The 57671-nt window shown below is 38.1% G+C and carries 63 protein-coding genes and 2 riboswitches (1 of these 65 only partly in view); of the genes, 11 read left to right on the top strand and 52 right to left on the bottom strand.

The genetic code is table 11. From position 1 onward, the window contains the following. Positions 1–128 precede the first annotated feature (128 nt). Entirely contained in the window at positions 129–530 is a 402-nt protein-coding gene (locus HNQ85_RS03420) for a hypothetical protein (RefSeq protein ID WP_181536192.1), read from the bottom strand. A gap of 99 nt (positions 531–629) precedes the next feature. Between HNQ85_RS03420 and HNQ85_RS03415 the strand changes: the two genes are divergently transcribed. Continuing rightward, positions 630–773, top strand: coding sequence for a hypothetical protein (locus HNQ85_RS03415; protein ID WP_181536190.1), 144 nt, complete (start codon positions 630–632; stop codon positions 771–773). A gap of 30 nt (positions 774–803) precedes the next feature. Here the strand turns inward: HNQ85_RS03415 and HNQ85_RS03410 are convergent, their stop codons facing one another. From HNQ85_RS03410 to HNQ85_RS03390, 5 genes are all read right to left on the bottom strand, one after another. Beyond that, positions 804–968: a hypothetical protein gene (locus HNQ85_RS03410; RefSeq protein WP_181536188.1), complete on the bottom strand. Its 165-nt coding sequence runs from the start codon at positions 966–968 to the stop codon at positions 804–806. A gap of 120 nt (positions 969–1088) precedes the next feature. Beyond that, positions 1089–1406 carry a YodL domain-containing protein gene (locus tag HNQ85_RS03405; protein WP_181536186.1) on the bottom strand — a complete coding sequence of 106 codons (318 nt, stop codon included), beginning with the start codon at positions 1404–1406 and terminating at the stop codon, positions 1089–1091. A gap of 190 nt (positions 1407–1596) precedes the next feature. Beyond that, positions 1597–2367: a sporulation protein gene (locus HNQ85_RS03400; protein WP_181536505.1), complete on the bottom strand. Its 771-nt coding sequence runs from the start codon at positions 2365–2367 to the stop codon at positions 1597–1599. Further along, positions 2354–3187, bottom strand: coding sequence for a serine/threonine protein kinase (locus HNQ85_RS03395; RefSeq protein ID WP_181536184.1), 834 nt, complete (start codon positions 3185–3187; stop codon positions 2354–2356). Before HNQ85_RS03395 ends, HNQ85_RS03400 begins: the two co-directional genes overlap by 14 nt. Beyond that, on the bottom strand, positions 3187–3369 hold the full coding sequence (locus HNQ85_RS03390) for a hypothetical protein (RefSeq protein WP_181536182.1): 183 nt from the start codon (positions 3367–3369) through the stop codon (positions 3187–3189). The genes HNQ85_RS03395 and HNQ85_RS03390 overlap by 1 nt, the downstream gene beginning before the upstream one ends. Before the next feature lie 92 nt (positions 3370–3461). On the opposite strand from HNQ85_RS03390, the gene HNQ85_RS03385 reads away from it, so the two are divergent. Then, the gene (locus HNQ85_RS03385; RefSeq protein WP_181536180.1) at positions 3462–4610 is read left to right on the top strand and encodes a DUF2515 family protein; all 1149 of its coding nucleotides are present in this window, start codon (positions 3462–3464) and stop codon (positions 4608–4610) included. A gap of 160 nt (positions 4611–4770) precedes the next feature. On the opposite strand, the gene HNQ85_RS03380 is transcribed toward HNQ85_RS03385, so the two are convergent. Then, the gene (locus tag HNQ85_RS03380) at positions 4771–4947 is read right to left on the bottom strand and encodes a YozD family protein (protein WP_181536178.1); all 177 of its coding nucleotides are present in this window, start codon (positions 4945–4947) and stop codon (positions 4771–4773) included. 136 nt (positions 4948–5083) lie between these two features. On the opposite strand from HNQ85_RS03380, the gene HNQ85_RS03375 reads away from it, so the two are divergent. After that, positions 5084–5236 (top strand): DUF3930 family protein, encoded by a 153-nt coding sequence (locus tag HNQ85_RS03375; RefSeq protein ID WP_181536520.1) that lies wholly within the window; start codon positions 5084–5086, stop codon positions 5234–5236. A gap of 3 nt (positions 5237–5239) precedes the next feature. Here the strand turns inward: HNQ85_RS03375 and HNQ85_RS03370 are convergent, their stop codons facing one another. From HNQ85_RS03370 to HNQ85_RS03315, 12 genes are all read right to left on the bottom strand, one after another. Beyond that, positions 5240–5923: a hypothetical protein gene (locus HNQ85_RS03370; protein WP_181536176.1), complete on the bottom strand. Its 684-nt coding sequence runs from the start codon at positions 5921–5923 to the stop codon at positions 5240–5242. Between the two features lie 136 nt (positions 5924–6059). Continuing rightward, the gene (locus tag HNQ85_RS03365; RefSeq protein WP_181536174.1) at positions 6060–6290 is read right to left on the bottom strand and encodes a YozE family protein; all 231 of its coding nucleotides are present in this window, start codon (positions 6288–6290) and stop codon (positions 6060–6062) included. Between the two features lie 69 nt (positions 6291–6359). Then, positions 6360–6638: a YokU family protein gene (locus HNQ85_RS03360; RefSeq protein ID WP_181536172.1), complete on the bottom strand. Its 279-nt coding sequence runs from the start codon at positions 6636–6638 to the stop codon at positions 6360–6362. Beyond that, positions 6635–8047, bottom strand: coding sequence for a lysine 2,3-aminomutase (kamA, locus tag HNQ85_RS03355; protein ID WP_181536170.1), 1413 nt, complete (start codon positions 8045–8047; stop codon positions 6635–6637). Before kamA ends, HNQ85_RS03360 begins: the two co-directional genes overlap by 4 nt. Before the next feature lie 77 nt (positions 8048–8124). Next, positions 8125–8997 carry a putative beta-lysine N-acetyltransferase gene (ablB, locus tag HNQ85_RS03350; RefSeq protein ID WP_181536504.1) on the bottom strand — a complete coding sequence of 291 codons (873 nt, stop codon included), beginning with the start codon at positions 8995–8997 and terminating at the stop codon, positions 8125–8127. Between the two features lie 166 nt (positions 8998–9163). After that, the gene (locus tag HNQ85_RS03345) at positions 9164–10450 is read right to left on the bottom strand and encodes a peptidase (protein WP_181536168.1); all 1287 of its coding nucleotides are present in this window, start codon (positions 10448–10450) and stop codon (positions 9164–9166) included. A gap of 21 nt (positions 10451–10471) precedes the next feature. Next, the gene (locus tag HNQ85_RS03340) at positions 10472–11131 is read right to left on the bottom strand and encodes a 3-oxoacid CoA-transferase subunit B (protein ID WP_181536165.1); all 660 of its coding nucleotides are present in this window, start codon (positions 11129–11131) and stop codon (positions 10472–10474) included. Continuing rightward, positions 11110–11811 (bottom strand): CoA transferase subunit A, encoded by a 702-nt coding sequence (locus HNQ85_RS03335; RefSeq protein ID WP_181536163.1) that lies wholly within the window; start codon positions 11809–11811, stop codon positions 11110–11112. Before HNQ85_RS03335 ends, HNQ85_RS03340 begins: the two co-directional genes overlap by 22 nt. Further along, positions 11795–13147: an aspartate aminotransferase family protein gene (locus HNQ85_RS03330; protein WP_181536161.1), complete on the bottom strand. Its 1353-nt coding sequence runs from the start codon at positions 13145–13147 to the stop codon at positions 11795–11797. The genes HNQ85_RS03335 and HNQ85_RS03330 overlap by 17 nt, the downstream gene beginning before the upstream one ends. A gap of 106 nt (positions 13148–13253) precedes the next feature. After that, a complete protein-coding gene (locus HNQ85_RS03325; protein ID WP_181536503.1) occupies positions 13254–14156 on the bottom strand; it encodes an FAD-dependent oxidoreductase in 903 nt (300 codons plus the stop codon). Positions 14157–14321: 165 nt separating this feature from the next. Beyond that, a complete protein-coding gene (bioB, locus tag HNQ85_RS03320) occupies positions 14322–15320 on the bottom strand; it encodes a biotin synthase BioB (RefSeq protein WP_181536159.1) in 999 nt (332 codons plus the stop codon). A gap of 210 nt (positions 15321–15530) precedes the next feature. Further along, positions 15531–16994 carry an NAD(P)/FAD-dependent oxidoreductase gene (locus HNQ85_RS03315; RefSeq protein WP_181536157.1) on the bottom strand — a complete coding sequence of 488 codons (1464 nt, stop codon included), beginning with the start codon at positions 16992–16994 and terminating at the stop codon, positions 15531–15533. A gap of 595 nt (positions 16995–17589) precedes the next feature. Between HNQ85_RS03315 and HNQ85_RS03310 the strand changes: the two genes are divergently transcribed. Further along, positions 17590–18168, top strand: coding sequence for a DUF502 domain-containing protein (locus tag HNQ85_RS03310; protein WP_181536155.1), 579 nt, complete (start codon positions 17590–17592; stop codon positions 18166–18168). 65 nt (positions 18169–18233) lie between these two features. Here HNQ85_RS03310 and HNQ85_RS03305 read toward each other — a convergent pair whose 3' ends face one another. Together HNQ85_RS03305 and HNQ85_RS03300 are read right to left on the bottom strand one after the other, a co-directional pair. Further along, the gene (locus HNQ85_RS03305; protein ID WP_181536153.1) at positions 18234–19172 is read right to left on the bottom strand and encodes a magnesium transporter CorA family protein; all 939 of its coding nucleotides are present in this window, start codon (positions 19170–19172) and stop codon (positions 18234–18236) included. 570 nt (positions 19173–19742) lie between these two features. Then, on the bottom strand, positions 19743–19880 hold the full coding sequence (locus HNQ85_RS03300) for a hypothetical protein (RefSeq protein WP_181536151.1): 138 nt from the start codon (positions 19878–19880) through the stop codon (positions 19743–19745). A gap of 186 nt (positions 19881–20066) precedes the next feature. On the opposite strand from HNQ85_RS03300, the gene HNQ85_RS03295 reads away from it, so the two are divergent. Then, on the top strand, positions 20067–20231 hold the full coding sequence (locus tag HNQ85_RS03295; RefSeq protein WP_181536149.1) for a hypothetical protein: 165 nt from the start codon (positions 20067–20069) through the stop codon (positions 20229–20231). A gap of 120 nt (positions 20232–20351) precedes the next feature. Then, positions 20352–20639: a HesB/YadR/YfhF family protein gene (locus tag HNQ85_RS03290; protein WP_181536147.1), complete on the top strand. Its 288-nt coding sequence runs from the start codon at positions 20352–20354 to the stop codon at positions 20637–20639. A gap of 98 nt (positions 20640–20737) precedes the next feature. Here the strand turns inward: HNQ85_RS03290 and HNQ85_RS03285 are convergent, their stop codons facing one another. The 14 genes from HNQ85_RS03285 to HNQ85_RS03220 form a co-directional block, all read right to left on the bottom strand. Next, positions 20738–21130 (bottom strand): hotdog fold thioesterase, encoded by a 393-nt coding sequence (locus HNQ85_RS03285; RefSeq protein ID WP_181536145.1) that lies wholly within the window; start codon positions 21128–21130, stop codon positions 20738–20740. A gap of 18 nt (positions 21131–21148) precedes the next feature. Then, complete coding sequence (locus HNQ85_RS03280; protein ID WP_181536143.1) at positions 21149–21571, bottom strand: acyl-CoA thioesterase; 423 nt, start codon at positions 21569–21571, stop codon at positions 21149–21151. A gap of 106 nt (positions 21572–21677) precedes the next feature. Then, entirely contained in the window at positions 21678–21911 is a 234-nt protein-coding gene (gene tlp, locus HNQ85_RS03275; RefSeq protein WP_181536141.1) for a small acid-soluble spore protein Tlp, read from the bottom strand. A 106-nt stretch (positions 21912–22017) separates the two neighbouring features. Further along, a complete protein-coding gene (locus HNQ85_RS03270) occupies positions 22018–22161 on the bottom strand; it encodes an acid-soluble spore protein N (protein ID WP_181536139.1) in 144 nt (47 codons plus the stop codon). 51 nt (positions 22162–22212) lie between these two features. Beyond that, entirely contained in the window at positions 22213–22344 is a 132-nt protein-coding gene (locus HNQ85_RS03265) for an FbpB family small basic protein (protein WP_181536137.1), read from the bottom strand. A 111-nt stretch (positions 22345–22455) separates the two neighbouring features. Continuing rightward, the gene (locus HNQ85_RS03260; protein ID WP_181536135.1) at positions 22456–22968 is read right to left on the bottom strand and encodes a peroxiredoxin family protein; all 513 of its coding nucleotides are present in this window, start codon (positions 22966–22968) and stop codon (positions 22456–22458) included. A gap of 603 nt (positions 22969–23571) precedes the next feature. Continuing rightward, a complete protein-coding gene (locus HNQ85_RS03255) occupies positions 23572–23712 on the bottom strand; it encodes a hypothetical protein (RefSeq protein WP_181502881.1) in 141 nt (46 codons plus the stop codon). Positions 23713–23773: 61 nt separating this feature from the next. Continuing rightward, positions 23774–24613, bottom strand: a complete 840-nt coding sequence (locus HNQ85_RS03250) for a sulfurtransferase (RefSeq protein WP_181536133.1) — start codon at positions 24611–24613, stop codon at positions 23774–23776. Between the two features lie 6 nt (positions 24614–24619). Further along, the gene (locus HNQ85_RS03245; protein WP_181536131.1) at positions 24620–24889 is read right to left on the bottom strand and encodes a YpbS family protein; all 270 of its coding nucleotides are present in this window, start codon (positions 24887–24889) and stop codon (positions 24620–24622) included. 13 nt (positions 24890–24902) lie between these two features. Then, positions 24903–25079 carry a hypothetical protein gene (locus HNQ85_RS03240; RefSeq protein ID WP_181536130.1) on the bottom strand — a complete coding sequence of 59 codons (177 nt, stop codon included), beginning with the start codon at positions 25077–25079 and terminating at the stop codon, positions 24903–24905. Positions 25080–25093: 14 nt separating this feature from the next. Then, the gene (locus HNQ85_RS03235) at positions 25094–25846 is read right to left on the bottom strand and encodes a nucleotidyltransferase domain-containing protein (RefSeq protein WP_181536127.1); all 753 of its coding nucleotides are present in this window, start codon (positions 25844–25846) and stop codon (positions 25094–25096) included. After that, entirely contained in the window at positions 25839–29513 is a 3675-nt protein-coding gene (locus HNQ85_RS03230) for a dynamin family protein (RefSeq protein ID WP_181536126.1), read from the bottom strand. Before HNQ85_RS03230 ends, HNQ85_RS03235 begins: the two co-directional genes overlap by 8 nt. A gap of 94 nt (positions 29514–29607) precedes the next feature. Next, the gene (locus tag HNQ85_RS03225; protein ID WP_343046475.1) at positions 29608–30168 is read right to left on the bottom strand and encodes an isoprenylcysteine carboxyl methyltransferase family protein; all 561 of its coding nucleotides are present in this window, start codon (positions 30166–30168) and stop codon (positions 29608–29610) included. After that, positions 30165–31247, bottom strand: coding sequence for a type III polyketide synthase (locus HNQ85_RS03220; protein ID WP_181536122.1), 1083 nt, complete (start codon positions 31245–31247; stop codon positions 30165–30167). Before HNQ85_RS03220 ends, HNQ85_RS03225 begins: the two co-directional genes overlap by 4 nt. A 380-nt stretch (positions 31248–31627) precedes the next feature. On the opposite strand from HNQ85_RS03220, the gene HNQ85_RS03215 reads away from it, so the two are divergent. After that, the gene (locus tag HNQ85_RS03215) at positions 31628–32083 is read left to right on the top strand and encodes a chemotaxis protein CheX (protein WP_181536502.1); all 456 of its coding nucleotides are present in this window, start codon (positions 31628–31630) and stop codon (positions 32081–32083) included. Positions 32084–32160: 77 nt separating this feature from the next. On the opposite strand, the gene HNQ85_RS03210 is transcribed toward HNQ85_RS03215, so the two are convergent. Together HNQ85_RS03210 and HNQ85_RS03205 are read right to left on the bottom strand one after the other, a co-directional pair. Further along, a complete protein-coding gene (locus HNQ85_RS03210) occupies positions 32161–33459 on the bottom strand; it encodes a nucleobase:cation symporter-2 family protein (protein WP_181536501.1) in 1299 nt (432 codons plus the stop codon). A gap of 5 nt (positions 33460–33464) precedes the next feature. Next, a complete protein-coding gene (locus HNQ85_RS03205; RefSeq protein WP_181536120.1) occupies positions 33465–34052 on the bottom strand; it encodes a xanthine phosphoribosyltransferase in 588 nt (195 codons plus the stop codon). Between the two features lie 121 nt (positions 34053–34173). Next, positions 34174–34275, bottom strand: a riboswitch (purine riboswitch). Between the two features lie 475 nt (positions 34276–34750). Between HNQ85_RS03205 and HNQ85_RS17495 the strand changes: the two genes are divergently transcribed. From HNQ85_RS17495 to HNQ85_RS03195, 3 genes are read left to right on the top strand one after another with little or no spacing between them, the layout of a single operon-like run. Next, positions 34751–34906 carry a cytochrome c oxidase subunit 2A gene (locus tag HNQ85_RS17495; RefSeq protein WP_246326761.1) on the top strand — a complete coding sequence of 52 codons (156 nt, stop codon included), beginning with the start codon at positions 34751–34753 and terminating at the stop codon, positions 34904–34906. 22 nt (positions 34907–34928) lie between these two features. Next, positions 34929–35405: a cytochrome c oxidase subunit II gene (locus HNQ85_RS03200; RefSeq protein WP_181536118.1), complete on the top strand. Its 477-nt coding sequence runs from the start codon at positions 34929–34931 to the stop codon at positions 35403–35405. Next, positions 35402–37048: a b(o/a)3-type cytochrome-c oxidase subunit 1 gene (locus tag HNQ85_RS03195; protein WP_181536116.1), complete on the top strand. Its 1647-nt coding sequence runs from the start codon at positions 35402–35404 to the stop codon at positions 37046–37048. Before HNQ85_RS03200 ends, HNQ85_RS03195 begins: the two co-directional genes overlap by 4 nt. 119 nt (positions 37049–37167) lie before the next feature. On the opposite strand, the gene HNQ85_RS03190 is transcribed toward HNQ85_RS03195, so the two are convergent. The 11 genes from HNQ85_RS03190 to HNQ85_RS03140 all read right to left on the bottom strand — a co-directional run bounded on the left by HNQ85_RS03190 (position 37168) and on the right by HNQ85_RS03140 (position 52206). Further along, positions 37168–38685, bottom strand: a complete 1518-nt coding sequence (locus HNQ85_RS03190; protein ID WP_181536114.1) for a carboxypeptidase M32 — start codon at positions 38683–38685, stop codon at positions 37168–37170. 163 nt (positions 38686–38848) lie between these two features. After that, the gene (locus HNQ85_RS03185) at positions 38849–40783 is read right to left on the bottom strand and encodes an ATP-dependent DNA helicase (protein WP_181536112.1); all 1935 of its coding nucleotides are present in this window, start codon (positions 40781–40783) and stop codon (positions 38849–38851) included. A 393-nt stretch (positions 40784–41176) separates the two neighbouring features. Next, complete coding sequence (locus HNQ85_RS03180) at positions 41177–41347, bottom strand: hypothetical protein (RefSeq protein ID WP_181536110.1); 171 nt, start codon at positions 41345–41347, stop codon at positions 41177–41179. Positions 41348–41637: 290 nt separating this feature from the next. After that, on the bottom strand, positions 41638–42381 hold the full coding sequence (locus HNQ85_RS03175) for a response regulator (protein WP_181536107.1): 744 nt from the start codon (positions 42379–42381) through the stop codon (positions 41638–41640). Between the two features lie 42 nt (positions 42382–42423). Next, positions 42424–42741 carry an STAS domain-containing protein gene (locus tag HNQ85_RS03170; protein ID WP_181536105.1) on the bottom strand — a complete coding sequence of 106 codons (318 nt, stop codon included), beginning with the start codon at positions 42739–42741 and terminating at the stop codon, positions 42424–42426. Positions 42742–42761: 20 nt separating this feature from the next. Beyond that, positions 42762–44813 carry a flagellar assembly protein A gene (locus tag HNQ85_RS03165; protein ID WP_181536103.1) on the bottom strand — a complete coding sequence of 684 codons (2052 nt, stop codon included), beginning with the start codon at positions 44811–44813 and terminating at the stop codon, positions 42762–42764. A 379-nt stretch (positions 44814–45192) separates the two neighbouring features. After that, positions 45193–45519, bottom strand: coding sequence for an STAS domain-containing protein (locus HNQ85_RS03160; protein WP_181536101.1), 327 nt, complete (start codon positions 45517–45519; stop codon positions 45193–45195). Between the two features lie 285 nt (positions 45520–45804). Then, on the bottom strand, positions 45805–46665 hold the full coding sequence (locus HNQ85_RS03155; RefSeq protein WP_181536500.1) for a PP2C family protein-serine/threonine phosphatase: 861 nt from the start codon (positions 46663–46665) through the stop codon (positions 45805–45807). Positions 46666–47145: 480 nt separating this feature from the next. Continuing rightward, positions 47146–49140 carry an HD domain-containing phosphohydrolase gene (locus HNQ85_RS03150; protein WP_181536099.1) on the bottom strand — a complete coding sequence of 665 codons (1995 nt, stop codon included), beginning with the start codon at positions 49138–49140 and terminating at the stop codon, positions 47146–47148. 89 nt (positions 49141–49229) lie between these two features. After that, positions 49230–49751, bottom strand: coding sequence for a DUF5317 domain-containing protein (locus tag HNQ85_RS03145; RefSeq protein WP_181536097.1), 522 nt, complete (start codon positions 49749–49751; stop codon positions 49230–49232). A 281-nt stretch (positions 49752–50032) separates the two neighbouring features. Next, positions 50033–50121: riboswitch (cyclic di-GMP riboswitch) on the bottom strand. 384 nt (positions 50122–50505) lie between these two features. Further along, complete coding sequence (locus HNQ85_RS03140) at positions 50506–52206, bottom strand: PAS domain-containing sensor histidine kinase (RefSeq protein WP_181536095.1); 1701 nt, start codon at positions 52204–52206, stop codon at positions 50506–50508. A gap of 421 nt (positions 52207–52627) precedes the next feature. Between HNQ85_RS03140 and HNQ85_RS03135 the strand changes: the two genes are divergently transcribed. Further along, positions 52628–54238 (top strand): HAMP domain-containing protein, encoded by a 1611-nt coding sequence (locus tag HNQ85_RS03135; RefSeq protein ID WP_181536093.1) that lies wholly within the window; start codon positions 52628–52630, stop codon positions 54236–54238. A gap of 70 nt (positions 54239–54308) precedes the next feature. On the opposite strand, the gene HNQ85_RS03130 is transcribed toward HNQ85_RS03135, so the two are convergent. From HNQ85_RS03130 to HNQ85_RS03115, 4 genes are all read right to left on the bottom strand, one after another. Beyond that, positions 54309–55727: a sensor histidine kinase gene (locus tag HNQ85_RS03130; protein ID WP_181536091.1), complete on the bottom strand. Its 1419-nt coding sequence runs from the start codon at positions 55725–55727 to the stop codon at positions 54309–54311. Between the two features lie 3 nt (positions 55728–55730). Continuing rightward, the gene (locus HNQ85_RS03125; protein ID WP_181536089.1) at positions 55731–56411 is read right to left on the bottom strand and encodes a response regulator transcription factor; all 681 of its coding nucleotides are present in this window, start codon (positions 56409–56411) and stop codon (positions 55731–55733) included. After that, complete coding sequence (locus tag HNQ85_RS03120) at positions 56404–57384, bottom strand: YncE family protein (protein WP_181536087.1); 981 nt, start codon at positions 57382–57384, stop codon at positions 56404–56406. The genes HNQ85_RS03125 and HNQ85_RS03120 overlap by 8 nt, the downstream gene beginning before the upstream one ends. Before the next feature lie 217 nt (positions 57385–57601). After that, positions 57602–57671: the 3' portion of a thermonuclease family protein gene (locus tag HNQ85_RS03115; protein WP_181536085.1), read on the bottom strand. Its footprint extends 635 nt past the window's final position; only the last 70 of its 705 coding nucleotides appear in the window; the start codon falls outside the window, past its right edge — the gene reads right to left on this strand; its stop codon occupies positions 57602–57604.

Below are 57671 nucleotides of genomic sequence, written 5' to 3'. Positions count from 1 at the left end.
AAATGAATGTTTAATGATTTTTCCAATAGAAAAACGATTTTGTTCCTTGACAAAATCGTTTTTGAAAGGTTTATTACAGCTGTTACACTATTTTAATCAAAAAATCAAGAAAGAAAGAATGTCTCCCTTTACGAAGTTTTGGAATCATAATGATTATTTTTAGAGGATAAATATTTCTCTTTAATATAAAGAACTTTTCTATCTTCGCTTGTTGTATATTTCTTCTGTCTTTTTTTCCAATCCTCAAATAAGAAAGAGGCAATCATATAAAACGGGACTGAAAATTCGAGAGAAACTAAAAAAATGTAAGAAAATTCTTTTACAACTTCAATGCCGTTTGCTTTTGAAAATAAACCGCTAAAAATGTAATACGAACCGGCAATGACGATGCTAATGATCCATATGTTTACAATATGCAGAGCAAACATTTTGCGGCGACGATTTACCGCTCGCTCTAACTCTGATTTCACATACAGTGATGCAAGAATAGAAATGATGCCTAAACAAACAGATAGAAAAACCGCCCACATTTCACAATTCTCCATTTCTATTTGTCAACAAATTCCGTAAATGAATCAGCTTTGAACGTACAAACTAAACATTGAACAGCATAAAGGAGGGAATTGATCATGGGTAAAAAGCACCGCAATCGCATTAATGGCCAAAAGAAGAACAACCATATCCCAAAAGAAGCATTACTTGCTGAAGAAACGGCACATGCCAAGGAATATTCCGCTAAAGGGAGAAAAAACGGACCAAATCCTAACGTATAAGAGGCTGAAGAAAAACAGCCTCTTTTTTTATTATGAAGGGTCTACTTCATCAAATGATAACTTATACACTGTCGTAAACTCTCCGCGGGAGATTTCCGCTTTTGTTGCATCTTGATTGAGCTCTTCATCGTCATCAATACCAGGGGCAAACGCAGGGAATTTCAACTTATCCTCTTCTCGTTTTCTTAATGTCATCACGTACCTCCTTTCCCTTTATGCTTTCCCCTAAAACAAATAAGCTATTCTTTCTCTTAATAAAAATATACCATAATTATCAGCTGTTTCAAGTTAATTGTTAAAATTTTCTTAATATTTTTAACTAATGTGGATACGGCTTACTTTTTTCCATCCTCCAGGACAAAGCTTATAACACGACTGTCCCCTACCGCCTTTATCAATTAACAATATGTCTCCCGTACTTAAAAAACGGGCATGATAATCTTTTGGCATTAAATCTTGAACATTAAACATTTTGTACACCATCGCTAATGCTTCTTCATGATCAGAAGCATCGATCGATAAATGATACACTTGTTGATATCCTTTCGTTTGACCGAACTTTGGCGTTTGAAACAATGTGATATTATATTTTTGTTTTGCTTTCAACATTTTATTCATGAATAATCGCACCAACGCCATTCACTCCTTCAAGCAAGTTTTTTATAAACTTATTAGCTTTCATGTTTGTCGATTCCTTTATCAAAATAAAACTTCTTTTGTCGAATGGATGAAATATTTGTTTGTCCAGCTGCCTCTATGGACACTTTTTGACAATGAAAGAAAAACGGTTGAGCAAATGGATTTATGCCCAACCGTTTTCCATTTAACAATATCGTTGAATGAGTGTTGAAAGTTTTTCACGCAAATGCGGAATATCCGCATTTGTGGCCTGAAAGCGAACAATGGATTCATCCAAGTCGAGCGCCTCTGCCCAAAAGCTGCCAAGACCGCGGGCGCGGCGGTCGATTTGCATAAGCACTTCCGTCTCTTGTTCAGATTTTGGCAAAAAAATCACTTCAACTTCATCGAGTTTCCCACGAAACATGCCGCCTTTTGGAACGTATTCAAACTCCTGCACAAATGGAAGACGGCGTCGAAGAGGAAGAGGTGCTTCTTCGCATTCTGCTTCACGAAGACGAAAACCGATTCCTTCCATCGCTGCTAAAACAGCATTCATGACCGGAGTTGGCTCAATGCGAATATAATCCTCATCAGCAGGATCAATGGCATTTTTTATATCCAATCCTGTATGAAGCCATACTCTCGTTTTTCCAACTGAAATCGGCGTGTCAAGCGGAAGTTTAAATGAAAACGGAATTTCTTTTTTTTCGTTCACACCAATTGTAAATGGCTCGACAATTTTCCATTTTTCAATTAATGCTTGGCGCGTTGTCTTTTGGTCATTGACTTCAACCGTATAGGTAGAATAAAGAGACAAATAAATTTCATCAATGGTTTGTTCTACGCTTCCGCCAATAATCTGCACAACTCCCTTCACTTCACCTCCTAAAGCAATACGCTCAGAAACTAAATTTGTATCGACTTTCGCTGCTCCAATTCCGATGCTGGCCAGCATTTTGTTAAACAATGACATCATTGACTCCTCCATTCCCCCATCTTTGCAATAAACGATGGATATCGGCGCTTAATTCATGAATATCTTCGTATGGTGTGTCAATTTGTAACATCTTCCGCAAAATATAGCGCGCCTCCATCGATAAAGAAAGCTCTTCTTCCCAACTCCGCTCTTCTTTCACCGTTGGTTCATATGTCGAATATAATAAAAACAACATAAAATGGCCCAACGCATAAAAGTCACTTTTTACACTGATTTCTCTTCGCAATTTTTTTTCAATCACATCGTCGTTATTCATTCGCTCGCTTTCTGTTAAAAATCGCGCTAAGCCAAAATCAATCACATACGCATTTCCTTCATTGAGAATGATATTGGGAATACGTAAATCACGATGAACAATTCCGTTTTGATGCATATACTGTACAATGGCTAAAATATCAATTAACAACTCAAAAGATTCTCGTTCCGTAAACGTTTTCCCTTCCTTAAAAATCAAGTCTTCGACTGTTTTTCCGGAAATGAGTTCCATAACAAGGTGCGGAATATCTTTAATCATAAACGAATCATAAAGTTTTGGAATGCGCGGATGCTTAAGCATTTTCAATATTTGGGCTTCGCGTTGAAAGGAAAGTGTCCCTTTGTTTCTTTTGGTTTTTCGCATCTGTTTTAACACGACATACTGATTCGTTACAATGTCCCATGCGATATACGTAATTCCATAACTCCCCATCCCGAGACAATTTTTTATACGATAGCGATGATTGATGATTTTTCCCACTTGATACGGACGCTCCAAAAAATGCTCAATACCCGCGTAAAGCCAATTCCACCTCTTCATCAGCTATCAAGGAAGCTCGAAAAGAAACTTCCGCTATGATATTTCTTTTGATAATGATGATGACCATATTTGGAATGGTGTGTTTTAGAGTGGTACATTTTCAAATGATCACTACTGCTCCAACGATGTTTATGATGACTTGAATTTTTTGTAAAAATCGCTTTTAATAGCTTCCTTAACATAAAATCTCTCCTCTATAACAGACTATTCATATATACGGATTGCAGCGATAAAAGTTTCACATCATCAAACATTTTCTAGGAGGATTTTTTTAATGGGTTTTTTAACAAAAATGTTTTCCTATCTTGCTCATTCATTCGGTACGTTGACAAAATTTTTCATAAAAAAAACAGAAATGCCAATCACTACACGCGACAACATAATATTCATTAGCGAACAATTAGAAAAGGCCTTAACTTCCAATTCTCCTCAGACAAAAGTTGCCATCGGAGCAGAAAAGGAGCTCGTTTCATTGATTAAAAAGCAAACAGAAGAAGGCAATCTGAATAATATTACGCGCACCAAAGCGTATTTTTCATTTTTTCAGCGCTGTCCAGAAGTGCATTGGGCGTTTTTAGCCCATACTGTTTCAAGAAATGGTGGCTGGAATATGACAGATTTAAAAGGAGACATCATTGGAAATATTATTTCTAAAAAACAAATTGAGCCGCTTTTTTTATGTTTGGAACGTGCGAATGCGTTTATTTTTCAAGATGCCTATCCTCAGCTTCTTTTATATGAAGAAAGTAAACGAAGAGGGGAGAACGTTTTTCATTTGTTGCCGAATTTTTCGGTGTCTTCGTTTATGCGACCGTTTTGGGAGCATTTTTTACTTACGAAAAATTCATCGTTGCTGACCGTTGCCTTAATCATCAATGAACAGCAACATATTCAAAAACATGTCATTGAACAGCCGTTTTTTCAAGAGCATGTTCTTGAAACACTATCATTCTTGCTTCAACAATGGTTAGGATTTACCGATGTCCTCATCCCTTTTTATGACAAAAATAAGGTGAGACTTGCCGGAACAACCATTCACGATTTTGCAAATGTTGACCATCGCATCGTAATCGGCAAAACGCTATATGGAATGTTGTTTCATCATAAAAAGATATACAACGGGGCTTACGAGTTTGCGTTGAACACTCCACATACAGGCTCACGCGCCGACTTTTGGCCGCACCTTTTCTTTCATACTGTAAAAATGCGAAAAAAGGCTTCTATTTATAGTCCAAAACTAGTGAATGCGTGGCCAAACATAAAGCACCGGTATCCAGAACAAGATGATTGGTTTGATGATTTATCAGTGGTGAAACATCTTCACACGATTCCTATTTTCAAAAACTGCGACTTAACCGATAACTACTTGACGAATATCATCGAATTATCTTCATTAGCCCGATCGAAACAATTTCTGTTTTGAACGGCTCCTACTGAATTTAAGTCTTGCCGATGATTAATGGTCAAAATAAAAGAGGCCGACCCTCAAGCAAAGTGTCAGACTCCACAACCACAATATATACTATGTATCATGGTTTTCGCGTGAGGTCAGACACGTTTGGGTCGGCCCCTATTTTCATTGGTTAGTCTTCTATTTCATATTCTTCGTCAATAATGCATTTTTCAATTAAGTAATCGAACGTAATATCCGCAATCTCCTCGAGTTCCACTTTTGTCGGCATAAAGCCTCGACGAATCAGCTCATTGTAAAAGAATTCTGCAATTTCTTCCGTATCAATTACTACTTCAATTTCTTTCACAACATCGCCCCCTTTGTATTGTTTTATGTCCATGTACTCCTTTTTATGACAAAAGAATTTTTTGAATCTTATGTATAATATCCATTTCAGCAAAATAAATTAGTGATAGCTAAACACGAAAGGAGAAACATAAGAAATGGACAAGCATATTGAGGTCACAAATGGAGAGCGGATGGATGAGACAATGACAAAATGGATGGAAACGATGACAGATTGGCTGTTTAAAATCATTGTTTTTTTAGGCATCCCTTATTTTCTGTATATCCTTATACAATTTTTTCAAATGTAGCTGCTACCCGTTTGGTTTCTTAGTCACTAAATTTTGCAGATTTTTCAACGTCATCTTCATCACTTTTTTATACTCTTCATCATGAAACCACTCATATAACCGTTTATAATCATTGTAAATATCTAAAAGTTCGTCAACCATTTCTTTATACTTTTTTTTTGCCTGCCACCATTCTTTTTCCGATTTTCCATACATATGCATTCCTTCTTCCCACTCCGACTCATCATTGAAAATAGGTGATAGCGAAACAATATCTTGCACGAAAACAAGCGAGTGGTCGTTGGGAGCGATCGGTATAAGTTCATCCGGACTTGCTTCGAGCATTTTTCCGTCTGTAAGACGCGTAAGCTCATATATAATTTCCTCCCATCCCTCGTCTTGATAACGCCAAATTTCTGTACGCACGCCTACGATTTTGTACAAATCGGAACCTTGATTTCTCACTTGAACCATTTCTCCCAAAAAATATGGCAATTCAACTTCAATTTCTTCTATCACTAATAAATCACCATCAAAATCGGAAAGTAATATTAATGTATGTTCAAGAAATAGACTATTGCTATGATTAATTTCATATAAAAATGTTCCATCAAACATTTTTATATCGGTAATTGTTCCAACCGTGCCATATAACAAATTCACAACAATATCTCCTATGGCAAACTTCGGTTTTTGCTCAAAATCCATTACTTTCCCTCCTTTTTGAAGTTTTCTAGTCCGCGTATAGTATTATATGCATATACAAAAAAACCCGACACTTATTGTGCCAGGTTGATGGTGATTGATAGAAAGCACATTTGTTAACGCTTTCAAAAACTGTTCATCAATAAACGATCCACATCTCTTGCATATACCGTTCCCAAATTTGGTCAAATATGCTCATACTCTCTAAATAATCCCCATTTAGCTCAAGGTATCTGCTAATCTCATCATAATCTGAAGATGATTTTGGAAAACCGTGATCATGATAGGCATGATTCGCAAAGCTGACAAACGGATCATCTTTTTGACCATCGCGAAACGTGAGTAAATAATGATAAAACGATTTTCTCATTTCTCCTCACCTCTTACATACTTAATTTTTACATATTGTAATGATTTTTTTACATTTTGTGAAGCTTTTTTAATCCATAAATTTGAAATAGTTTCTTTTTAAGATTCTCGGCTGACTCATTAATTGATCATAGTCCATCTTTTGGACAAGAGATTTTGTATCAATTAAAAATAACTGATCTTCTATGCTCTCAACGATGTCGTCTTCTTGATAAACGATTCCGCATTCGTTACAAGAGATACTGGGGGTATTCGTTATTTCAATTGCCCGCGTGCCATCAGGTAATTCCCAATAAACGGTGGCTGCGATCGGTTTTACGTTGGTAGATGTACACCAGAGACATTTCATTGCTGCTCTTTCTCCTCTCTGTTATTGAGTTTCTTTAACATCGCTTCAAATTTCTTTTCTTTCATTTCGTCACGCTTTTGACGAAAATCTTTTAATGACTTATGGTCAGGATTGGTTTCGTATGCCCGTCGGCGCTCAATGCGCTGAAGATCTTCCGGAACAATATTGAATTTGGATTCGTTTGCAAGCGCTGCAATTCCCGTTGTCGATTTTTTCTCCGCGAAATCAGGAAATATTTTTTGAAAATATGCTTCAGCTGTACCTGCTACATAGTCTTTCGGCTCCGGATAAAAAGTAATGACTCCCTCATAATTACGCAAAATGACTTTATCAGGAGTTTGTGAAATGAGATAGTTTGGCTGAAGCGCGATTTTTCCACCGCCGCCTGGCGCATCGACAACAAATGTAGGTACAGCATAACCAGATGTATGGCCACGTAAGCCTTCTATAATTTCTAAACCTTTTGCGACCGGTGCGCGAAAATGGCTAATCCCTTCTGATAAATCACATTGATAAATATAATAAGGCCGAACGCGAATCTTGACTAAATCATGCATAAGCTTTTTCATAATCGCAACACTGTCATTGATTCCTTTAAGAATAACAGCTTGATTTCCTACTGGAACCCCTGCGTTGACAAGCATTTCACATGCTTTTTTAGCTTCCTCCGTAATCTCAATCGACGTATTAAAATGAGTATTTAACCAGATTGGATGATACTTTTTTAAAATGCTACATAAATTTTCTGTTATTCGCTGCGGAAATACTACAGGAGCTCTTGTACCGATGCGGATAATTTCAACATGTGGAATTTCACGAAGTTTTTTCAATATATATTCAAGGATTTGGTCATTGACTAATAGCGCATCTCCACCGGATAATAATACATCTCTTATTTGTGGTGTTTGTGCAATATATTCAATAGCTGTATCCAACTGCTTTTTCGGTACCCCCATGCCGATTTGCCCAGAAAATCGTCTTCTTGTACAGTAGCGACAATACATCGAACACTGATTCGTAATGAGAAATAAGACGCGGTCAGGATAACGGTGCGTTAGACCAGGAACTGGAGAGTCTTCATCTTCATGAAGTGGATCTTCTAAATCATATTTTGTTTTATATTGTTCCTTTGCAACAGGTACGGATTGCATGCGAATCGGACAACGCGGATCATCTGGATCCATTAAGGAAGCATAGTAAGGAGTGATGTTGAGCGGAATAGTTTTTGCTGAAATTTTCACCCCTTCCTCTTCTTCTGGTGTTAAATGAATAACTTTTTTCAAATCATCAAGCGTACGGATGGTGTTCGTCAATTGCCAGATCCAATCATTCCATTTCTCTTCTGTTACATCTTTCCAAAGCTCAATTTCTTTCCAATGCCGCTTTGGTTTATATAATTGCATTTGCATGCGTAATGCCTCCTTCATTCGTAATGTATTACTATTACATGCAAAGCACGGCAAAGACGTAACACGTTATTATTGTTTTATTGCTCATAAGCTAAATTTTTAAACCAAACGTTCATATCTTCTAATTCTTGATAAATATAACAATTATTTGTTAAGCGACCCGCATATTGATAACCGAGTTGGTGAAAAACGGCGTTCATCCCGAAGGATTTAGCGCGGGCCAAAGAGTAAGCACAAAATATGCCATTCTTTCGTAAGTCCATCTCCAGTTGGTAGATTAAATGTTTCATAAATCCGTGTTTACGATGTTCCGGAAGTGTCGCACAATCTGTTAACTCTGCATTATGATACGTCTCGTTCACTTCTGCTGAAGCAGCACTTACAATTTGTTCGTCTTTTTCAATGACATAAAAGATTGTTCCACTTTTCAGTATGTGCAATACATAATCCATCTGCTGCAATGGTGTCGGATAAACAGCAAAGACGGTTTTATACAATCCCGATAACTCCGCGGCATCTTTTTCTTCTGCTTTTCTCATGAAGAATCCATCAGGCAAAGATGATAAATCGTTATATCTCGTTTGACTTTGAATGGAATGAATGATTTCGTCTTCTTTACACCAGTCATCACTTTGTCTTCTCCCTGCTATTAAATACTTTGCCAAAAAGTAAACATCACTGCCATTAAAATAGCCTTGAATCCATCCTTCATTAATAAATCCCTTTTCTATAAAAAGAGGAACATGCTCAAATCTCGCTTTTATAATGATTTTTTCATATAATTTTTGCTTTGCCTCCTTTTCTATATACTGAATGAACTCATATAAATGACCACGATAATCTTCCACCCTGAGCCTTTTGTTAAAATCATCATAAATGATATGGCACCAGTATGTTTCTTTGTTCACGTAACATTGATTAGATGGGCAAGCTACAGCACCTCCTTCCATTACACGCATTTTTTACCATGCATACGATGTAAAAGGTCATTTCATACATCTTTTTACAAATGATGCATGATTGTCTGTTCAATTGCGTCCAGTCCTTCTGTTCATTGTTCGCTTGAAATGACAAACGGTGAGAGAAAACGAATGACATTGCTGCATAATCTAGTCATTAAGACGTTCTTTCCCCCGCTTCATCGATTTCACACCAATGAATAATCGTTAAAGCAAGAATTTCTGCCGCTATCAACATGTTGTCGATTTCAATATATTCGTTCGGATGATGGGCAACAGCAGTGGTGCCCGGTCCAAATACAATCGTTGGAATTTGGCCGACTTGCGAAAGTAATCCACCATCTGTTCCCCATGGAGACGCTTCAACCGTTGGTGTTTCTCCTTTAACACGTTTGTACGCATCCGCTAAAACTGCTACAAGCGGATGATTTTCATCAATCGAACTTGGCAGCCATTGAGCACCGAACCACTCTAGTTCGACAGGATGCGTTTGAAACCAGTTATCACTCTGATTGATTACGCTTACACAATGCTCCATTTCTTGTTTGGCCATCTCCACCGTTTCGTTCGGCGCTACGCCCATTCTCCCTTCAATGACGACTCGGTCCGGTACAGAAGAAGGCCACGTTCCTCCTTCAATTTTGCCAACGTTAATCGGAACCGGAATGGAAATATGTTGAAAGAGCGGGTCAACAACACGAGCGTTTCGCTCTAACTCTAACTCTTGAAGCTGCTCTAAGACCATTTTCACTTTTTCAATTGCGCTGACTCCTTCGTAGCGCGTTCCACCATGAGCCGATTTTCCATGTACGGTAATACGAAACCAAAGCGAGCCTTGCTGCTTCGGAAACAATTTCATGTTTGTTGGCTCTGTAATGATTGCCCCATCAGCTTTATATCCCCTTAAAATAGCTGCAAGAGTTCCCGCCCCTCCGCTTTCTTCTTCAACGACACTTTGAAAAATGACATCTCCTTTCAAACGAATTCCTACAGCCTTGATGGCTTCGAGCGCGAGCAGAAAAGAAACGGTTCCCCCTTTCATATCAGAAGCACCACGCCCGTAAACTTTTCCTCCCTTTATTGCTCCGCTATACGGCTCATCTTCCCATTGTTCCACTTCTCCTTCAGGGACAACATCAATATGACTGTTTAAAATGAGAGAACGCCCCCCTCCTGTGCCTCGCAAGATACCAACTACATTCGGACTGTTCGAAAAATCGGTGCGGGGGGAAATAAAGTACGGATGTTCTCTCAATTTTTCTCCATCCGGCTCCCATATATCAATCTCTAAACCTAGCTGGCGGCATTTCTCAACAACGATTGCCTGCGCTTTTGCTTCATTCCCTTGTGTGCTCGCCTGTTGCACTAATTGCGTTAATAAGCGGATGCCGTTTTTCCGCTGAACGTTCAACCATTCGTGAATCATCTTTTGATAATGTTTCATTTTCCCTCTCCTTTTCCCTTACTAAACACGCTTTAAAGATTTTGAAATCATCAACGGTGCTGCAGTACATTGCAACACATCGTTTAAATCATATGGCTCCATAATTTCTGTTAATAACAGACCTTCTGTTGTTACTTCCATCACTGCCATATCTGTAATGATCAAATGAACGCATTTTCTCGCTGTCAGCGGCAATGTACACGCTTTTACGATTTTCGGCTCACCATGTTTATTTACATGATTCATTACCACGACGACTTTCTTCGCTTTTTGCGCCAGCTCCATTGCTCCGCCAATTCCAGGAACACGCCTGCCGGGAATCATCCAGTTCGCTAAATCGCCCTTCTCGCTTACTTGTAATGCACCTAACATGGTAACATCAATTAATCCTTTTCGTATCATGGCAAATGCAGTGGCGCTGTCTGAATAAGAAGCACCTTTTATGACCGTAACCGGATACCCACCTGCATTGCATAAATTAGCATCTTCTTCCCCTTTTTTTGGACTTTCTCCCATGCCGAGGATTCCGTTTTCCGATTGAAATATAACGCGCACACCTTCCGGCAAATAATCGGGAACCATCGATGGAATACCGATTCCAAGATTAACAATCATTCCGCTTCTCAGTTCTTTTGCCGCACGTTTTGCCATCCGTTCTCTTACTCCCAAGCCCATTTCCAATTCACTCCTTTACTTTGGACAATGTGGTTAATAAAGATGCCGGGAGTAATAATTTCCTCCGGATTTAACTGACCAAGAGGAACAATCTCCTCTACTTCAGCAATCGTGATATGCCCTGCCATCGCAACATATGGATTGGTATTGCGCGCACTTTTGTCGTAAATTAAATTTCCAAATGGATCTCCCTTTTTCGCATACACAATTGACACATCGGCTGTAAGCGGCAATTCTAATAAGTAGCGCCTTCCGTCTACTTCAATCACTTGCTTTCCTTTTGCCACCCATTCATTATCAACCCCGATATCGACGAGTATTCCGCCAAGTCCGACACCGCCGGCACGAATACGTTCAACAAGGACACCTTGAGGTGAAAATTCAACTTCTAATTTTCCCTCGTGCATTAATTTTCCAGCAGCTGGATTGGAGCCGATGTGGGAAACAATCGCTTTTTTCACTCTTCCCCTGCTCACTAAACGACCAACACCAATGTCTGGAAATCCGGTATCATTACAAATTAACGTCATATTTTTGACTTCTTTATTTAAAATAGCCTCAATCAAGGAAGGCGGGGAGCCAATTCCACCAAAACCGCCAACCATTAAAGAACAGCCATCGTCAATATGCTGTACCGCTTCATGTAAGGAAATGACTTTACCAAATTCATTATTCATCATCGTCATCACCACCAATCGGTAGTTCACGCTCTAGCTGTAAAAAAGTTTGTTTGAGCAACGTAATGAGTTCATCGACTTCTTCTTTTGTAATCGTTAACGGCGGGGCAATGATAATAGCCGCTCCATCTCTTCCATTACCTGCAGCTGCTGGATATACAAGCAGACCAAGATGTTGCGCCTTTGTGACGACTAACTCCGTAAATGATAATGGACTTGGAAGCATGCCTTTCGCGTTGGGAACCGCAAATTCTATACCGATAAGCAATCCTTTGCCGCGAATATCGCCAATCCATGGAAACCGCTTTTTAAAAGAAGTTAATTGAGTAAATAAATATCGACCTGTTTCTGCTGCTTTTTCTGGCAGACGGTGCGTTTCAACATAGCTCAATACCGCAAGAGCCGTTGCTGCTGATAGCGGATTGGCGCTTAATGTATGCCCACTCATAATCACGCCGGAGCCTTCAAAAATCGGCTCTAATACTTGTTTGCTTGCCAGCGTTGCCGCAATAGGAGTATAGCCAGCCCCTAACCCTTTTCCAAGAGTAATCAAATCCGGCTGCACATTCCAATGTTCGATTGCGAACATTTTCCCTGTTCGTCCAAGCCCGGTCATGACTTCGTCGACAATCAATAAAATGTCGTATTTATTACAAATATCGCGAATTTTTTCATAATATCCGTCTGGTGGAGTAATGGCTGCTCCAGCTGCACCGATAATCGGTTCAGCGATAAATGCTGCAATATGCTCTGCACCGATGCGTTCAATTGCTTGCTCTAGTTCGCGTGCACATTGCAGCTGACATGAAGGATAAGTGGAATGGTACGGACAGCGATAACAATAAGGGGCGCAAATGGATGGAAAGTCCTCTAATAAAGGGACGAAGCGTGCACGTCGCGTCGGGTGTCCTGACATCGAAAGCGCGCCAATTGTGATACCGTGGTAACTCAGCCAGCGAGACAAAATTTTATTTTTTCCCATCTTTCCTTTTTCTTGCCAATATTGAATTGCGATCTTCATCGCTGTTTCCGTCGCTTCTGAGCCGCTGTTGACAAGGAATGTCCCGTATTCTCCGCCGGGTGCCAGCTGACTCAACTTGTCTGCTAATTTTTCAGCCGGCTCGCTTGTAAATTGGGAACGATATACAAATGCTACTTTTTTTGCTTGTTCATTCATGACATGAATGATTTCCTCAACCCCATGCCCAATGTTAGCGGTGACTGCGCCGGAACAACCGTCCAAATATCGCTTTCCAGCCACATCATATAAATAGACGCCTCTTCCGTACGAAACGAACGGATAATCGCGCCTGAGATGTGGTTTGATCAAATAGGTTCGTTCCATCACTGTCCCCCCTAATAATCATGAGATGTCTTTTAGTGAAATGTATGATAAAAAGTAAAATTTCATGAAAATAAAAAAGGGCTGATCAGTCAGCCCTTTTACTTGATTACTTTTTTGAATTTAAGATGCTTTTATGAATCCAAATCGCGGCTTGTACTCCTTCCGCCATAGCAATCGACACTTGCTCGGAGTGGACGCCAATATCTCCTGCCGCCCAGACATTTTCCATATTCGTTTGTTTCGTGCGCGGATCGGTTGGAATATGTTTGTTTTCAAGCCGCTCCACACCTAATCTTTTCGCTAATTCTGTATTAACTTTGTTGTTGCCAAAAGCGATAAAGCCTCTTTCTGCTGACAACTCCATTCCGCTTTGCAGACGCACTCCACAAAATTGTCCTTCTTTATCCAAAAGCACCTCCTCAATAGGCTCGCGAATATACTGAATCTTTTGTTGCATTAGTTCACTTTTTAAGTTGATTGATAAATCTTCTCCATCATGGTTGATATAAATAATATCTTTTGTCCAATAAAGCAATGTGATAGCCATATTTGCTCCTGTTGTTCCTGCACCAAGTACAATCACCTTTTTATTTGCCACTTCATATCCATCACAATCTGGACAAACATATACGCTCGTTCCTAAGCATGGGATTAAGTTAGTAATCGGTGGAACGCGGTCTTTAACGCCGGTTGCTAATAAAATCCGTTCTCCTAAGTAATTACAACCCCTTTTGCCTTGTAACAAAAATACGTCTCCCTTTTTTTGAGCATCAATGATCTCATCTTCTACAAAATGAATGTTTAGCCTTGTCGCATGTTTACGACCGAGTGCACGCAATGTCTCACCGCTAACCCCATCAGGCCAGCCAAGTAAATTATGATAAGCCCGACAAAGGTTTGAACGTCCATTATTGGAATCTACAACAAGCACGTGATGACGATACCTTCCGAGTTGAATCGCTGCTTGCAATCCAGCAATTCCGCCGCCGATGATAATACATTCATAAATAGGAGGATTCACAATTTCACTCCCCGTCCATAAGTTTATTTACCTATAATTTGTCTCTTTTTCTGTCGTTCTAACCGTATCTCAGACAAACAATGATGAAGTTTTTCCTCTAAAGAAAAAAGGCAGCTCAAGCATGGAATTGCACCATGCAGAGCCAGCCTCTTCTTACAATTGAACAACTTGTTCTTTATTCGCAAAATCAATCTCAAATCCTATGTCTTCCAACATTTTGAAATCTTCTGACTTCTCTTGGCCGTCTGTTGTTAAATAATCGCCAACAAAAATCGAATTCGCTGCATATAGCCCCAACGGTTGAAGGCTTCGTAAGTTCACTTCACGGCCTCCAGAAATCCGGATTTCTTTCGTCGGATTGATATAGCGAAACAGCGCTAACACTTTTAAACAATATCTAGGATTTAATTCGTTTGTTCCAGCCAGCGGTGTACCATCGATGGCATGTAAAAAGTTAACCGGGATGGAGTCTGCATCAAGCAGTTTTAAACTGCGTGCCATATTGATGACATCCTGTTTCGTTTCTTTCATGCCAATAATCACGCCGGAACATGGAGAAATTCCCGCCTGTTTAACCGTTTCAACTGTCCTCACGCGGTCATCATATGTATGTGAGGTGGTAATATTCGGGTGATGTTCCTTTGAAGTATTAATATTATGATTGTAGCGGTCAACCCCGGCTTCTTTCAATCGGCTCGCTTGTTCAGGCGTTAAAATTCCCAAACAGGCACAAATTTTTAAACCAAATCTTTCTTTAATTTCCTGAACGGCCGCAACAACAGTATCGATTTCTTTTTCGCTCGGACCACGCCCGCTTGCAACAATACAATATGTCCCCACTTGCATACGATGTGCTTCTTCCGCACCGCGTATGAGTGTCTCTTTATCAACCATTTTGTATGTTTTCACTGGCGCTGTAGATATGGATGATTGTGAACAATAACCACAATTTTCTGGACATAATCCGGATTTGGCGTTAATAATCATGTTTAATTTTACTTTGTTTCCATAATAAGTTCTGCGAATTTTATATGCCCCTTGTAGCAATAAAAGCAGTTCTTCATCTGGACAGTCTAAAATCGCTTCTGCCTCTTCATCTGTTATTTCTCTACCTTCTAGTACGCGATCAGCTAATGCTAACCAATCTACCATTCTCCTTCTCCCCTTTCCACGTTATTACAATAATGGTATTGTATCAGAGAGCTAATTGTCAACCTTTACAAAATGAAAGTTAACTATTTTTTATATAAAAATAAGAGGATGACCAAAAACAAAGTGTCAGACCCCATAACCACAATATTTCCCACACCATGTTTAGGAAATACGCTTTGTGAGATCAGACACTTATAGGCCATCCTCTTCTTAAGATACTGTTTCTTTTATCCTTATATTTGTCAATTTCTCGACAATATCGCGGGCAATCCATACACCGCATGCGCTTGCCTGCGCGAGACCACGGGTAATCCCCGCTCCATCTCCACCAACATATAATCCGGAAATTTCCGTTTCAAACCGATCATTTAACTTTGGACGGGCGGAATAAAATTTCGCTTCCACTCCATAAAAAAGCGTATGTTCAGAAGCAAGACCAGGTGTAACATGATTAAGCGCCTCTGTCATTTCAATTAAACTTTTCATTGTATTATACGGCAGGACAAGACCTAAATCACCGGGCACCGCTTCTTTTAATGTCGGCTCAATGAATCCCTCTTTAATTCGTTTTTCTGTCGAACGTCTTCCCTTTAAAATGTCCCCGTATTTTTGCACGATCACTCCGCCATTGGACAAGGCATTGGCAAGACGGGAAATTTCATGGGCGTACTCATTCGGTTTATCAAACGGATCGGAAAATTTATGCGAAACAAGTAAAGCAAAGTTTGTATTATTGCTGCCAAGCTTCGGATCTTTATAGGCATGACCGTTGACAAGCATAATGCCGGAGTGGTTTTCAACAACAACATGCCCGGATGGATTACTGCAAAATGTTCGTACTTGCGTGCCTACCGAAGTATTAAAAATAAATTTTCCTTCATATAAATGTTCGTTGATTTCTTCCATTACAATGTTGGATGTCTCTACACGAACACCGATATCTACCTGGTTATTTATCATGCGAACGCGTCGTTTTTTCAAAATTTTTGACAGCCAGGCAGAGCCATCACGCCCTGGAGCGATCACGACTTTTTCAGCAGTAATAACCTCTCCGTTTTTTAATACAATTCCTTTTATACTGTGATGATCTTTTTCTTTTTCCGTTACAATGTCTTCGACTTCTATTTTAAATACCATATCGATTCGTTCACGCAAATATTCGTATATACTTTTTAAAATCTCCAAGTTTTGTTCTGTACCTAAATGACGCACATAAGCACGAAGTAATTTCAGTCCTACAGCATATCCGCGCCGTTCAATTTCCTTTACTTTTTCTGTCATTGGATCCGTAATCGTTTCTGTTGCTCCATGTTTTAAGTTAATTTGATCGACGTATTTAATGAGTTCAATCACCGTTGAATCTGGAAGATAATCGGTCATCCAGCCACCAAATTCACTTGTAATGTTAAATTTTCCGTCAGAATATGCACCAGCGCCGCCAAATCCGTTCGTGATTGAACATGCCGGAACACACCCCGCATAATCTTTTTTCCCCGCAGGTGGTGGACATTTTTCAATTTTCTTTTGCAAAATTGGACAATTTCTTCTATAAATATCGTGTCCTTTATCTATTAATAACACGTTTGCTCCAGGCAGTTTTAACGTCAACTCATAACATGTAAATATTCCTGCCGGTCCAGCCCCGACAACAATGACATCATAATGAGCTTTCATATATATATCCCCCATAAAATTCGTTATATTTCTTTTTCCATTTGTAAATATACCAATATTGGTACAAATAGTCAATATAATAAACGAACTTTTTAAAACACATTTATTTTTAATGTTCGGTTTTTACTTGATCGTTTATACATAAAAACGAGGCTGACCTAAAAGCTCTTGTCAGCCCCCACAACATATATAGGACATAATTATGAATAAAAACGCTATATATTGTGAACTACGCGTAAGGTCAGACACTAATGGATCAGCCCCGTTTTCATGACATATTAAATTTTACATGGTTAAAAACAAATACTCGCTGATCATCATCAACGGTATATTCAGAAATGTTATATGTTCATTTTCACCTGCTAACACCCTCATCAATTTTGACAGTTGCCTGTGAATCGCTAGATAAATGTCGAGCATACGGTTATTTTCGAATAAATAGAGGGCTTTCGTTCATGCATCACTTAATTAGCTTCTCAATAGTATCCATACTTAAACCTTTTCGTGTATATTTATATGAGTAATGCTCTTGTGAATGAAAAGGAATATTGCTAATCTTTAATAATGAAGATAAGTAGGAAAGGAAGAAATGAGAATGAAATTTTTGTTAAAAAATTTTTTAAATGGAGTTTTGACGATTGTTCCAATTATTCTCGCGGTTTATGTGTTTTATAAAGTGTTTTCATTTTTTGATGGATTATTAGGAAAGTATCTAAAACCGTATTTACAAGATTCATATATACCCGGAATTGGCATTTTATGCACGATGATTTTAATCACATTCCTTGGCTGGCTCTCTACTCAATATATCAGTGGCCAGATTATAAAACTAGTCGACCGGCTCTTAGAAAGCATCCCTCTTATTAAAACTGTTTATTCGGTTATAAAGGATACGGTTGCTTCGTTTGTCGGAGAAAAACGTTCATTCTCAAAAGTTGTGCTCGTTGAATTGCCGAATACAGGAATGAAATGTATAGGTTTTATTACATCGGAAGAAGTAGAAACATTTCTTAATCCGTTAAAAGACCATGTTGCTGTTTATATTCCGCAAACCTTTCAAGTTGCCGGCATCACATTTTTAATTCCGAAAGAACAAATTCAGGTTCTGGATATTAAGCCTGAGGATGCAATGAAATTCGTTCTTTCTGGTGGGATGACAGCCTCAAAAAAATGAGGCTGTCATCCCACCATATCCCCTATTTCCTCTATATCTGGACGAGAGAGGCTTGCTGCTCCCGCTCAAAAATAACGTTTTTTCCAAAAAATAAACGCAGTAATACTTGATAACAACACTGATATTAACATCGCGATGATAAACGAATAAGGGGAATGTTGATATGGAATCGGCACATTCATTCCGTAAAAGCTTGCCACCATTGTCGGTAACGATAAGACGATTGTAATGGCGGTTAAAAACTTCATCACAATGTTCACATTATTAGAAATGACAGAGGCAAATGCATCCATCATTCCGCTTAAAATGCTGCTGTAGACTTCGGTCATTTCAATCGCCTGCTTGTTCTCGATAATGACATCTTGTAGCAAATCTTGGTCATCTTCATACATCCGTAAATAATTAAGCCGCAAGAGCCGCTCCATCACGATATTGTTCGATTTAAGCGATGTCATAAAATAGACTAAGCTTTTTTCCATGCTTAATAGGGAAAATAATTCTTTGTTTTTCATCGACTGATGAAGTGCTTTTTCGATTGCACTCGTTTTGCGGTTAATCTGCTTCAAATAACGTAAATAATACGTAGAAATCATATATAACATTTGCAACGCAAATCTCGTTTTCATGAATGTATAAAAATTTTTAATTTTATTTTTTGTAAATTCCTCAAAAATCGGATTTTCTTGTATACAAACAGTAATAAAGCATGTATTGGTAATAATCATACCAATTGGAATCGTCTCGTATATTGCTCCATCCACTTCATCATGTGTAATAATCGGAATATCAACAATAATTAAAACATGGTTGTCTTCTTTTTCAATCCGTGAACGTTCTTCATCATCCAGCGCATCTTTTATCGAATCAATAGGAATATCAAGATGATTGGCAATATAACGAATTTCCTCTTCTGTCGGCGCCACCAATTTAATCCAGCAACCATTTTGCAGTTCATGAATTTCTTCTAATTTGCCATCATTCTTTGATAAATAGATGTTCATCATAACAACTTCCTCCTTTACAGACGAGGAAAGTTTCTATCTTTTCTTTTCAAATGGAGCTCGTTTTCGATCATTGAGTAGCTCGTTCATTTGAAAAGAAAATAGTGCTTCCTCGTATGATTCCGGTTCTGGTTCTGGTGAACTTTGCCTACTCATATACGAAAACTTCACTCCTCTCATTAAAACATCTTTCTCGATTAATGATAACGTTCAAACGCTTATTTGTATAGCAAAAATCGAATAAAAATCATCATTTTTACGATTTTTTCTTTCCTTTATTGATTTTTATAAAAAATAAAAAAACAGCTGCCTTATAGCAACCGCTTACCATGAGTGTTGATTATCTACTTATAACTATTTTCTCGGTGATTCACCCTTTTCTGTCGTAATACCCGAACGAGAACGCCAGCGGAAAAATACAATTGTCCGCCAAGCGTTCTCCGTTCTGATTAGGCATGCGCCCACATGCCCAGTCAACTAAGCGTTTCACTTAGCTGACTTCGGCAGAAAAGCTACTTAAATAAAAACCGGCTTTATCTCGATTTTATTGGTTAATCAACCCACCTAACCGCTTTACTCACTTGATTGAGTTGTATTAAAAAATTCTTTCTCTTTATCTTGCTGCTTAGATACTGCTTTTGCCGTTCTTTTTTCTCCCATTATCCCGTCTGATTCATAGCTCAGCTTCATTGAATGAGGCTTTTGCTTCATCGGATTTTCTCACTCCTTTCCACTATGTTTAATCTGTGTAAAAATTTAAACATTTAATCAATATCGTTTGAATTTTGTTATCTTTTTGTATAGATTCGGTTAAATAACACAAATATTGGACGAATTACCATATAATCTGAATTGAGCCGATTCATTCGGCATATAAAACTGCTAGGGGGAAGAGGAATGAAAATGAAAAAAAGCTTACTATTAAAAGTTGGTGCTTCATTGCTAGCAATCATGTTCATGACAGCTTGTAACAATGCAGACGAAGAAAACAACGGTACTGAAACAAATCAAACGGAACAAACGGATGAAAATACACAACAAGAAATAAACGAAAACCAATAATCTAATCGCGTGTAAAAGAGGGTCTGGCCAACTTAGGTCGGACTCTTTTTATGCAACTAATTTCTGGCATCCTCATTACTTTTTCTCTATAATGGAGATATCGAAAGGTGGTGTTGCAAGATGAAGATCATCATTAAACCGAAAGCGTTGGAATGGTATAAAGAGGAGTTGGACTTAAAGCAAGGTGATTTCGTGCGTTTTTTCGCTCGCTATGGCGGATGCAGTAACGTTCAAAAAGGGTTTTCCCTTGGAATTAATAAAGAAGCACCGCTATCTCCAGGAGTGCAAACCGTCATCGACGGCATTACATTTTTTATTGAACAAGGGGACATGTGGTACTTTGATCAACATAATTTAATTGTTGATTTCGATGAACAGTGGGGAGAACCTGTTTTTCTTTATGAATAATTTACATAGTCAAGAGGCTGAAGGTCAGACTCCGCAGTGGCAATATTTATAGTCACCCATTTGCGGCAGTCAGACCTTTACAAAAAACAGCCTCTTTTTTATCGCTCTTTTTGCAAAATCGCAATCGTACAGCGGGAAACAGAAACAAGCCGTTCTTTTTCATCGGCAATTTTAATATCCCAAACCATTGTTGTTCTACCGCGATGAAGCACCGTTCCTGTCGCCGTTACTTTTCCGTCGCGAACACTTCGAATATGATTAGCATTAATCTCTAGTCCGACGACGATTTCCTTTTCTTTATCGACGAGCTCATAAGCACCTATGCTTGCAACTGTCTCTGCTAAAGCAACAGACGCACCACCATGAAGAACTCCAAACGGCTGACGTGTTCGCTCATCAACCGGCATAGTGGCAACGACTTTCCCCGCGGAAATTTCAACAAATTCAATCCCAAGCGCTTCTAACAATGTATTTTTCCTCAATTGTTCCATAACCTTCTATCACTCGCTTCATGCTTGTTTTTTAACTTGCTCATATGCTTCATGCCAGTCAGGAAAATATTTTTTTATAGAGATCGGCCGGAATGAATCGCGTTTGACACAAACATGTTGTGAAGTAGCCGTTGCTGCTATCTCTCCATCGGGCGTTAAAATTTCATAACCGTATGTAACACGAATGCCATCATAATACTCAATCCACGTTTTGACTGTCGCTGTTTCTCCATAATGTAGCGGTTTTTTGTATGAAATTTGCAAGTCCGTTACCGGTGATATGACTCCTTCTTTTTCCATATCAGCATAATGAAAACCTAATTCTTTAATGAATTGTGTTCTTCCTATTTCCATCCAAACAAGATAGTTTGCATGATAAACAACACCCATTTGATCCGTTTCTGCATATCGTACTTCAATTTGTTTCTCAACGACCTTCAAGTTTCTTCCCCCGTTCTCATTTTATATATACTAACGTTATCTTAACATATTCGTCGAAAAAACGATAGAAATGAAAAAAGCCGCACATCGGCGGCTAACTTCGTTGTTATTGATATCCATTCTCACGTGCGGCAGCTTCATCTTTAATTTCAGATCGCATGGCTGCAATCGCTTCTTCGCGTCGTTGATTTTTTGCTTCAATGTTTGCCCTCTCTTCCGGGCTTGAAAATTGCATTGTTTCATGCGCTTGTTCAATATTTTCAATTGTATTTTGTACCATATCTTGTAATTTTTCGACATTATCGCTACGATCGTCTGGATTTGGTCGATTGTGTGCCATCATAACTCCTCCTGTATAATCAAGATAGTACAAAAGTAGTATGAAGCATCGTTATGAATTTTATGAGAAATTTTATTTACCAATAAATATATTATGTTTACTAATTTTATTCGCCTTTTGTTTGAATGACTTGTGCATGTTGTCCTGAATTATCTTGCATCTTCTTCCCTTTATTTCCACCCGCTGCGCGCGGTTGTGTACCTATATGATTAGTAACAAAATCCTCTGGATGTCTCTTTGGATTACCCATATCTCTCGCCTCCTCATCATCTAGTTTGCCCGCAATGGATCACAGTATGTGCTATTCCACTTTTTTCAATATCCGCTCTTCTAGCTTTTCTTCAATTCTTTCCATTGCTTCGCGATCATTTAACAACTGACGTTTGTTTTCCGATATTAGTTCTTCTAACGTTAGTTTTCGTATTTTTCTCATTTTTTTCACCTCATTTATTAATTATAATTTTATTAATTACCATAATTCATGATAATTATTACAAATTTTCGAAAATAATAAAAAAGCACCCTAATCGGATGCTTTTTCATCTTATTTCATACTTTCCGTCAATTCAACCATTTGATCATATGTCATCGGTCCGACGTACTTATGGCGAATAATTCCTTCACTATCAATAATATACGATGTTGGAATTGGTGAGATTTTATAGAGCTTTAATACATCTCCCTCTTCATCTAACACGACAGGAAACGTCAAGCCATTTTCCTTGATGAAAGAATGGACCTTATCTCGGGAATCTTGCGATGTTAAATTGACTGCAAAAACTTCAACATCTTTGTTATGTTTTTCATAAAAATTTTGCATCTCAGGCATTTCCGCGCGACACGGTGGACACCATGTTGCCCAGAAATTAAGAATTACTTTTTGTCCCTGCAATTCAGATAGACGAATGGACTTTCCATCAAGAGTTTTCAATTCAAAATCTGGGGCGGCATTTCCAATTGCAAGCCCTGTCGTTTTTTCGTTGTTTTCTGCCAACACTTGCCACAATCCATAACCGACAAGTCCAAGCAGCAATAATGTTGCGAGCAGCTTTTTCATCAGTCATTCCCCCTCATTGATCAAGAAACACAAGTACACTTAACACCCCTGCTGCAGTTACACACTCATATAAAAGCGCAAATAAAACGTTGCGTGTAAACAAGTGGTGTTTATCTAGCTGAAAAGTTATGTACAATATACTTGTGAGAAGCGCCAAGTTGGCTCCTTTTGCTCCCCCGGCAAAAAATAATATCCCTTTCAAATTATCAAGCAAAATAGAAGGACGGTAAAGCAAAAAGCTAAATTTGAAAATAAGAACATTGAGTAAAAGCGCATTGCCAAGAATGGAACTTAATTGATTTAATAACGGCTCGTCCTTTCGTAATAAATAGCAATAACAGTATATGCGCATAATAATAAAAAAGAATGATTAGCCTAGAAGCCTTTACGAAAACAGGGCCAAATGAAATGGTTTCGTGAAGCATGAGCTGGCTTTCTCCTTTATTTTAAATACAGTTATTATTAAACCATAAAGCCGGATAAAGATATATTTTTTTGCTTACTGAAGCATTCTTATCGATCATAAAACCATAAACAACCAACTTTCCTTGTTTATTGTTAAAATATCCCCTTCAGCATTAAATAGCCAAAGGGGATATTGTTTTAGCGAATGTTTTTATGTTTATTTTTCATTTTTTCCGCTTCTACTTCCGCATATGAAGCGAACTCGTTGTTAAAGCCATTTTTTTGCTTTGCGTTATTATTTCGCTGCGCATTGGCATTACCAAGCTTTGTGCGTCCCATGCAAGTCACCCCTTATCTAGGAAATTCATTTGTAGTATGAGCGGGGTGCAGGCAAGTTATGTTACTCATTTTTTCCCTTCGCAATTTGGTTTTCCGGATATGAAATCCAATCGCTCCAACTTCCGACATATAACCTAACATTTGTGTAACCTGCTTCCGTTAATGCAAGAACATTCGGACAGGCTGTGACACCTGAACCGCAATAGACAATCACCTCTTGAGCTTTTGGAATATCCGCAAACCGCTGCTCTTGTTCGATGGATGTTTTCCAACACGCATCCTCTGTTAGACCTTCTCGCCAAAAATAGTTTTTTGCTCCTGGAATATGCCCGGCAATCCGGTCAATCGGTTCCGCTATTCCTAAATAGCGTTTCGGTTCACGTGAATCAATCAACAGTGTTGACTTGTCTTTAATTCCCCTTTGGACATCCTCCATGGTTGCTATTAAGTGCGGCTGAAGGTTTGCCACAAATGTTTTTCTTGAATAAATCGGGACATCTGTTGTAATCGGATAGCCTGATTCGACCCATTTTTCATACCCACCATCTAACACATATACTTGTTCATGACCAAGGTAGCGCAATATCCACCAGAAGCGGGCAGCTATAGAGCTTGCTTGACTATCATAGGCAACTACAACCGTATCTTTATCAATTCCTGCCGACGAAAGCTTTTCAATAAACTCATCGATATTTGGTAACGGATGTCTGCCACCATGTTCTTTAATGGGTGATGATAAATCCATCTCTAAATCAAAATATAAAGCACCCGGTATATGACCTCTTATGTACTCTTTTAATCCACGCGGCGCATCTCCCATATAATAGCGGCAATCAATAATTCGGATTTCCTCTTGATTTAATCGGTTCGCTAACCATTCATTTGTTACGATATATTTCATAATCCCTTACCTCTGTTTACGTATTTTTTCCGCATATTCTCTAACCATATTGACCGTTACATACTTTCGTTGCGGTATAATTCCCTGCTTGGCAAGGTCATTGATTTGTTTTGTGACTGCATTAATGGCATCTACTGTGAACGCTTCACCATTCAAGCACCGTGATAACGCTTCATCAATACATTTTTCACGTTCAGCATCTAACTGTAAAAATCTTCTCACAATCATATGTTGTTTATTAGAATGTGCAGTAATGGCATGATGTACCTCACTCATATTGATACTCCTTTCATAATCTCTCTTTCTCCATCAGCTTTTTTACTTGTTCTTTCGGGACCCAGCAATTAAATTTATAAAAAGGCTTTGTCTCATAGCCCAAACGTGTGCAGCGAAATTGCTGTCCTGTTACGGTCTTGATGACCCCATAATGAATGCAAGTGGCACAAGCATGAAAACGATTTTCCATAGCACCTCTCCCTGCTAAATTTTTAGAAGCGTCCAAAGAAGCTCGTTTAATTCTTGCACATCTACTCCCTCTGGCTCGCTGGTATGTTTCTGAAAATAATCCAGCAACGAATTAAGCATCTCATTGAAGAATGATTCTTTCGGTATATGCTTGGAATATACATCCATCGTTTTAGCTTTTACTAATACGTTAATCATTTCTTCTATATATTGGTCTCCATCTGCTAGCTGCTTTACGGAAAGAGGAGGAAGGGATTGGCGTTTAGCAATCCAGCGCATCGCCATAACCCCTCTCAATGCTTGCAAAAATGTTTTCACGTACACTTTACTTCCCGTTTCCTTGCGCTTTAACTCTTTTATATTTTTTTGTGCTAACGATTGATAGTGGCGGAATAGCACTTGCAACGAATAGCCCGAATAAATGATTTGTTTCATATTTATATAAAAAAACTCATCTTTCAAATAAATGCACGGCGAACAAAACCATTCATATAAAGCCGGGTTGGATTTCCGACACAACTCGAAAGCTTTAAAAATGTCCCAGCCGTGATATTCCACAGAAAATGGCGACTTCCGACTAATCGTTCGTTCGCTTTGAACAATTGACATATAAGCGCGCAGCGGTCTCATATAAATGAAGCGTACATCGTAGTCACTTTCAGCTGTTTCCGTTCCGTAGGCGCGGCTTCCCGCCTCACAAGCATACAGAATACGAATATTTTCTTCTTTTTCAATCGAGTTTAAATACTTAATGATCCGTTTACGCATCTACATCCCCTAATATATCATTTAATCTTGACTCAATCATTTGTAAATGGTCGATATTTACTGGTTCCGTTAATGCAGAAATTAGCCCGGCAAAATACTCTGTACTTTGCTGCTCGAGATAATAATGAAGCATTTTTATAGCTTTTTCATATTGCTCGCGATAATCATGTAAAAGACGCCGCTCGTTTTCACGCAAATATTCGGAAACCGGTTCTTGTAGCTGCTTTTCTAATTCTTCTCTCATAAACCGCTTTTGATCAAGTTCAAAAAACGACTTCGCGTTTTTATAGTGCGCTAACGCTTTTTTGAAACGGGAAAGATTCATATTTTGCAGACCTATTTCAAACTCTAGCGATTCAAACTCATAATTTTCCAAGTCAGAAAATGCGATTCCGCTATGAATCGAAGCGGCTTTCAATTGCAGCCTTGCAAATTGTTCTTGCAATTGGCGTGAGATAAAATTCTCCACTCGCAAGCTTGTCGCACGCATTTCTTGAGCTAAATCAAAGCCGATTGAACTTAATAATTCTTGAAGACATGACTCGAGCGCTTTTTTTATATCTCGAACGTCTTCACGCAGTACAGCCGGATTAAACGCTTCTTTAAACCAATCGCCGAAACGGAGAAAAATTCGTTGTTTTATATAGTAAACTAATTCGGATGTTTCCTGCTCAAGTGCGTTAAAATCTGTTTCCGTTGCACCCACGTTAAACAATTTCTTTATTTCTTCTTGCTCTTGCATAATCTTTTGCAATTTTTCCTGTTTCGCATTTATATCTAACTGTGCTTCGGCAATATATTCAGCAATGATCTTGCGGACTCGCTTGATTTCTGTATATGCACTAGTAATGGCAAGAGCCGTCAATTCATCGATAATAAAATGATGGAAATCAGCCTCAAAACGGCGAATTCCAGATTCGCTTAAAATTCCATAACTTGCCTCACTTCTTTTGCCTGTTTTTTCTTCTAATGCAAAGCGGCTTGAAAGTGGATACAGGCGCGGATTACGAATTCCGAATCGAACAAGCTGCTCTTCGACATACGCAAGAACATTGTTTAATTCATCATGTGAATGAGCAAGATCAGACGCATTCACAATAAAGAACATTTTATCCATGCTAAACGTATCTTTGACGCGGCCTAGTTGAATGAGAAATTCGCGATCTGCTTTTGAAAATGCGTGATTATAATATGTGACAAATAGCACAGCATCGGCATTTTTAATATATTCAAAGGCAACTCCGGTATGGCGCGCATTAACAGAGTCAGCCCCCGGCGTGTCCACAAGCGTAATTCCTTGTTCCGTAAGCGGGCAGGCGTAGTATAGCTCTATCCATTCAACAAAACATGCCTTCGTTTCATCAGCAACATATTCGTCAAAGGCCTCTAAATCAACACGAAGCATTTCTCCAAGGCGGTTTTGAAGTGCATCATATCCATGCACGACCGCCTTAATAAATGAATAGTGAGGTTTTTCTCTCGCATCGACAGATACAATTTGTAATGCCTTTTTACTCAATTCAAATGCTTCGTCTAGCGTTTCTGGTTTGAGATTGAAATAACGTAACGATGTTTGCAAATCTTTTAAAATTTGTTCCCTCGTCTTCAATTGCACAATGACCGTACCATGTGGATTGTCCACAGTAGGCGGGACAATTTTATTAATCGTTGCCGTTGTCGGATTCGGTGAAACAGGCAGAACTTTTTCACCGATCAGCGCATTAGCAAACGATGATTTTCCTGCGCTGAACGCTCCGAACAAGGCAACGGTAAACGAGCGGTTTTTTAATCGTTGCGCTTTTTCATTTAACTCGGTAATGAACCTCTTCATTCCTTTCACGTCTTTAATTAAATCGACCGTGTGATATAAATCCGCAATCGCTTTTTCCGTTTCAATTTTGACAGCTGTTTTTCCGCTTTCCTCTTCATGTTCATTCATTTGGCGCTCTTCTGTTTTTTTCACGTTTGCCGTGTTTTCCTGCTGTTTGCTTGCTCTGATGACAAATGTCTCGGCAACAAGTCCGGCAATCCGCTCTTCTGTATGTTCCTGAAGAGGGACATCTCCTTCCATCACTTCAATCAGTTTTTCATACGCTTCTTTGCGAAGTTGGCTCAATTCTTCTAAACGGGCCTGTACTCTCAATTGTTCCTGTTCCTGGTTCAAGCGGCTCTGCAATGCTTTGATTTCAGCTTCCGCTCTTTCCCGCCATTTCATGATAAACTGTTCAAATAGGCGCATCGCCTGATTTCGATAGAGACGTTTAAACTCGTTTGCAACATCGTTCGTATATGTCAAAATATAGTCGCCTGTTACCCCTGCTCCTTTTTTAACAATACGTGCCAGCATCTCCTCGGTAAACGGCACAGTTAATTGCTGGAATTGTTGTAGTAACTCATGTTCTTCCATATTATGTTCTTTCAAAAAACGAATAAGCAGCTCACGAACATGCCACTCCATATTCGTGCGAACCTTTTCTTTCACATCTTCATAAAACGAAAGAAGTCTTTTTTCCCGTTCCGCTGCCGTTTTTGCTTTTGTAAAAAATAATCCTACTTTAAAATCCGGCTGTAATGATTCAAGAAACTCCCGGGCGAGCTCTCTTGTTTCAAACGGCATTATATAGGCGTGCTCTAATACGTTATTTAATTCAGCCGTAAATTGTCGTTCGATCTTCTCGCCTTGTTTTTCGACTGCTTTGATTTCTTGTTCAATATGGTTTATTCGTTCGGACAAATCCTCAAGTTTGATTTCATCATGAAGCCGTGCCTTTAATTGTTCTTCCTCATAAGCGTCCTTTTCTTGTAAAAAGAACAGATGGTCACGCAGCAATTGCTTCAGTGCTGTTTTGATTCCTGAGACAAACCGCTCATCTTTTTCATGAAAAAGTGTTTGCAAAAAGTTGAATAAGCGGTTGAATTCATTATACGGCAGATCCGGTTGCTTTAATGACGTAAAGAAAATTTCTTCTACCTTGACGTTCCAATCCCGAAACGCTTGAACAACCGACTGTTTGAAATCGGTAAACGATAATTCTTCTTCTCGATGTTTGTCAATTTGGTTGACAATGAGATACACCGATTTTCCATGGTCGGTGAGTTCTTTTGTGAATTGAAAGTTCAGCTCTGATTGGACATGATTGTAATCCATCGTGTAAAAGACGACATCAGATAAATGAAGAGCGGATTCAGTAGCTAACCGATGCGCATCATCTGTCGAATCGATTCCCGGCGTATCCATGATAACAATACCGTGCGGCAGCCTGTCAGTACGATGGCTAATTTCAATCGATTCAATCGCATCTCCGTCTTTGCAGAATGATTTTATTTCATCATAATTGTACGGTGCTGAATATTCAATGGCCGGTTCGTTTTTGTAATACACACGAGCGCATTCTCTTCCTGACTTTACTTTTACCAAATTAGCGCTTGTCGGAATTGGACTTGATGGCAAAATCGGTTCACCAATCAGTTCGTTAATCATGCTCGACTTTCCCGCAGAAAAATGCCCACAAAAAGCAATAACAAACTCTTCATTATTCACTTTTTTCATTAACTGTTTGACTTTTTCCGCGTTCACACAATCCCCTTTTTTTGTCATTTCATCGTAAATATAAAGTAATTTCCTCAGCCATTGTTGCAATGATAGTGTTTCTTTTGTATCAATCATAAAACATAACCCCTTGTTCCCTTTAACATCGTATACACCCATTTTACTGTATTTACGCAATTTTCCCAACAAAAAAACAACAAATCCCATCAGTTTATTTGATGGGACGGAGAGGGAAAAAGCGATTTCGTTTATGAAACTCACTGTTGTAATTTGTCATTGTGCATAGCGCCTGCTCTTCAACGGAAATACGAATCGATAAGACGATGATATTTAGCAGGCTAAAAATGATAGCTGTCCAATATGCTTGAAACAACAAAGGAATGAGAACAAATTCAAAAGCGACGACCGTATAGTTCGGATGACGCAGCCAACGGTATGGTCCCTTTGCTACTACTTTCGCCTTCGGAAGTACAAGTATTTTCGTATTCCAAAAACGACCAAGCGATAAAATTGTCCATACACGCAGCAGCTGCGTGATGAAAAATCCGCTTAAAATGATGGGCCAAAGCGGCGATAGCTTAGCGCCCTGCAGCATTGCTTCTAGCCAAAACGATAGTAGAAATAAGACATGAACAAGCACGATATATTTATAATGGCCTTGGCCAAACTCCTTCGCTCCCTTTTCCTTGAGCCAACGTTCATTTTTTTTTGCAATCAACAGTTCACTTAATCGTTCAGCAATGATAAACAAAAAGAATGCATAAAAAATCACTGCTTTCCCCCCCATCGCAATAACACTAATTCAGAGCTGAACCCCGGACCGAGCGCAAGTAGCAAACCGTGTTCTCCTTCTTTGACTGGTTGCTTCATAAATTGTTCAAGCACAAAATAGACGGTGACAGATGACATATTTCCAAATTGCTTGAGAATTTGAAATGATACAGCTGTCTTCTTTTCATCGATTCCAAGTGCTTTTTGATAAGCTTCTAATACTTTTTTGCCGCCGGGATGGGCAATAAAATAGTCGATGTCAGCCATCGTTAGACTATGCGAACGCAAAAATTGTTCGACATTCGGTTTCAGCCATGAACTAATGAGGGAAGGAATATCTTTTGAAAAAATCACAAAAAAACCATCATCACAAATATCCCATCCCATCACATCTTCTGCATGACGCATGAACGTCGACTGCGAAGCTAAAATGTGCGGCTTGAGTTGCTTATCGTCCGCTTCATCTCCCGCTACACATATACAAGCGACCCCATCAGCAAACAATGATGTTCCAATTAAATTACTTTTGGAGCTGTCATTGGGCTGAAAAGTTAAACTACAAAATTCAACGGCAAGTACGAGTACTTTCGCCTTTGGAAACGCAAGACAATACTCATACGCACGCGCCAATCCCGCCGCTCCTCCTGCACAGCCTAAGCCCCAAATGGGAATTCGTTTTATATGCAAGGAAAACGGAAGTTTGTTTATCAGTCTCGCCTCAATGCTCGGCGTTGCAATCCCGGTTGTCGATATATAAAAAATCGCCTCAATTTCTTCATAATCAATGGGCGACTGTAAAAAATGTGGATTTTGTAGACAATTTTTAATTGCTTCACAACCATATTGTAAGGCGCTCTCAATATACGTATTGTTTTTTTCCGAAAAGCGATGTTTTTCTTTATACCAGTCTAGATTTTTTACAAAATAGCGGGATTCAATTTGTCCATTATCGAAAATATTCATCAAGCGATCAATATCGCGAAAGGCTTTGCCAAATAACTGTTTCGTATACTCCTTAACGGTGTCTTGATTCAGCTGATACGGCAATTTCGCTGTCCCTACCGATACAATGGTTGGCATTGGAAACACCTCTAGACGCTTTTTATAACGTTAATTTCTCCATAAATGTAATGATTATACAAATTTTAATCATAAAAAAGGCTGACCAAATGCAAAGTGTCAGCCCCCACAATAAAAATATGTTCGTATATAACACTGAATAAGAACACTTTAAAGATGGATTGAATGTGAAATCAGACACTTATCGGTCAGCCCCGTTGACGTTTTGAAAGGAGGTGTTGTTGTGCAATTTTTATTATATGTTTTTTTAACAAGTACACATAGCATATTTATTGGTGGGATATAAAAATTTTGTAAATTTATGAATTTCTATGTAAAACTGTATCAATTATTTGTTATGATAAGTAGGTGTGCATAGTGGACAAGGGAGATGGATGATGATGTCTTTAGTAGGAGAAAAGGTAACCACCATTTTAAACGGAACCATTGAAGCAGCAAAAGGAGTGATTCCGCTTCAGTTTACCATTGATCAACCTTCTCTTTTTACCGCTCCACTTACTCAATCACCCATTAGTGTGTTAATTGGTATGACAGGCGATGTATGTGGGCGGCTTGTTATCGAAGGTGATGTATCTTCTTTTAGCTATATAGGTGAAATGATGTTCGGAATGGCGCTTGAAGGAGAAATACTCCAATCATTTACCGGAGAATTGGGTAATATGATCGCCGGAAATCTCGCGACTAATCTATCAAAAAAAGGCATCTCGATAGATATTACATCACCGACCGTTTTAGTCGGGCAAACAAAACGGTGCGGATTGGATAAAGCGTTTCAGATTCCTATCTTCATTGAGGGGATAGGAGAAATTCAAATTATTTTAACGATTGATCTTTAGTTCGTTTTTATATGCAAAAACGTCACTTTCCTTTTCGTAAGTTTCGAAAAAGAAAATGACGTTTTTTATTATATCGTTTATGAAACTTTTTGTTCACTCAATTGAGATACAGTTTTCATTCCTTTTTTACTTGGTAATACATTGAAAATGATATTAAGAACAACCGCAGTCATGCTTCCTGCTACGATTCCATTATCCGTTAAAATGCGAACGCTTGAAGGCATCTGCGAAAACAGATCAGGTACTACCGTTACTCCAAGACCCATGCCGACTGAGCAAGCAATAATTAGCAAGTTTTCTTGAGAGGCAAATTCCACTTTGCTCAACATCTTAATTCCATAGGCAACAACCATGCCGAACATCGCTACCATTGCTCCACCTAACACCGGAGCGGGGATAATCGTTGTTACTGCTGCTACTTTCGGAATCAACCCAAGCGCTACTAACATAATACCGACCGTATAAATAACATTACGTGTTTTTACACCTGATAGTTGGACAAGACCTACGTTTTGCGAATATGTTGTGTACGGAAACGCATTGAACAATCCACCAAGCAAAATGGCTAAACCTTCTGCCCGGTATCCATTCGCTAAATCTTTTTCCGTCAATTCCCGCTCGCAAATATCACTTAATGCAAAATACACTCCGGTTGATTCTACGATGCTGACTACCGCTACTAAAATCATTGTTAAAATGGCTGTCAAATTAAAGCTTGGCACGCCAAAGTAGAAAAGATCCGGCATGTGGAACCAAGACGCTTCACTAACAGCACTAAAATCGACTTTCCCCATAAAAGCAGCAACAATTGTGCCTACAATCATACCGATTAAAATAGCAATGGAACGTATAAAGCCGGTAAAGAAACGATATAAACAAATGATAAATAATAAAACGCCAAATGACAGGGCAATATTACTCAAATCACCAAAATCTTTTGCTCCTTGTCCGCCAGCCATATTATTCATTGCAACTGGGATTAGCGTAATTCCGATTACTGTGACAACTGAACCTGTAACAATCGGCGGAAAGAACTTAACTAGCTGTCCAAAATATTTTGCAAACAACACAACAAATAAACCTGCCGCGATGATTGCACCGTATACGGCTGAAACTCCATATTGATTTCCAATTGCAATAATCGGTCCCACCGCTGTGAACGTACAACCGAGTACAACTGGAAACCCAATACCAAAGAAACGGTTTTTCCAAACCTGGAGCAGCGTAGCGATTCCGCACATAAATAAGTCGATGGAAACTAAATAAGTGAGCTGCTCAACGCTTAAACCAAGCGCACCTCCTACAATAAGCGGAACGATAATCGCTCCGGCATACATCGCTAAAACGTGCTGTAATCCTAATGAAAATAATTTCATCGGTTTCACTTTGCTAAAGCCTCCTCCACAAATCGTACTTTCCCGTCGCTTAACGAAGCAATTTGTGCTAAAGATTCCACTTTAATTCCGCGTTCGCGCAATATTCTTCCTCCGTCTTGAAACGCCTTTTCAATAACAATTCCAATCCCGACCACTTGTGCTTTTGCTTGTTGGATCATATCGATTAGTCCTAACGCTGCCTGACCATTCGCAAGAAAATCATCAATGATTAAGACCGAATCTGAACAGTCGATAAATTTTCTCGAAATCGTAATCTCACTTTCCTCTTGTTTTGTAAATGAATACACTTTAGAAATATATAAATCGCTATTTAGCGTTAACGATTTACGTTTGCGTGCAAAAATTAAAGGAACCCCTAATTCATAGGCCGTCATTAAAGCTGGACCGATCCCGGATGATTCAATGGTTATAACTTTTGTAATCTTCTTATCGCGAAATTTTTCTGCAAATGCTTCACCAATCTTTTTCATTAATACGGGATCCATTTGGTGATTCAGAAATGAATCAACTTTCAATACATGTTCAGAGAGAACAATTCCTTCTGACATGATTTTTTCTTTTAATTCTCTCATGCCATACCTCCTTATCAAAATAAAAAAGCTTAAAAAACACTGCCTCACTCATCGACATGAGTCAGGCAATGTCTTTTAAGCTTGAAAAAAGGCATACGAATCCCGCATCATCATGCCATACAATATCGACATTGCCACTCATAGTCGATCGATTTACGGTCGATCGGTAGAGACTCGCGAGCCGTATTCCCGCAATTATATGAGTGAGCCAGTATTTATGAATTTATTTGCAGTATAGCATGATTTTGGCTGTTTGGAAAGATAAAATTTTAAAAACACGAACAAAATTTATATTCGTTCATCTAATGTTCGTGTTGTTAACATATTCTCTTTTTAATATACTAGCACGATTATAACCACGGTTCTCATCTATTGATCCTGATTAGACTCAAACCTATTTTCATTTTTCCATTGCTGCGCAATACCGCACGACACTCATTTCACCTACTCCAATCAATAAATATTGGAATTCATAACTTGATCCATTTATCATGTTCACAATATCTTCACACTTAAATGATGTGATATATGACAAAAATCGCTGTCATATCAATTTCTTACGCTTGTCACAGTGGTAAAGTAATCAATGAACAATTTGTGAAACCTTGAAAATCACCTAGCATTTTACCAATTGTTTTGTATGATGGAGGTGTAGAGATTGATTTCTGGGGGATCAACAGAAAGGAGTGAATGGGAGGATGGCGATACCACAGCTTCAAAACACAAAACCAAAAGTAAAAATGACAAAGGAAAGCCCTTCTTTAAAAGGAACACTTGCATCCGTTTTTTTACTAGGCTTTTTCCTTATGTTCACATGGATTAGCATCTATTTTCTATTCTTAGATCGTCTATGAAAGAAAGGAGAAAAAAGACGATATGCACATACACAAATATGAGAAGATTTGGCTATTTTTCGGAATCGGTTCATTATTCGTGTTTTTAACGATTATCGGTGTGAGTGCATTTGCACAAGGAAATCAGCCGCCAAGCTGTTTAACAACAATTGATCCTGAAAAAGTAGACGAAACTCCTCCGTTTAACAAACCTGGTTTAGTGAAAACCGGAGATAATGAATATCAATTAAACATTGTTGCTTCTGCATTTGCTTATACGCCTAATCAAATTGAAATTCCAAAAGGAGCAAAAGTGACCATCAATGTGACAACAAAAGATGTAATCCACGGTTTTGAGATGGCAGGAACAAACGTGAATATGATGGTTGAACCGGGATATGTGAACTCATTTACAAAAACATTTAACAAAACTGGCCAGTATACAATCGTATGTAATGAATATTGCGGTGCCGGTCACCATATGATGACGGCAAAAGTAAAGGTGGTAAATAAACAATGAATGAAACAATGAAAGTCGACCGCCGCGATGCAAAACTTGCAATGGCGCATATATATGTTGCATTTATCGCATTAGCACTCGGTGGATTCGCCGGATTATTGCAAGTGTTAGTTCGCTCAGGAAAATTTACTCTACCAGCAAACATTAGCTATTATACCATATTAACTACTCATGGTGTACTACTTGGACTTGTTTTAACCACATTTTTTATCATCGGTTTTCAATTCGCAGCGATGAGCCGGACAGCAGGAACGTTTTCCAATCAAGTGCGTACTTGGGGCTGGGTTGGCTTTTGGATGATGACAATTGGTACAGCGATGACCGCCTTTTTCATTTTAATTGGTGAAGCGTCCGTTCTTTTTACATTCTATGCGCCACTGCAAGCACATCCAGGTTTTTACCTCGGTTTAACGCTAGTTGTTGTCGGAAGTTGGATTAGTGGTTTTACGATGTTTGCGCATTATGCGAAATGGAAAAAAGCAAATCCCGGCAAAACAAGTCCGCTTCTTACATTTATGTCCGTTGCTAATATGATTTTATGGCTAGTATGTACATTAGGAGTGGCTGCAACTGTTCTTATTCAATTATTACCATGGTCTTTAGGCCTTATTGATCGAATTAACGTATTAGTAAGCCGGACATTGTTCTGGTATTTCGGTCACCCACTTGTTTATTTCTGGTTATTACCAGCTTATATGGTATGGTATGTTGTGATTCCAAAAATAATCGGTGGGAAAATTTTCTCTGATGCATTAGCTCGTTTATCGTTCATTTTATTCTTATTTTTCTCTATTCCGGTCGGATTTCACCATCAATTATTGGAGCCGGGAATTGATCCATTTTGGAAATATGTACAAGTTATCTTAACGTTTATGGTCGTCATTCCGTCTCTAATGACTGCTTTCTCGATGTTTGCAACTTTTGAAATGTATGGGCGTTCAAAAGGGGCTACCGGACTTTTCGGATGGTTGCGTAAACTTCCTTGGGGAGATGCTCGTTTCTTTGCACCATTTGTCGGAATGTTGTTCTTTATCCCTGCCGGTGCAGGCGGACTTGTGAATGCTTCACATCAATTAAACCAAGTCGTTCATAATACCATCTGGGTAACAGGACACTTCCACTTAACACTTGCGACAACGGTCGTCTTAACGTTCTTCGGAGCAGCTTATTGGCTCATTCCGCACTTAACAGGACGGGTCATGACCAAAACGATGAACCGTTTAGCGATTGTACAAACTGTTGTTTGGGCAATCGGCATGTGCTTTATGTCAGGTTCGATGCATTTTGCCGGATTGCTTGGTGCACCTCGCCGCTCCGCCTTCTCAACATACGGCAACTCGCCGCAGGCATTGGAGTGGATTCCATACCAAATCGCTCAAGCGATTGGCGGGACAATCCTTTTCATCGGTATTATTTTAGTACTCGTGATTGTTACTAACTTAGCCTTCTTTGCGCCAAAAGGAGAAACAGAATTCCCGGTTGGTGAAGTGGCTGAAACAGCTGAACGTACGCCACTTGTCTTCGAAAATTGGAAGCTATGGATCGGTATTACCGTAGCACTCATTTTAATTGCTTATACGATACCATTCATTGATATGATTCAAAACGCCCCTCCAGGCTCGAAAGGTTATAAATTATGGTAAGCTAAACGAAACAGGGCTGACCCATAAGTGTCTAACCTCACACACAATCTATATCGTGTTTTTATCCATTGTTTGGTTGTGGGGTCTGACACTTGCTTTTGGGTCAGCTCCTTTTTACATTACAATTGATAAATCGCTTTGTATTTTTCTTCTAGATAAGAAATTAAATAATCAGCATTTAATCCTTCTCCTGTCGCTTCTTGTAAAATCTCAAGCGGCTTTTTCGTTTTTCCAAAGCGATGTACTTTCTCTGTTAACCACTCACGAATTGGTAGAAGATTACCTTTTTCTAACAATTCATTGAAGTGTGGGATGTCTTTGAGCATGGCATGTTTCAATTGAGCAGCGTACATGTAACCGAGCGCATACGAAGGAAAATAACCAAAACTTCCCCCTGCCCAATGCACATCTTGTAACACACCAACAGCATCATTGTCAGGACGAATACCGAGATATTCTTCATACTTATCGTTCCAAATATCTGGCAAGTCTTTCACTTCAATCGTTCCGTTAAACAATCCTTTTTCAATTTCATAACGGACCATAATATGTAACGGATAGGTTAATTCATCTGCTTCAATGCGAATGAGTGAAGGTTTCGCTTCATTAATCGCACGATAAAATTCGTCTAGCGAAACAGTATGAAACTGTTCTGGGGCATATTCTTTCAATAAACGGTAATTTCGTTTCCAATACGCATAATGTCTCCCAATAAAGTTCTCATAAAAAAGTGATTGCGACTCATGAATCCCCATCGATGCCCCCGAACATAAAGGGGTGCCAACAAACTCTTTCGATATGTTTTGTTCATACAAGGCATGTCCACACTCATGAATCGTTCCGAACAAAGCTGTGCGGAAATCATTTTCATCATATTTCGTTGTAATCCGAACATCGCCTGGATTTAAGCCGATCGCAAACGGATGAACCGTTTCGTCTAAACGTCCTGCCTGAAAGTCATAACCAAGTTCTTTTAACAAGACTAAACTTAATTCTCGTTGCTTCTCCTTTGGAAATTTTTCAAATAAAAACGATGTTCTCGGCTTATTGGTTGATTGTACAATGGCTTTAACAAGCGGGACAATACGCTCACGCAGGCGGCTAAAGACATCGTCTAATACTTCAACCGTCATGCCAGGCTCGTATAAATCTAAAAGCGTATTATACGGATGGCCTTCATATCCCCAATAGTTGATAAATTTTTTATTGAACTGTACTAATTTTTCTAAATAAGGCCGAAACATGGAAAAATCGGCATTTTTTTTCGCTTCTTCCCATACCGATTCAGCTTTCGATTGCAGCACAACATATTCTTTATATTCTTCAGCAGGAATTTTTTTATTTCGATCATATTCTTTTATACATTCGCTTAAGGTGTAACGTGTGATGTCCGAAAGCTGCTTCTGCACGTCTTTTGACGATAGCTTGGCGATATACGCCGCCATTTCCTCTGATATTGACATTTTAAAAACTTCTTGCGAAAGCACACCGATCACTTCAGAACGCTGCTCGACACCTCTTTTCGGAGCACCGGTGCGCAAATCCCAATACATTAAACTAATCGCTTCATTATAGCTCATCATCTTTTTTACATAGTTTAAAAATTGTTCTTCTATTTTTTTTATACGATCCATCATGCTGTTCTCCCCCCCTATTCTCACTCATAAAATATCATTCGATAAAATGAAAAAAAATCCTTTTTTAATATAAAAAAGGCTGAACCATAAGTGTCTGACCTCACCCACCACTGACATTGTATATGTCCTATAGTGTTGTGGGGTCTGACACTTCTCTTTAGGATCAGCCTCTTATATCCGTCGGCAATACGTTTTTAATCGTTTCAATGACTTTGGCGTCTTCATCGCTTGTCACAAAAATAGAAACAATACCTTTGTCCTGATGGCTGCGCACAAGGCGACCTACTCCTTGACGAAGGCGTAAAATCATATATGGTACGTCCACTTGCCAAAACGGATTATCGCTTGATTTCCGCTTCGCTTGAAACACCGGATCATTTGGCGGATATGGAAGTGACCAAATAATGACGTTCGATAAAGATGGTCCCGGAACATCTAATCCTTCCCAGAGATGTTCTGCGCATAAAATCGTCTCTTCTTCATGTTGAAACTTTTTCACAAGTTCACTAATTTCCATATCTCCTTCAAATAAAAACGTAAACTGCCGCTCTTCGTTCACTGCTTTTTTGAATTGTTTTAGTTCCTGTTTAGAAGGAAACAATATAAGAGCACGACCGTTTGTTTCTCTAAGTTTCGCCAGAGCGTATTCATATTTATTCGCAAATAGATTTTCATCGTTTTTAAAAACCGGCATATAGATGGTCATTTGTTCGTCGTAATCAAAAGGAGAGTCGACACTAAATGATAAATATTCATCAATACCAAGACTTTCTGCCATATATTCAAACGATTTTTGATTCGATAATGTAGCAGAGGAGAAAATAAACGGTATGCGTTTGGAAAACACTCTTTCGCGCAGCACTTCTTGAACCGTGCGCGGCATAATCACAAGCGTGTTTTCTTCCTCTGTTGATTCAAGCCATGTAATCGCTTCTCGGTTATGAACAAAGAGAGTGAGGGAGTGCTCAATTTGATCTAAATATTCATCAACAATATTTAATACATAATGGTCAATGGTATATGTTTCGCTTTCAAAGACAAGTTCGTTACCGATTTGCACAATGCTGCTATGTAATTGTTTTGCCAGGCGAATTAATTCATCGGTATAATGGATTTCTTGTCGGTTGGAACCAACGATTTCGCGCCCGCATCTTGTTAACTCATCAAAAAAGCGTGCGCTTATTTCTAGCGTTTCTTCAATTAAGTATGCAAACTCTTCACGAATATCATTTTCTAATAAACGGCTCAGCAATTTTTCAAGCGTTGCTTCTTTCATTCGATACGTGAGCGCTTTTTGTGCGGCAAACTCTAATAAATGTCCTTCGTCAAAGACAACACAGCTCGCTTCCGGCAAAAGAGGAAGCTGTCCTTCCCGCTTCCGTGCTTCATATGTCCACACATGCTCCATGTAAAAATCATGAGAACAAATAATTAAATCGGCCGCTTTGCGGTAATGCTCACGCGATAACGTTTGTCCGCAACGATGGCGTTTTTCACACGTAAAGCAGTCTTCGAAAGGATCCCACGCAATTTTACTCCATTGCTCATCGTTTAAGTGCGGATACTCTTTGCGATCGCCATAATGGTAAAAACTTTGTAATGGTTGCGTATCATGCACAAAGGTAGGGAGCTCGTCAAATATTTGCTCATAAAGTTCTACATCATCATCTTCCAGCAAAGCGTTATCTAGTTTGCGTAGACATAAATATTGATCAGGGGATTTGGCTAAACGAACATCAATCTGCATATGTAACACATCGGACAACTTAGCAATGTCCCCTTCTTTTTTCACCAGCTGCTCAATCAGCGTTTCATCCGCACAGGCAATAATAGCTGGTTTTCCTGTATAACGCGCATAACAAATCGCATAAAGCAAGTAAACAATCGTTTTTCCTGTTCCTACCCCCGCTTCAGCAAAAATGACTTTCTTTTCTCTAAATGCTCGTTCCAGCTGAAACGCCATGTACACTTGCTCGTCACGCAACTCAAATCCGGCTTCAGGTAAAATATCATAAAACACATCGCCAATCCATTCATTTAACTTGTCAAAAAAATTCTCGTTTTTCCCTAAAGAAAATGGATACCGCTCATGGCTCATTGTCGCAAAAACCTCCAAAAAATTAAGAATAACAAACTATTATTATCATCGATATTTCCTAATAAGTCAATAATAACATCCATACACTTGCATGATTTTCTAAACAAATGCCGCTTTCCCTTCCATTATAATTGAACGGCCTTTTCCATCATTCAATATTGGGAAAAGGCCGCTGCTTCCTCTCTTTTTTAGTTGTCCCAATGACACGATTGTACAAACCACTCTCAACGATCCTATCATTCCACTAAGCATCTATGCAATGGGTAGCCAAGTCCATCCATTCTCATCTACAAAAAACAGAAAAAGAAGAAGGAAAAAGGAAGAAAACTAAGAAAATGATGTATTTCCAAAGTCGTTCTGCTATTTTTTCAAATAAACAAACATAGCGCTTAATCATCCCTTTAACGTATTTGACAATACATATGTAAATGCCTGTTTCCATGCATCTTTGGCTACTTCGATTTGTTTGATTCCTTCTGTCGCAACATCATATTGTTGTAAGAGAGTATAAGTAGAGTCGAGCGCTTGTGAAATTTTGATTAACTCAATGGACGATTGTTTCATGATTAATCACCTCTCCACAAAAGTAATATTTTTTACAATATTTGTATTGTATGTGAAATACAAAAAATCATTCCTAAAATTTCATTGATAATGGCCAAAAATCACTGATAAGAAGCATAAAGGTATAAAGACAAATTGAAAAGCTAAATATCATAAATTAACGTATCAGCCGTCATTATTCCCGAATAAAAAATTTTCCCATCTATGTCCCGTTTCAGAGAATCTAGATGGGAGATCAGGATAAATCATGCTAAGAGAAAGCTGACTGTGGCAGAAAAATCTGCTAACTATCATCCATCGTGATATTTAAGAATTTTCTCTTGAACTTCGTTAATTTTCAATTTAGAAATATGAGCTACTTTATTGCTGTTCGCAAAATAAGCTAAAAACGTCTCTCCAACACTTTTGATTTTTACAACCTTCTTTAAATTTACAAGAAATGAACGGTGTGTTTTATAAAAATAATCGTCTAATTTTGTACTAAGTGTTTGCAACGATTCATTTGTCTCATATCTTTCATCGCGAGTATGAATAACAGTTTTACGTCCTTCTTTCTCAATAAACAATATATCTGTCATTGAAAGAAAAAGAAATGTGTTTTGTAACTTTATGCCAAGCTTTTTATTCTTACTCGTTTCGGAAGAATATTTCGATTCCCTTAATAAACGAATAAATGTTCTTGCTTTTTCCAAAGCACTAAATAAGCGGGTTCTTTCAATCGGCTTAACGATGTAATCAACAGCAGATATATTAAATGCCTCTACAGCAAATTCATCGTAACCCGTTGTAAAAATAACTTGCAACATGGGGAGTATTTCCTTACACGATTTCACAGCCTCAAGCCCATTTAAATCAGGCATATGAATATCGACTAAAACGATATCTGGCTTTTCCCTCATTACCAACTGGATGAGCTCTTCGCCGCTTGTCGCTTCACCAACCACTTTATACTGTGGCAATAAATGAATAAAATGACGCAAGAGGGACCGTGAAACTGCATCATCATCAGCTACTAATACTGTTAAAGTTTCCACTTTTTACTGTCCCCCTTTCGATTTTGCATGATTGTCACGTACTTAACGCAAAACCTCCTCACCTAATATTTCTTTTAGCTGGATGATTTCAAACACTTCTTGTACTTGAGGATGAATGTTGGAAATGGTTACTTTTATATCGTTTTCCGTATTCCTTAACGTGTCAACTAAATTGATTAATAAGCCAATCCCTGTCGAATCAACAAAGAGCACTTCAGACATATCAATATCAACATTTTTGTAAAATTTTAAAAGGGGAATGACTTGTTCCTCAATGATTTCTGTTACTTCAATGTCTAAATCACCCTTAAAATAAATGACTGCTTTTTCATTATCTTCAATTAGTTCATATGAAAACATATTCCCAATTCTCTCCCTTTTTAACGAAATATGATTCGGTCTTGTTCATCTAAAAACGCTTCAATCAACCTTTCTTCTTTTTGGAATATATGTCTTATTTTTCCGATTTGGATGATTGTTCCTTCTCTAACAAGTTCCATTTTTATTTTTTGATCAGCTGGAACGCTAATGTGTGTCGGTGCCCCACCTTCCGAACCGGCTTCTTTTATAATTGCTCCTAACCGGGCATATAGTTCCCCGCCCCGGACAATTCCATTCACTTTTAAAACTCCGCCGGCGTGTATTTTTGAATGATGACATCCTTTACCGTATATTGTAACATCTCCTGAACAATAAATGACGCTATTTAAAGCATACATTAATTCAACGGAACAATATTGCTCATTTGATAGCGAATATTCATCTAGCAGTTCTTTTATATCATTGAGTAGCTGATGAAGCCGCTCTAGCGAATGCCATTCGTTTGGAACCGAAGATAAGAAACAGCTGTGCAAATTCTCGCCTAATTTAGACCATTTCCCATCGAGAAGATTGCTTCCACGTTTGCACACTTCTATATATTGTTTTATTGTTGTCAGCAGCGAGCAAAATTTATAATCTAATAACAACTTGAATAAAGGAAGCAACCCTTTTTTATGAAAATCGGTTAATTTAAACGCTGGTGCATTCATGACTTGCTTAATGGAAAGAATAAATTTTTCCATTTGCACCTGAATTTGAGTCAGTAAATGAGCTGCTTCGGAAACAAAAATATGATTATTCCCAGAAATAATCGTGCTGCCAATAGCGTTTTGTCCAATATAAATGGACTGTTTTGCAGTCACATTTGCTTTATTTACATTTTTTAAAACCGAAACATTTCCGTCTGCTTGTACGCTCATGCTGTCTTCAACGCTTCCCAATATTTCGACATCGCCTTTAAAACGAATATTTCCAGTAGTAATATCTACATCTCCACTGTGAACAAATTTGGGTACAATGGATACTTTCACAAGAAGTCCATTTTGTTCAAAATATGGCCGTCCCGTTTCTGTCGCCACAATCTTGGTTCCATTTTCGACAAATGCAACACCTTGTCCGAGCTGAACTAAAATAGGCTGAGTTGGCTTCGGCAGAATGGTTTCATTTGTCACAGTGATACCAGGCGTACCTTGTACAGGAGGATGAACAACAGCAATGACTTGTCCTTGATGGACTATAGGTATATTTTGCAGTTCTCGAAAATCGACCGTACCGTCCGTACGAATCATTGGCTTTTTGTTTTCCGAATGAATCTCAATCAATAATTCAATACAACCATCTTTCCCTTGCACTGGACTAATACCGCTAGCAATGACAAACTTTTCTTCTTTCGTCACATTCATCGCTTCCATAATTGCTTCGTGATTAATTCCGTAAACAATATTTAATCGATTAAGCTCTTGTAATACTTGTTCATAATCGAGATTGTTTATAACGTCAACATGTTCTTCTCCATTTAATTCAATATGCGGATTAGGAGCAATATCTTGAATTGTATACGTTTTTCGTATCCCTGGTTCGATGTATAAAATCGCATTTAACTTATTCTCATCTATCATTATATTCCACTTCGTCTCAATCACCTCTTCATCTGTCTTGATTTCAAACTCATCATTTTCTGTCACTACAGTAGTACCGTTCACTAGTTCATTATTTTTATAAAGTTTTACTCCGCGTCCGACTGTAATCGTCGGATAATATAAAGGTGACGTCTTGCAAAATATTTTCCCGTTATGAACCCACACTTTCCCTTCTAAATCATCATTCGATATCATTTCTTTACGTTCCTCTTTAGTAGGATTATTTATTTTTGAATCTTCATTTATATCTATGCTTTCGATCATATCCTCTATATCCGGTGCTGTTTTTTCTGTCTGCTCGATTTTTGTCAGTTTTACGATAGCCGGTTTTGAGCCGATGCGCAAAATTCCCTTCGCTTCTTGTTGAATGATTTCAATTTCTACTTGTTCGCGTGTTGCCCCGAGTATATCAAGACCAATATGAATAGCGTCGTGAATTGTACGTCCTTTTGCAATAACGGATTGACCCATTTTACCTACCCCTTCATAAAAAAGTAGATGCATTCACGATTTGTTCATCAATTACTTGAAACATGACGATTTAATGTCCATCTTCTACAAATTCAATAAATAGAATGAACAGTCAAATTTTGAATGCCATCTACATCTTTATCACCATGTTGCGATAAAACAAAAGTGAGCCGCCCTCTCTTGAATTATTTACCAAATTTAAATTCACCTCGACCATACCAAGGTATTCCCATCATTTGATTCGAGTTGTACGTTTCCTTTGCCTCATTCGTGATTTTGGCATTTAATCGTTTTGTTTGAATTTTACTTACTAAACAATTCTCTCTAAAACCATTTGTCATTCAACAACGAAGAGAAATCATTACAAAATAATGATTTATTAGGACACATTTGAGTGACCATCTTGAAATGCCTCTAACACTTTAAACAAACCGATTGTTTCAAATATTTCATATGTTTGTTCATCGATTCCCTGAAATCGAATGGTAAAATTTTTTTCTTGCGACAAATAAATAAATTCTATAATTACTCCGACTCCGGTAGAATCGATGAATTCAAGGTTAGAAAAATCGATAATCAGTTCTCGAACATTCTCCAGCTCTTGAATGAACTGCTCCAGTATAAATGCTGTCGATATATCTAATATTCCATGAATCTTTAAAACGGTCGTTCCGTTTGAGGATTCCTTTTGAATTGACAGTGCCATAAGAATCCTTCCTTTCAGCAACTTATTCGGATATAAATGAATTTTTATTTTCTTCCATTTATCATCACGATACGATGATCTTTTTCTAAACGATAAGCCTTGTTTATTTATTCAACAAATACGAAGCGTTTTAAATAACATTCTACATTTTTCGACATCCGAAAGGCATACTTACACAAAAAATCAATTTTTTAATTAGTTTGCTCGTTTTAACGTTATAACTGCTGAAAAATTAAGATAACCCTTTTCAATTTGTTTACTGCGAAAGTTTTGACAGCTATTCGTCTATCTTTCTTTGGAATTTGTAATTGAGGAATTGAAACTAGATATTTTGGCTTTACGATTACTCACCTTTAATAAAACCATTGTTATATCATCTTTTTGTGGTACCCCTTCTGTAAACTCATTCACCGAATCTACCACACATTGCCCAATTTCTTTTATTTCCTTATCAATGTTACTTAACAAAGCATGAACAAGCCGTTCCATTTTATATTGATCGCCATCTTTATTTTGAGCTTCCAAAATTCCATCAGTGTAAAAGAAAACAATATCCTCGTTTTTTAGATGAATAGCCCCTTCTTTATAAACTTGATTTGGAAGCCCTCCGATCATAATCCCTGATACTTTTGGGAGCTCTTTTACAATTCTTTCTTTTCCATCGATAAATAACGGTAAGTTATGTCCTGCGTTCGCATATGTAAGTATGCCTGTCTGCGGGTCCCAGTCAGCACAAAAGAGCGTGACAAAAGATTTCAATGTTCGTAAATCTTCGTATAATGCTTGATTCATAGCTGTTAGAGTTTGCCCTGGACTATCCGTGCTCTCGGATGCGCTTCGAAAAGCCCCTCTAGTTAAAATCATCAGCATAGCTGCGGGAATCCCTTTCCCCATGACATCCCCTATTACAACACGAATCTTTCCATTGCCTAATAAATAAAAATCATAATAATCTCCGCCAATTAGCCGCGCAGGAAGGGAGAGACCTAAAACTTCTCCACCTTCAAATTTAGGAATCTTTCCGTTTAGTAATTTCATCTGAATATTTCTAGCTAAATGGATTTCACGCTCTAATGTTTTATCGATGATTTGTTTTTCGTCAGAGATTTTTGAAGGGAAAAACAATAAGTCTTTAATGAAGCTCATTAAGTAACCTCTCCCTGAACTGTTTTTCATTCATATCATCCTACTGTCGGAAAAATATGATTAGTCGGTTCATCCATTCCTTGAAGTTGAAGCTTAAAATTTTTCTATTGTGAAAGATAAACAGCATTCATAATACCTGTTGAATCAATAAATTTTAAGCGAGAAAAGCCAATAATGAATACATCCATATTCTCCAAATTTTCAAGATAAGCATTAAATATAGACGTTGTCGAAATTTCTAACACTCCTTCGACGTATAGAGTGATTGGTGAATGTTCTTTTTTACTTCAACCAACAAATGTATAAAATCCTCGATTCTTACCACTTAAACTTAAACGATATGATCGTAACCAACTGCCGGTCTCTATTCATTTATTCAACCTTAGACACGCTGCATACAAACCATAATTAAATCGTTAAACAATAATGGGCAATTCTCAATCGTTTGGCACTGAATACATATAGAGGAATTGCCCAAATTTAGGAGGTTAACGTATGAATGACATTACTGTTGTTTTCTTCCTTAGGATCTCTATGTATATTCGATTGACAAGCAAATTCTAAAAGAATTTTTGTTCCTTCGGATGAAGTATATACAGCAACCCTCTCCGAAAGCGTACTCATTAACGAGAATCCTTTCCCTAAAGAGCGTTTGCTACTATAGCCGGAAACTAAAATCGTTTTCGGAAGTTCATGTAGCGGAATACCTGAGCCTTTATCTGTAATCAACACTTGGAACACATTATTTTTGAAAAATAAAGAAATTTCTCCTTCTGTTGCATGTTTTACTAAATTGGTAGTTGCTTCACTCACCGCCAATAATACTTCCATTTTTGATCTTGTGATAGGATAATTGGATATATACCGCGAAACAAACGCACGGCTGCGCGGAACATCATTTACATTATGAATCCGCATTGAATCAATATAATCGCCGAGATGATCGAAAAGTTCTTGTTCTTGCATGCAAAGATGAATTTTATTGTTAGACAGGGTCCGAATAACATCTTGATACGACTTTAAAATTCGCAGCATCGTTTTCTTTTTGAACTCAAGCATCGGCGTAAGGTCATGGACGAATATAAAAACTTCCTCACCGTATGAAGAAAAATAAACTTCATACGTTTTGTCCGGAAGTTCGATAAATTCATGGAATTTTTGTCCACTTTCCTTGGCAAATCTCGCTAGCTGTGAAATTTTTTCTTCCGGCAATTGCAAATTCGTATCATTAATGAGACGATCTGTATAGCGCAATAATGCCGATTGCCCGACATACTGTTTTCCTTCCATATTTGGACTCATATCTCGTGTTATGCGCTCTTCTTCTTCCGACGCAGCCTCCTCAAATCCTACTGTAGCACGAATTTCTGAAATCAAGCTTAAGCCAATCTTTTGAACTAATCCCGGGTCCAAAACAGTGCCAGCCAGCTCTTGCAGCAACCGATATACTGTCACATCGTCCTGATGGCTCATCATCAGATGATCGAGCTGATTGCAAATCGCCAAAATCCTTGATTCGAGCGGAATGTCCGTTCCTTTTAATCCCTGAGGAAACCCCTTTCCATCCCAACGCTCATGATGGTATAAAACCCAATCAGCAAAAGGACCTTTCGGATAAATCGTTTTTATAATTTCAGCACCTTTTTCACAGTGGCTTTTATATTCTCGTTCTTCCGAAAGCGTCAAAGCTCCACGTTTTTCAAATACATAGGAAGGCAAAAACGATTTGCCGATGTCATGCATAATCGCCATTTGAACTAAATCAAGCCGTCGGTGTTTAGGATATTCAAACGTTTCAAGTAGCGATTCGCAAATGGCTCCCGCGCGCATCCCATGTCCTGTAATGCGTGGAGCGATGCGATTTTCTAAAAGGCGAACAATTTTGCGTGACATATCTTGGCGAAGAAAAGTTTGCTCAATATATTTTTTCGAGAAAAAGATAATAATCACTAAAAAGAAAGATGCATACAACACTTCGATCACTAATTGCTGTACGCTATTGGTCATTAATAGCTTTGGTAAAACGACCATCCCCACGAGAATAGGAACAATAAATTCCTGCAACTTTGCTTTAAAATTATGAAAAAACGGAACACTCATGACAGTCCGGAAAATTCCTGATAAAATCAATTGATTAGTTAACTCAAACGTACTAATAGCGAAAAAGATACGCACAAATAAAGGCATTTCTTTTGTAATATCAATAATAACTGATGTCGCAAATCCACAAATAGAGTACATCCCAACTGAAGCAAAATAGCGAAACCAATTAATTTGCCGAAGTAAAAAACTTTTTATCCTCAAATTATAAGCCAATATACTAACGCAAAACGCTAATATACATGTTTTCCAATCGCCTTCAAATAATAGATATTGAAATCCTAAAAACCCGATATTGTATTCGTCTCCGCTTGGAAGTTTAATCGGAAAAAAATCCAAGAAAAATATAAATAAGATAATAATTAAAACTTCCATCCAACTATCAATATTTATATAAAAAAACATGTATAAAATTGATAGGAGCCCGAATATAAAAAGCGTTAATGTGTACCAATTTTTCTCTTTCATTCTCTTTGCCCTTTCAACGAGTTTCGCACAATAAAGAGAATAAGACCGATACCAACGAAAACATCTCCTAAACTAATCACATAATTCGTTCCAATCGGTGTAAAAAATGGAATCCAATCCCCTAGCCACCAAAAGATGGAGTCCTCCATCGATTGATGTCTTGAGTCACCTTGAAAACTTACATCTAACTTGGCTATTTTCATCGCTGTTTCCGAAACAGGCATAAAGCCGTTATGCAAAATGAGCGCTAACGTATTTAACAGCGCCCCGGCAAAAATCCATTTTACACCGGGCAAATGGCGGTTTAAAAACAAACAAACAAGCATAATGATAAAAGTAATATCTAAAATGATCGGATAATATAAATGTTTCACTATCGCCAAATAAGCTAACACGATCTGTACAAGCAAACAGCCGATCATCACAAAAGGTGCCTTTAATTCTACCGCTACAATGGTCAGAGGATTTTTTTTAAGAAACAGGGATATAAGAATGCCGACCAAAACAAAATAAATCATCGTTCCACGTCCCTTATTATGAAGGTAATACAATGTGCAATTTAAGATCTCAGTGAGCTATCTTTAGTAACAGTGTAGAGGAAATGTTTTTATGTTCGAACATTCATCTGTTATTGATCCGTTTGAAAAAGGGCTATCTCATTAATTATGAGACAGCCCCCTTATTTGCGTCAACCACGGTTTAGCCCCATGGCTTTTGTACAATAGTAGCCATTGCCATTGCAGCAATCGCCGCCATTGTAATGAAGTAACGCAGTTTCAATTTCATTTTCGCTCCTCCTTTCGGTAACTGGCTGGCATAGTAGAATATTCTACCGTAGCCCCTATAGCTTTGCGTCCTCCGATTTCTCGAAGTTTGCCTTTATCGGGGTTACAACTATATTATACAATAAGTCCATTCTTGTCTAATAATCAGAATACATAACAAACCATATTCTCCCCTTATCACATGCAGAAATAAGCATATCACGCAACAATATAGACTTTTCGAACTAGATTTTTCGTACTACTTATTGTAATATTTTGGTATTATCTACTGTGATTTTGCAACAAAAAATGAAATTCTTCAGCTCCTATATCGCGACGAAAATGAAAAAGCTCTTGTCCCTTGGTTCAAGTAAATCCATTTTCCTATAAGACATTATGCTAGTCAATTTTTCATATTTCTAAAAACTGTTCGATATGAATCCATTTTGTCAAATATTCTGCAAATTCGCCTTTATAAAATTTTATTTATCATCGATTGAAGCTGCTTTCAATGATGTTTACCAATCTCTCTATCACATTGTTCATCATAATACACGTTCTTGACGACTGGAATACTAAACCAAAAGTCACTTCCCTCTCCTAACGTGCTGTTCATCCCTACTTCTCCCCCCATTAAGTGCACAAGCTGTTTAACAAGGGAGAGGCCGATTCCAGTACCATCAGCATGAGTTCCCTTAATGCGGTAAAATGGCTCGAAAATTTTCTTCCATTCTTCTTTTGCAATACCAATCCCACTATCTTGAACATGAATATAAATATGCCCACGCTCACGCCTGCTGGAGATGATTACGGCTCCATTTTGGCGATTATACTTCACCGCATTAGACAACAAATTCAGCATAATTTGTTTAAGACGCACCGGGTCTACATATACAAGTTCATTTTCATCTTGTTCTAAAGTGTTAATGATACGAATGTTTTTCTCGTCTGCTAATGGTTGGATTAGTTTAATACTTTCATCAATCACTCGTTCGAGTTGTACATAATCCGGTGAGATTTTTAAATTTCCGCATTCAATGCGTGACAAATCTAGTATTTCGTTTACTAATTTTAACAAATGCCGTCCACCAGACAAAATTTTTTCAACAAACTCCTTTTGCTGCTCCGTTAATGATTCATCGATTTCCAGTAATTGAGCAAATCCAAGCATTCCATTTAACGGCGTCCGAAGTTCATGGCTCATCTTTGAGATCAGTTCTAATTTAGCAATATTCGCTCTTTCCGATTCTTCTTTCGCCAGTAAGATTGCACGTTCCATCTTTTTTCGATCCGTTATATCCATTACCAAACCGATGACTTCCATCACTTTTCCATTTCGTTTGACTGGACAGAGACTTGCTAAATAGAAAATATCATCCACCTGTCCTTCGTAATAAATGGTTTCGCCGTTCCAAGCTTTTTGATAATATTCTATTTTTTGCTCAGCTTGCTCTTTCGGTAAAAAGTCATATAACGATTTTCCGAGTATATCCCTCGAAGCAAAGCCGAGTTTATATAACAACTTCCCATCACATAAAGTATGAATAAATGTATCTCCTTTTTTCACAAATTTAAAAATCATTCCTTGTTGCTCACGAATAGTATTTAATAAATCCTGTTGCGTTTTCTTTACTCTCCTTTTATATTGAATAATTTCTGTGATATCCTGGCCGACAACGAATACACTATGCACCTTCTGTTCGCTGACAACCGGAATAAACGTCATATGCATCGGTATTTTTTTTTCGCGTTTATTCACCAGAAAACATTCACAGCTGCAAGCTTTTCCTTTTTTAGCTGCTTCAAACTTCGAGGTAACAATTTGATGGTCTTCATTTCTAAAATAAGAGAAAATGGATGTTGCAATAATATCATCAGCATCCCCATCTAAAAGCTCAATTCCTTTAGGATTGACCTGTGTGACAATACCGTCTAAATTTACCGTTAAGACTAAAAACGGATTGTCATCTACTAAAGAACGATAATGTTGTTCTATCACCCTCTTTGACTTTAAACGTTTATATTGCTCAAAATAAGCAATGAAAACAGTCATAAATAGTATAAACAGGAAGAAAAAGACGATACTGCAATCTAAAACATTACCTAAAACTGCGATTGGAGGAGGAAATGGAGCGTCTCCTGTTACAGAAGAATCTACTTGTTGAGATGCATAGCCAAATGAAATTCCCTTCATCAAAATATCATGCATACCGAATACACTGACCCCCATCATCCATAGCATCTGCCATTTTTCAGGCACTAATATTCGTGTAACGGTTCAAATAAAAGGTAAACAAGAATATAGAAAAACGATTATACAAAAACATAAATCATAAACTAGAAGAATAGTAGCGACAATGACAGAAAAATAGCTAATTTTAATCATGATGACCGTTAAACTTCATCATGTATCTCCAAAAAAAGCTAGATAACTTACACAAAATCATATAATATATAATTCTTCCAAAAATAACAATCCTTGCAATGCATACTCTTATATTTTTTCATTCGTCCTGCAAGGATTCTTCTTCGAAAGAGCAACAAAATGGTTTGTAGGTGCTTATCTTAAATGAATATTATTGTATAATTATAGAATGAGTTATTAATTCATCTCGGCCGGGGGTTTACATATGAGGAAAAATACAGTTACCCATCAAATTTTTATAAAGATTGCAATGGTTTTAGTTGTAGCAGGATCATTATTCTCTATTGTATTCCATTGGTCGGCTAAAAAGCAGCTAGAAAAAGCGATGTATAACGAAATTAAGGAAACGTCGCAAATCATTAAAGAGGCAATGGTTACAGCTGAAGACTCACAAAGAGTGATTGAGAGACTGATTGATCAAAGACTGCTGGCTGCATCGAAGGAAATTGCTAAACAACTAAAAGGAAGAGACATCAATGATATTTCACGCGAAGAATTAATTGAACTAAAAAAACAAGTGGACGTTTATGACATATCATTGTTTGTCAAAAAAGGCGATGATATTGTCGTCGCCCAATCATCTGACCCGAATGAAGTCGGCCTAAGCTCAAAAGATTGGGGATACTGGTTTACTGCTTTTCAACAGCTAATGGCTAGGAAAGAGGTCACAGTTGATAAAGGATATTATACGAAACATTTTTGGTCTGGTCCGATATCGCGGTCAGAATGGGAGAACAAATATTATAAATATGCCTACTACTATGATGGAACAACACCGTTTATGATCAATCCGTATATTTTAGATCAAGATATTTACCAGCTTACTTATAATCATGGTCCAGCAGAGCTGATAAAAAAAATTACCCGTTCGCATAATGGGATTGTCGAAATCGCAGTTATTAATGTTCCAGCATGGCTAAAAGGTAAAAAGAACGAAGTCATTGAGCCGGAAATTGACTTGCCTGTTTTGTTTGGAGAGCACTCTTTTACATTAAGAGAAGATCGCAGCTTTTTTAAGAACGCATTGAAACAAAAAGAAATTTTAAGTGTACCATTTTCGAAAAACAATGTTTCCTATACAAAGTTCTATGTCCCAATTGAAAAGAACAGAGTTTTGACTATCGTATCCAATTACGACAAAGAAATGATTGTTTATCACCGACTTATGTTTTTGATCATTGGATCATTTATCGTTTGTATTGTGGTTATCTTTGTTATTTTGCAAAGCGTAACACGAAACCATTTAAAGCCACTGGATATGATTACGCAGCATATCGACTCTATTTCCAAAGGGAATTTGGCAAAGACGCTGCAAATTCATGAAGAAAATGAGTGGGGATTTATCGCGAAAAATTTAAACGATATGACAAGAAACATAAGCGGCTTAATTTCCGAAGTAAAAAAAGAAATAAACTCACTAGTGCAATTATCAGCGTTATTAAACCAAACCGTCAATACTTCACTTCAAAGTATCGATGAACTATCGAGCAGCCTTACCGAAGATTCTGAGCAAATCTTTTGTGAGATTGATATATACACGAACCAATTAATACATTATTCTGATCATATCCTGCATATGATGGAATCCATCAAAGGCGATTTGCACAAAAAAGAGGAGTTGGCTACGTTGTTAAATGAGATGACAACAACACTTCATTCCTTTCATATGTTTACAAAACAGCTTGTTGCCCAGATTACAAATATGCATCTGATGTCTTATCAAGCTGTACAAGACATTGATCTTGCGATTGCTAAACTAACGAAAGTGTCACAAGCGTTAAATGAAAAGATAAAAGTATTCCAACTTGAGCAATAAGCACACTGAAAAAAGTGTGCTTATTTTGCCATTAGAGATCATTTACTCCGTTTGGTCTATCCCCTTTTGTTCATTCTTCCCATTCACCGTTCAGCGTTGGTAATTCAATTACTACAGTCGTTCCTTTCCCTTCTTTGCTTTTGAAATAAAGTCTTCCTCTATGCAAATGAATAATTTGCTTTACAATAGCAAGCCCTAATCCTGTTCCCCCTTCTGATCTCGTTCTTGCTTTATCCACCCTAAAAAACCGTTCTCCGAGAAATGGCAGTTTTTCTTTCGGAATGCCTTTACCCGTGTCCGAAATAACCAGCTGGCAATCACGCTCATTCATTTGTTCTAATTGAATATGAATGTTTCCGCCCATTGGCGTATAGCGAATCGCATTATCGACAATGTTATGAATGACTTGCTCGATTCGATCATAATCCGCTTCAATAATAATCTCTGGATTTAGCTCCGTCGTTAACAAAATGTTTTTCTCCTGCAAAAACGGTTCATATTTTTCTAACGTATCCTCAATGACTTGTGAAAACACTAATGGAACTTTTTGTAGCGGATATGTTTCTCCTTCTAATTGCGCCAAATCAAGCAAATCGTGAACAAGCCGCTCCATTCGGCTCGCTTCCCGATGAATGAGCTTAACATATTTTTGTTCACTTTGTTTCGTTTGGACAATCCCCTCAAGAATCGCTTCGCTATAACCTTTTACATAGCTTAACGGCGTGCGGAGCTCATGCGATACATTGGCTAAAAATTCTTTTTTCCGCATATCTTCTTCAGCAATGGCTTTTGCCATAATGTTAAATGCTTTGGCAAGTCTACCGATTTCATCATTAGAACGAATTGGAATTTCTGTTTTATAATCGCCGTGCGCCATTTTATAAGCGACCGCTTCCATTTCCTTCAGTGGATTGGCAATACGGTCAGCCATCATTTTACCGGCAATAAGCAAAATAAAAACAAAAACAAAAGCAATAGGAATCCAAATATAGGCCACTTCCGTAGTAATTTCTTGAATACTCGCTAAAGGAATATATAAATAAAATACCCCTTCTAACCGCTGCTCGTCCAAAAGCGGCACGATCACCCCCATAATTTGTCTTCCGAACCGCTCTTCAAACCCGACTTTTGTAACCACTTCTCCTTTTAGCAATTTTGCGCGGTCTTCTTCGTTAATAAGCGAATCGTAATCAATGTGAAACGGTAAACAAGCGCTTAATTCACGAGGATTGCTGACTAGCAAAATTTCTGCCGTTGATTTTTCATTGTACCATTCTACTTGCTTGCGATATTGTTCGGTGATTGGACCACCGTGGTAATCACTTGCTAAATTTTTTCCTTCTTCCATTAACATTTTCTCTACATTATCTACATACAGTTTTTGATAGAAATAATGAGAGAGAAAATACGAAAAAGAAATGGTTACGATCACACCTACACTAATGGTGAACCAAATTTTTTGCACTAATGTCATCGACCATCGCCGCATTTGCTACACCTCAAACTTATAACCGATTCCCCATACGGTTTTAATGAAACGGCCATGTTCTTTTAACTTCAGCCGCAACGTTTTTATATGTGTGTCGACCGTTCTTGCATTGCCGGTATAATCATATCCCCAAATGCGCATCAATAACTCTTCACGACTGAATACTTGGCCTCTATGTCGAGCAAGAAACAGCAGCAGGTCAAACTCTTTCAGCGTTAATATGACTTCTTTTCCTTCCACCACCACTCTTCTTCCTTTTTCATCAATTTGCATCGCTTCGAAAGAGAGAAGCCCGTCTGCCTTATGCTCATTGTGATATGTTGATCTGCGAATCACCGCTTCAATGCGCGCGACCAGTTCACCAGGGCTGAACGGTTTGACAACATAATCGTCTCCCCCTAGTTTCAACCCTTTTACTTTATCCCACTCATCTCCTCTTGCCGTTAAAAAAATAATCGGTACATCGGATAAAGCTCTAATGCGTTCGCATAAAGCAAATCCATCTAGATTGGGCATCATAATATCAAGCAATATTAAATCCACTTTCGTTTGTTTCACCAGCTCTAGCGCCTCTTCCCCGTTTTCTGCCTGTAAACATTCAAATCCGGAGTTCTCCAAATACATACATACTAAAAAACGCATATCTTCTTCATCATCCACAATAAGCACTCTTTTTTTATTCAAGCGAATGTCCCTCCCTGATGATTAACTGAAACGGTCCGTTACCGCTTGGGAACTTTTCAATGATTTTCAAATGTTGCTGGTCAACTTTATAAATTTCATTGCTATCATAGCTTGCAATATATAGCTCTTGCTCGCCTGCTACCATAGCAAACGGATTCGAGCCAACTTGAAGCGAACCTGTTTCTTGAAGATGTTCATTATACTTTCTAATCATGCTTGTACCATGGCTGAGTGCAAATATTCCATGTTTTGTTTCAATAAAATAAATCGGCATTTTCGGAGCATGAATCCTTTCTAACAACTTACCTGTCTCTAATGAATAAATGTGGATATTGGATTGAATTTCCTTTCCACTTCCATGCCCACCGATCCATAGTTGTTTTTGCTCTTCGCGAATGAGTCCACCTGCAGACGCTTTTGGAATGTTGATTTTTTCAATCACTTGTTTTTTCGGAACATCAATCACGCTGAGAAATGGTTCGGTAAAATGAACCACATATATCTTTGTTCCACTGTTGTTTTGCAAAAGGGTAAGCGGCTTTTTACCCACTTTTACAGTACCAAGTTCTTTTCCTGTAGTAGAAAAAATTCTGACGGCATTTTTATGTTGATCAACAAAAAATAGATGTTTACCGTCATTAGATACGATCGCGTTCACAATCCCTTTGCCCGTCTTCCATTCTTCTTTTAACGTTCCTTCTGCCAAGTTGTATAGCTGCACCGTTTCTAGTTCGTTCCCGTATAACAAAAGCGTCTTTCCATCCGGAAGCAAACTAGCTCCTTTTATCGGCTGTTCCATTTTCCACTCTGTAAAAACTTTGTTATTTTTCAAATCCAAAAATGTCAAACTGCCATCTTTAATATTCACACTAATAAGTGTTTTCATCTCTAACGGTATCGGTGTAAACGTCTTTGGATGACATCCCGCTAAAATCCCGAGACCAATCATCATAAACAAAACATATTTTTTCATCTTATCTCTCCTTTTAGAAGGCAGCCATTCATATAGTAGTCATTATACGCAATAATTGTGAGAAATTCGTGAAGAATTCTGTACTTTTTGTCGAATTTAAATCAATAAAAAATCCCTCAACAATTGAGGGAAATGATTTATCGTATATAAGTATAAGTTGTTCTGGCGGCAGCGGCTTTCCTAATAAGTTCGATTGAATAATCGTCATCAACCTCTTTTATTGAGCATGCGCAGGACGAAATCCCGCCGATTTTGCTTCTTCTTCTGTACAAAACATCATTTCTGCT

It is taken from the genome of [Anoxybacillus] calidus, from assembly GCF_013760845.1.
GTDB lineage: Bacteria > Bacillota > Bacilli > Bacillales > Anoxybacillaceae > Paranoxybacillus > Paranoxybacillus calidus.
This window is presented reverse-complemented; position numbering and strand designations above follow the sequence as displayed.

Excerpts from the sequence above, each read along its gene's own strand:
- HNQ85_RS03400 (WP_181536505.1), bottom strand. The coding sequence starts at position 2,367 with ATGTCATTGTTTAACAAAATGCTGGCCAGCATCGGAATTGGAGCAGCG.
- HNQ85_RS03185 (WP_181536112.1), bottom strand. The coding sequence starts at position 40,783 with ATGAGCCATGAGCGGTATCCATTTTCTTTAGGGAAAAACGAGAATTTT.
- HNQ85_RS03220 (WP_181536122.1), bottom strand. The coding sequence starts at position 31,247 with ATGCCAACCATTGTATCGGTAGGGACAGCGAAATTGCCGTATCAGCTG.
- HNQ85_RS03210 (WP_181536501.1), bottom strand. The coding sequence starts at position 33,459 with ATGAAATTATTTTCATTAGGATTACAGCACGTTTTAGCGATGTATGCC.
- HNQ85_RS03290 (WP_181536147.1), top strand. The coding sequence starts at position 20,352 with ATGAAGATCATCATTAAACCGAAAGCGTTGGAATGGTATAAAGAGGAG.
- HNQ85_RS03410 (WP_181536188.1), bottom strand. The coding sequence starts at position 968 with ATGACATTAAGAAAACGAGAAGAGGATAAGTTGAAATTCCCTGCGTTT.
- HNQ85_RS03130 (WP_181536091.1), bottom strand. The coding sequence starts at position 55,727 with ATGCGGCGATGGTCGATGACATTAGTGCAAAAAATTTGGTTCACCATT.
- HNQ85_RS03230 (WP_181536126.1), bottom strand. The coding sequence starts at position 29,513 with ATGATTGATACAAAAGAAACACTATCATTGCAACAATGGCTGAGGAAA.
- HNQ85_RS03250 (WP_181536133.1), bottom strand. The coding sequence starts at position 24,613 with ATGAAATATATCGTAACAAATGAATGGTTAGCGAACCGATTAAATCAA.
- HNQ85_RS03360 (WP_181536172.1), bottom strand. The coding sequence starts at position 6,638 with ATGAAATGTCTCTGGTGTACATCTACCAACGTAAAACCGATCGCAGCC.
- HNQ85_RS03390 (WP_181536182.1), bottom strand. The coding sequence starts at position 3,369 with ATGTTAAGGAAGCTATTAAAAGCGATTTTTACAAAAAATTCAAGTCAT.
- HNQ85_RS03420 (WP_181536192.1), bottom strand. The coding sequence starts at position 530 with ATGTGGGCGGTTTTTCTATCTGTTTGTTTAGGCATCATTTCTATTCTT.
- HNQ85_RS03395 (WP_181536184.1), bottom strand. The coding sequence starts at position 3,187 with ATGAAGAGGTGGAATTGGCTTTACGCGGGTATTGAGCATTTTTTGGAG.
- HNQ85_RS03315 (WP_181536157.1), bottom strand. The coding sequence starts at position 16,994 with ATGAAAGCTCATTATGATGTCATTGTTGTCGGGGCTGGACCGGCAGGA.
- HNQ85_RS03135 (WP_181536093.1), top strand. The coding sequence starts at position 52,628 with ATGAGGAAAAATACAGTTACCCATCAAATTTTTATAAAGATTGCAATG.
- HNQ85_RS03365 (WP_181536174.1), bottom strand. The coding sequence starts at position 6,290 with ATGAGAAAATCGTTTTATCATTATTTACTCACGTTTCGCGATGGTCAA.
- HNQ85_RS03310 (WP_181536155.1), top strand. The coding sequence starts at position 17,590 with ATGAAATTTTTGTTAAAAAATTTTTTAAATGGAGTTTTGACGATTGTT.
- bioB (WP_181536159.1), bottom strand. The coding sequence starts at position 15,320 with ATGGTAGATTGGTTAGCATTAGCTGATCGCGTACTAGAAGGTAGAGAA.
- HNQ85_RS17495 (WP_246326761.1), top strand. The coding sequence starts at position 34,751 with ATGGCGATACCACAGCTTCAAAACACAAAACCAAAAGTAAAAATGACA.
- HNQ85_RS03260 (WP_181536135.1), bottom strand. The coding sequence starts at position 22,968 with ATGAAAAAGCTGCTCGCAACATTATTGCTGCTTGGACTTGTCGGTTAT.
- HNQ85_RS03150 (WP_181536099.1), bottom strand. The coding sequence starts at position 49,140 with ATGGAAGTTTTAATTATTATCTTATTTATATTTTTCTTGGATTTTTTT.
- HNQ85_RS03155 (WP_181536500.1), bottom strand. The coding sequence starts at position 46,665 with ATGAGCTTCATTAAAGACTTATTGTTTTTCCCTTCAAAAATCTCTGAC.
- HNQ85_RS03165 (WP_181536103.1), bottom strand. The coding sequence starts at position 44,813 with ATGGGTCAATCCGTTATTGCAAAAGGACGTACAATTCACGACGCTATT.
- HNQ85_RS03375 (WP_181536520.1), top strand. The coding sequence starts at position 5,084 with ATGGACAAGCATATTGAGGTCACAAATGGAGAGCGGATGGATGAGACA.
- ablB (WP_181536504.1), bottom strand. The coding sequence starts at position 8,997 with ATGGAAGGAGGTGCTGTAGCTTGCCCATCTAATCAATGTTACGTGAAC.
- HNQ85_RS03335 (WP_181536163.1), bottom strand. The coding sequence starts at position 11,811 with ATGACGATGATGAATAATGAATTTGGTAAAGTCATTTCCTTACATGAA.
- HNQ85_RS03255 (WP_181502881.1), bottom strand. The coding sequence starts at position 23,712 with ATGGGACGCACAAAGCTTGGTAATGCCAATGCGCAGCGAAATAATAAC.
- HNQ85_RS03245 (WP_181536131.1), bottom strand. The coding sequence starts at position 24,889 with ATGAGTGAGGTACATCATGCCATTACTGCACATTCTAATAAACAACAT.
- HNQ85_RS03300 (WP_181536151.1), bottom strand. The coding sequence starts at position 19,880 with ATGAAGCAAAAGCCTCATTCAATGAAGCTGAGCTATGAATCAGACGGG.
- HNQ85_RS03285 (WP_181536145.1), bottom strand. The coding sequence starts at position 21,130 with ATGGAACAATTGAGGAAAAATACATTGTTAGAAGCGCTTGGGATTGAA.
- HNQ85_RS03170 (WP_181536105.1), bottom strand. The coding sequence starts at position 42,741 with ATGTTTTCATATGAACTAATTGAAGATAATGAAAAAGCAGTCATTTAT.
- HNQ85_RS03370 (WP_181536176.1), bottom strand. The coding sequence starts at position 5,923 with ATGGATTTTGAGCAAAAACCGAAGTTTGCCATAGGAGATATTGTTGTG.
- HNQ85_RS03265 (WP_181536137.1), bottom strand. The coding sequence starts at position 22,344 with ATGAGAAAAATACGAAAACTAACGTTAGAAGAACTAATATCGGAAAAC.
- HNQ85_RS03140 (WP_181536095.1), bottom strand. The coding sequence starts at position 52,206 with ATGCATGATATTTTGATGAAGGGAATTTCATTTGGCTATGCATCTCAA.
- HNQ85_RS03240 (WP_181536130.1), bottom strand. The coding sequence starts at position 25,079 with ATGGAAAATCGTTTTCATGCTTGTGCCACTTGCATTCATTATGGGGTC.
- HNQ85_RS03160 (WP_181536101.1), bottom strand. The coding sequence starts at position 45,519 with ATGGCACTGTCAATTCAAAAGGAATCCTCAAACGGAACGACCGTTTTA.
- HNQ85_RS03200 (WP_181536118.1), top strand. The coding sequence starts at position 34,929 with ATGCACATACACAAATATGAGAAGATTTGGCTATTTTTCGGAATCGGT.
- HNQ85_RS03295 (WP_181536149.1), top strand. The coding sequence starts at position 20,067 with ATGAAAATGAAAAAAAGCTTACTATTAAAAGTTGGTGCTTCATTGCTA.
- HNQ85_RS03145 (WP_181536097.1), bottom strand. The coding sequence starts at position 49,751 with ATGATTTATTTTGTTTTGGTCGGCATTCTTATATCCCTGTTTCTTAAA.
- HNQ85_RS03345 (WP_181536168.1), bottom strand. The coding sequence starts at position 10,450 with ATGAAACATTATCAAAAGATGATTCACGAATGGTTGAACGTTCAGCGG.
- HNQ85_RS03385 (WP_181536180.1), top strand. The coding sequence starts at position 3,462 with ATGGGTTTTTTAACAAAAATGTTTTCCTATCTTGCTCATTCATTCGGT.
- HNQ85_RS03195 (WP_181536116.1), top strand. The coding sequence starts at position 35,402 with ATGAATGAAACAATGAAAGTCGACCGCCGCGATGCAAAACTTGCAATG.
- HNQ85_RS03415 (WP_181536190.1), top strand. The coding sequence starts at position 630 with ATGGGTAAAAAGCACCGCAATCGCATTAATGGCCAAAAGAAGAACAAC.
- kamA (WP_181536170.1), bottom strand. The coding sequence starts at position 8,047 with ATGCAAATGCAATTATATAAACCAAAGCGGCATTGGAAAGAAATTGAG.
- HNQ85_RS03120 (WP_181536087.1), bottom strand. The coding sequence starts at position 57,384 with ATGAAAAAATATGTTTTGTTTATGATGATTGGTCTCGGGATTTTAGCG.
- HNQ85_RS03305 (WP_181536153.1), bottom strand. The coding sequence starts at position 19,172 with ATGATGAACATCTATTTATCAAAGAATGATGGCAAATTAGAAGAAATT.
- HNQ85_RS03235 (WP_181536127.1), bottom strand. The coding sequence starts at position 25,846 with ATGCGTAAACGGATCATTAAGTATTTAAACTCGATTGAAAAAGAAGAA.
- tlp (WP_181536141.1), bottom strand. The coding sequence starts at position 21,911 with ATGGCACACAATCGACCAAATCCAGACGATCGTAGCGATAATGTCGAA.
- HNQ85_RS03270 (WP_181536139.1), bottom strand. The coding sequence starts at position 22,161 with ATGGGTAATCCAAAGAGACATCCAGAGGATTTTGTTACTAATCATATA.
- HNQ85_RS03205 (WP_181536120.1), bottom strand. The coding sequence starts at position 34,052 with ATGAGAGAATTAAAAGAAAAAATCATGTCAGAAGGAATTGTTCTCTCT.
- HNQ85_RS03190 (WP_181536114.1), bottom strand. The coding sequence starts at position 38,685 with ATGATGGATCGTATAAAAAAAATAGAAGAACAATTTTTAAACTATGTA.
- HNQ85_RS03330 (WP_181536161.1), bottom strand. The coding sequence starts at position 13,147 with ATGGAACGAACCTATTTGATCAAACCACATCTCAGGCGCGATTATCCG.
- HNQ85_RS03215 (WP_181536502.1), top strand. The coding sequence starts at position 31,628 with ATGTCTTTAGTAGGAGAAAAGGTAACCACCATTTTAAACGGAACCATT.
- HNQ85_RS03180 (WP_181536110.1), bottom strand. The coding sequence starts at position 41,347 with ATGAAACAATCGTCCATTGAGTTAATCAAAATTTCACAAGCGCTCGAC.